Origin of the sequence: Lentzea sp. NPDC059081 (assembly GCF_042738015.1) — a bacterium.
In the GTDB taxonomy this organism is placed as follows: Bacteria; Actinomycetota; Actinomycetes; order Mycobacteriales; family Pseudonocardiaceae; genus Lentzea.
The window spans coordinates 1-41,254 of the sequence record NZ_JBHYGW010000046.1; the positions used below are offsets into that span (position 1 = coordinate 1).

49 protein-coding genes are annotated in these 41,254 nt (G+C 69.6%); 24 read left to right on the top strand and 25 right to left on the bottom strand.

Annotation, left to right across the window (positions count from 1 at the left end; translation table 11 throughout):
• Window positions 1–279: 279 nt before the first annotated feature.
• From ACFWV3_RS43495 to ACFWV3_RS43505, 3 genes are read left to right on the top strand one after another with little or no spacing between them, the layout of a single operon-like run.
• Window positions 280–1,911: a circularly permuted type 2 ATP-grasp protein gene (locus ACFWV3_RS43495; RefSeq protein ID WP_382419840.1), complete on the top strand. Its 1,632-nt coding sequence runs from the start codon at window positions 280–282 to the stop codon at window positions 1,909–1,911.
• Window positions 1,912–1,924: 13 nt separating this feature from the next.
• Window positions 1,925–2,872: an alpha-E domain-containing protein gene (locus tag ACFWV3_RS43500; protein ID WP_382419841.1), complete on the top strand. Its 948-nt coding sequence runs from the start codon at window positions 1,925–1,927 to the stop codon at window positions 2,870–2,872.
• 2 nt (window positions 2,873–2,874) lie between these two features.
• On the top strand, window positions 2,875–3,717 hold the full coding sequence (locus ACFWV3_RS43505; RefSeq protein WP_382419842.1) for a transglutaminase domain-containing protein: 843 nt from the start codon (window positions 2,875–2,877) through the stop codon (window positions 3,715–3,717).
• A gap of 17 nt (window positions 3,718–3,734) precedes the next feature.
• Here ACFWV3_RS43505 and ACFWV3_RS43510 read toward each other — a convergent pair whose 3' ends face one another.
• Window positions 3,735–4,442: an SDR family NAD(P)-dependent oxidoreductase gene (locus ACFWV3_RS43510; protein ID WP_382419843.1), complete on the bottom strand. Its 708-nt coding sequence runs from the start codon at window positions 4,440–4,442 to the stop codon at window positions 3,735–3,737.
• A gap of 71 nt (window positions 4,443–4,513) precedes the next feature.
• A complete protein-coding gene (locus ACFWV3_RS43515; RefSeq protein WP_382419900.1) occupies window positions 4,514–4,936 on the bottom strand; it encodes a type II toxin-antitoxin system PemK/MazF family toxin in 423 nt (140 codons plus the stop codon).
• Between the two features lie 89 nt (window positions 4,937–5,025).
• On the opposite strand from ACFWV3_RS43515, the gene lepA reads away from it, so the two are divergent.
• From lepA to ACFWV3_RS43530, 3 genes are all read left to right on the top strand, one after another.
• On the top strand, window positions 5,026–6,861 hold the full coding sequence (lepA, locus tag ACFWV3_RS43520) for a translation elongation factor 4 (protein WP_382419902.1): 1,836 nt from the start codon (window positions 5,026–5,028) through the stop codon (window positions 6,859–6,861).
• Between the two features lie 32 nt (window positions 6,862–6,893).
• Window positions 6,894–7,718 carry a DUF72 domain-containing protein gene (locus ACFWV3_RS43525; RefSeq protein WP_382419904.1) on the top strand — a complete coding sequence of 275 codons (825 nt, stop codon included), beginning with the start codon at window positions 6,894–6,896 and terminating at the stop codon, window positions 7,716–7,718.
• 69 nt (window positions 7,719–7,787) lie between these two features.
• On the top strand, window positions 7,788–8,324 hold the full coding sequence (locus ACFWV3_RS43530) for an EF-hand domain-containing protein (RefSeq protein WP_382419844.1): 537 nt from the start codon (window positions 7,788–7,790) through the stop codon (window positions 8,322–8,324).
• Window position 8,325: 1 nt separating this feature from the next.
• Here the strand turns inward: ACFWV3_RS43530 and ACFWV3_RS43535 are convergent, their stop codons facing one another.
• Entirely contained in the window at window positions 8,326–8,688 is a 363-nt protein-coding gene (locus tag ACFWV3_RS43535; protein WP_382419845.1) for a PPOX class F420-dependent oxidoreductase, read from the bottom strand.
• The gene (locus tag ACFWV3_RS43540; protein ID WP_382419846.1) at window positions 8,685–9,272 is read right to left on the bottom strand and encodes a dihydrofolate reductase family protein; all 588 of its coding nucleotides are present in this window, start codon (window positions 9,270–9,272) and stop codon (window positions 8,685–8,687) included. Before ACFWV3_RS43540 ends, ACFWV3_RS43535 begins: the two co-directional genes overlap by 4 nt.
• Window positions 9,273–9,362: 90 nt before the next feature.
• On the opposite strand from ACFWV3_RS43540, the gene ACFWV3_RS43545 reads away from it, so the two are divergent.
• Entirely contained in the window at window positions 9,363–9,824 is a 462-nt protein-coding gene (locus tag ACFWV3_RS43545) for a winged helix-turn-helix transcriptional regulator (protein ID WP_382419847.1), read from the top strand.
• 37 nt (window positions 9,825–9,861) lie between these two features.
• Window positions 9,862–10,473 (top strand): class I SAM-dependent methyltransferase, encoded by a 612-nt coding sequence (locus ACFWV3_RS43550; RefSeq protein ID WP_382419848.1) that lies wholly within the window; start codon window positions 9,862–9,864, stop codon window positions 10,471–10,473.
• On the opposite strand, the gene ACFWV3_RS43555 is transcribed toward ACFWV3_RS43550, so the two are convergent.
• Window positions 10,470–11,066 (bottom strand): TetR/AcrR family transcriptional regulator, encoded by a 597-nt coding sequence (locus tag ACFWV3_RS43555; RefSeq protein WP_382419849.1) that lies wholly within the window; start codon window positions 11,064–11,066, stop codon window positions 10,470–10,472. The genes ACFWV3_RS43550 and ACFWV3_RS43555 overlap by 4 nt on opposite strands.
• A gap of 120 nt (window positions 11,067–11,186) precedes the next feature.
• On the opposite strand from ACFWV3_RS43555, the gene ACFWV3_RS43560 reads away from it, so the two are divergent.
• Together ACFWV3_RS43560 and ACFWV3_RS43565 are read left to right on the top strand one after the other, a co-directional pair.
• Complete coding sequence (locus ACFWV3_RS43560) at window positions 11,187–11,903, top strand: SDR family oxidoreductase (protein WP_382419850.1); 717 nt, start codon at window positions 11,187–11,189, stop codon at window positions 11,901–11,903.
• Between the two features lie 31 nt (window positions 11,904–11,934).
• Window positions 11,935–12,378: an ester cyclase gene (locus ACFWV3_RS43565; protein WP_382419851.1), complete on the top strand. Its 444-nt coding sequence runs from the start codon at window positions 11,935–11,937 to the stop codon at window positions 12,376–12,378.
• A gap of 52 nt (window positions 12,379–12,430) precedes the next feature.
• Here the strand turns inward: ACFWV3_RS43565 and ACFWV3_RS43570 are convergent, their stop codons facing one another.
• On the bottom strand, window positions 12,431–12,658 hold the full coding sequence (locus ACFWV3_RS43570; protein WP_382419852.1) for a hypothetical protein: 228 nt from the start codon (window positions 12,656–12,658) through the stop codon (window positions 12,431–12,433).
• Window positions 12,659–12,732: 74 nt separating this feature from the next.
• Window positions 12,733–13,164, bottom strand: coding sequence for a phosphohydrolase (locus ACFWV3_RS43575; RefSeq protein WP_382419853.1), 432 nt, complete (start codon window positions 13,162–13,164; stop codon window positions 12,733–12,735).
• 99 nt (window positions 13,165–13,263) lie between these two features.
• Between ACFWV3_RS43575 and ACFWV3_RS43580 the strand changes: the two genes are divergently transcribed.
• The 4 genes from ACFWV3_RS43580 to ACFWV3_RS43595 all read left to right on the top strand — a co-directional run bounded on the left by ACFWV3_RS43580 (window position 13,264) and on the right by ACFWV3_RS43595 (window position 18,975).
• On the top strand, window positions 13,264–14,733 hold the full coding sequence (locus ACFWV3_RS43580; protein WP_382419854.1) for a chitinase: 1,470 nt from the start codon (window positions 13,264–13,266) through the stop codon (window positions 14,731–14,733).
• 131 nt (window positions 14,734–14,864) lie between these two features.
• Window positions 14,865–15,911, top strand: a complete 1,047-nt coding sequence (locus tag ACFWV3_RS43585; RefSeq protein ID WP_382419855.1) for an NAD(P)H-dependent flavin oxidoreductase — start codon at window positions 14,865–14,867, stop codon at window positions 15,909–15,911.
• 10 nt (window positions 15,912–15,921) lie between these two features.
• A complete protein-coding gene (locus ACFWV3_RS43590; protein ID WP_382419856.1) occupies window positions 15,922–17,445 on the top strand; it encodes a DUF885 domain-containing protein in 1,524 nt (507 codons plus the stop codon).
• A complete protein-coding gene (locus tag ACFWV3_RS43595; protein ID WP_382419857.1) occupies window positions 17,446–18,975 on the top strand; it encodes a DUF885 domain-containing protein in 1,530 nt (509 codons plus the stop codon).
• Here ACFWV3_RS43595 and ACFWV3_RS43600 read toward each other — a convergent pair.
• Both ACFWV3_RS43600 and ACFWV3_RS43605 read right to left on the bottom strand, forming a co-directional pair.
• On the bottom strand, window positions 18,950–20,368 hold the full coding sequence (locus ACFWV3_RS43600; RefSeq protein WP_382419858.1) for an amino acid permease: 1,419 nt from the start codon (window positions 20,366–20,368) through the stop codon (window positions 18,950–18,952). The genes ACFWV3_RS43595 and ACFWV3_RS43600 overlap by 26 nt on opposite strands.
• 58 nt (window positions 20,369–20,426) lie before the next feature.
• Window positions 20,427–21,395 carry a zinc-binding dehydrogenase gene (locus ACFWV3_RS43605; protein WP_382419859.1) on the bottom strand — a complete coding sequence of 323 codons (969 nt, stop codon included), beginning with the start codon at window positions 21,393–21,395 and terminating at the stop codon, window positions 20,427–20,429.
• 70 nt (window positions 21,396–21,465) lie between these two features.
• Between ACFWV3_RS43605 and ACFWV3_RS43610 the strand changes: the two genes are divergently transcribed.
• The 4 genes from ACFWV3_RS43610 to ACFWV3_RS43625 are packed head-to-tail and all read left to right on the top strand — an operon-like array spanning window position 21,466 to window position 22,856.
• Window positions 21,466–21,678 (top strand): hypothetical protein, encoded by a 213-nt coding sequence (locus ACFWV3_RS43610; RefSeq protein WP_382419860.1) that lies wholly within the window; start codon window positions 21,466–21,468, stop codon window positions 21,676–21,678.
• Window positions 21,675–22,136 (top strand): ribonuclease domain-containing protein, encoded by a 462-nt coding sequence (locus ACFWV3_RS43615; protein WP_382419861.1) that lies wholly within the window; start codon window positions 21,675–21,677, stop codon window positions 22,134–22,136. Before ACFWV3_RS43610 ends, ACFWV3_RS43615 begins: the two co-directional genes overlap by 4 nt.
• The gene (locus tag ACFWV3_RS43620; protein WP_382419862.1) at window positions 22,133–22,396 is read left to right on the top strand and encodes a barstar family protein; all 264 of its coding nucleotides are present in this window, start codon (window positions 22,133–22,135) and stop codon (window positions 22,394–22,396) included. The genes ACFWV3_RS43615 and ACFWV3_RS43620 overlap by 4 nt, the downstream gene beginning before the upstream one ends.
• Window positions 22,397–22,439: 43 nt before the next feature.
• The gene (locus tag ACFWV3_RS43625) at window positions 22,440–22,856 is read left to right on the top strand and encodes a hypothetical protein (protein ID WP_382419863.1); all 417 of its coding nucleotides are present in this window, start codon (window positions 22,440–22,442) and stop codon (window positions 22,854–22,856) included.
• 3 nt (window positions 22,857–22,859) lie between these two features.
• Here ACFWV3_RS43625 and ACFWV3_RS43630 read toward each other — a convergent pair whose 3' ends face one another.
• A complete protein-coding gene (locus ACFWV3_RS43630) occupies window positions 22,860–23,636 on the bottom strand; it encodes an enoyl-CoA hydratase-related protein (RefSeq protein ID WP_382419864.1) in 777 nt (258 codons plus the stop codon).
• Between the two features lie 16 nt (window positions 23,637–23,652).
• Between ACFWV3_RS43630 and ACFWV3_RS43635 the strand changes: the two genes are divergently transcribed.
• Complete coding sequence (locus ACFWV3_RS43635) at window positions 23,653–23,853, top strand: hypothetical protein (RefSeq protein ID WP_382419865.1); 201 nt, start codon at window positions 23,653–23,655, stop codon at window positions 23,851–23,853.
• Window positions 23,854–23,964: 111 nt separating this feature from the next.
• On the opposite strand, the gene ACFWV3_RS43640 is transcribed toward ACFWV3_RS43635, so the two are convergent.
• The 4 genes from ACFWV3_RS43640 to ACFWV3_RS43655 all read right to left on the bottom strand — a co-directional run bounded on the left by ACFWV3_RS43640 (window position 23,965) and on the right by ACFWV3_RS43655 (window position 26,845).
• Complete coding sequence (locus ACFWV3_RS43640) at window positions 23,965–24,579, bottom strand: cyclase (RefSeq protein ID WP_382419866.1); 615 nt, start codon at window positions 24,577–24,579, stop codon at window positions 23,965–23,967.
• A gap of 159 nt (window positions 24,580–24,738) precedes the next feature.
• The gene (locus ACFWV3_RS43645) at window positions 24,739–25,140 is read right to left on the bottom strand and encodes a hypothetical protein (protein WP_382419867.1); all 402 of its coding nucleotides are present in this window, start codon (window positions 25,138–25,140) and stop codon (window positions 24,739–24,741) included.
• Complete coding sequence (locus ACFWV3_RS43650; protein ID WP_382419868.1) at window positions 25,137–25,754, bottom strand: response regulator; 618 nt, start codon at window positions 25,752–25,754, stop codon at window positions 25,137–25,139. Before ACFWV3_RS43650 ends, ACFWV3_RS43645 begins: the two co-directional genes overlap by 4 nt.
• Complete coding sequence (locus ACFWV3_RS43655) at window positions 25,751–26,845, bottom strand: sensor histidine kinase (RefSeq protein WP_382419870.1); 1,095 nt, start codon at window positions 26,843–26,845, stop codon at window positions 25,751–25,753. The genes ACFWV3_RS43650 and ACFWV3_RS43655 overlap by 4 nt, the downstream gene beginning before the upstream one ends.
• Window positions 26,846–26,957: 112 nt before the next feature.
• Between ACFWV3_RS43655 and ACFWV3_RS43660 the strand changes: the two genes are divergently transcribed.
• Window positions 26,958–27,146 (top strand): hypothetical protein, encoded by a 189-nt coding sequence (locus ACFWV3_RS43660; protein ID WP_382419872.1) that lies wholly within the window; start codon window positions 26,958–26,960, stop codon window positions 27,144–27,146.
• A 121-nt stretch (window positions 27,147–27,267) separates the two neighbouring features.
• Here the strand turns inward: ACFWV3_RS43660 and ACFWV3_RS43665 are convergent, their stop codons facing one another.
• The 10 genes from ACFWV3_RS43665 to ACFWV3_RS43710 form a co-directional block, all read right to left on the bottom strand.
• Window positions 27,268–27,789: a hypothetical protein gene (locus ACFWV3_RS43665; RefSeq protein ID WP_382419874.1), complete on the bottom strand. Its 522-nt coding sequence runs from the start codon at window positions 27,787–27,789 to the stop codon at window positions 27,268–27,270.
• 95 nt (window positions 27,790–27,884) lie between these two features.
• A complete protein-coding gene (locus tag ACFWV3_RS43670; protein ID WP_382419876.1) occupies window positions 27,885–28,580 on the bottom strand; it encodes a sirohydrochlorin chelatase in 696 nt (231 codons plus the stop codon).
• Window positions 28,577–29,449, bottom strand: a complete 873-nt coding sequence (locus tag ACFWV3_RS43675) for an ABC transporter permease (RefSeq protein ID WP_382419878.1) — start codon at window positions 29,447–29,449, stop codon at window positions 28,577–28,579. Before ACFWV3_RS43675 ends, ACFWV3_RS43670 begins: the two co-directional genes overlap by 4 nt.
• On the bottom strand, window positions 29,433–30,209 hold the full coding sequence (locus ACFWV3_RS43680; RefSeq protein WP_382419880.1) for an ABC transporter ATP-binding protein: 777 nt from the start codon (window positions 30,207–30,209) through the stop codon (window positions 29,433–29,435). The genes ACFWV3_RS43675 and ACFWV3_RS43680 overlap by 17 nt, the downstream gene beginning before the upstream one ends.
• A 20-nt stretch (window positions 30,210–30,229) precedes the next feature.
• Window positions 30,230–31,282 (bottom strand): ABC transporter substrate-binding protein, encoded by a 1,053-nt coding sequence (locus tag ACFWV3_RS43685; RefSeq protein ID WP_382419882.1) that lies wholly within the window; start codon window positions 31,280–31,282, stop codon window positions 30,230–30,232.
• Between the two features lie 14 nt (window positions 31,283–31,296).
• Window positions 31,297–32,640, bottom strand: a complete 1,344-nt coding sequence (locus ACFWV3_RS43690) for a sulfate adenylyltransferase subunit 1 (RefSeq protein WP_382419884.1) — start codon at window positions 32,638–32,640, stop codon at window positions 31,297–31,299.
• Window positions 32,641–33,546 carry a sulfate adenylyltransferase subunit CysD gene (gene cysD / locus ACFWV3_RS43695; protein ID WP_382419886.1) on the bottom strand — a complete coding sequence of 302 codons (906 nt, stop codon included), beginning with the start codon at window positions 33,544–33,546 and terminating at the stop codon, window positions 32,641–32,643. It lies immediately after the preceding gene.
• Window positions 33,543–34,238, bottom strand: coding sequence for a phosphoadenylyl-sulfate reductase (locus ACFWV3_RS43700; protein WP_382419888.1), 696 nt, complete (start codon window positions 34,236–34,238; stop codon window positions 33,543–33,545). Before ACFWV3_RS43700 ends, cysD begins: the two co-directional genes overlap by 4 nt.
• Window positions 34,235–34,393, bottom strand: coding sequence for a hypothetical protein (locus ACFWV3_RS43705; RefSeq protein ID WP_030472080.1), 159 nt, complete (start codon window positions 34,391–34,393; stop codon window positions 34,235–34,237). Before ACFWV3_RS43705 ends, ACFWV3_RS43700 begins: the two co-directional genes overlap by 4 nt.
• On the bottom strand, window positions 34,390–36,069 hold the full coding sequence (locus ACFWV3_RS43710) for a nitrite/sulfite reductase (protein ID WP_382419890.1): 1,680 nt from the start codon (window positions 36,067–36,069) through the stop codon (window positions 34,390–34,392). The genes ACFWV3_RS43705 and ACFWV3_RS43710 overlap by 4 nt, the downstream gene beginning before the upstream one ends.
• Before the next feature lie 369 nt (window positions 36,070–36,438).
• On the opposite strand from ACFWV3_RS43710, the gene hemW reads away from it, so the two are divergent.
• Window positions 36,439–37,647, top strand: coding sequence for a radical SAM family heme chaperone HemW (gene hemW / locus ACFWV3_RS43715; protein ID WP_382419892.1), 1,209 nt, complete (start codon window positions 36,439–36,441; stop codon window positions 37,645–37,647).
• A gap of 14 nt (window positions 37,648–37,661) precedes the next feature.
• On the opposite strand, the gene ACFWV3_RS43720 is transcribed toward hemW, so the two are convergent.
• Window positions 37,662–37,889, bottom strand: a complete 228-nt coding sequence (locus ACFWV3_RS43720) for a hypothetical protein (RefSeq protein ID WP_382419894.1) — start codon at window positions 37,887–37,889, stop codon at window positions 37,662–37,664.
• Window positions 37,890–38,016: 127 nt separating this feature from the next.
• Between ACFWV3_RS43720 and hrcA the strand changes: the two genes are divergently transcribed.
• Genes hrcA through ACFWV3_RS43735 form a run of 3 tightly spaced genes read left to right on the top strand, consistent with a single transcriptional unit; the run spans window position 38,017 to window position 40,960 of the window.
• Complete coding sequence (gene hrcA, locus ACFWV3_RS43725) at window positions 38,017–39,039, top strand: heat-inducible transcriptional repressor HrcA (RefSeq protein WP_382419896.1); 1,023 nt, start codon at window positions 38,017–38,019, stop codon at window positions 39,037–39,039.
• Window positions 39,040–39,083: 44 nt separating this feature from the next.
• Window positions 39,084–40,232 (top strand): molecular chaperone DnaJ, encoded by a 1,149-nt coding sequence (gene dnaJ, locus ACFWV3_RS43730; RefSeq protein ID WP_382419906.1) that lies wholly within the window; start codon window positions 39,084–39,086, stop codon window positions 40,230–40,232.
• Window positions 40,229–40,960: a 16S rRNA (uracil(1498)-N(3))-methyltransferase gene (locus tag ACFWV3_RS43735; RefSeq protein WP_382419898.1), complete on the top strand. Its 732-nt coding sequence runs from the start codon at window positions 40,229–40,231 to the stop codon at window positions 40,958–40,960. The genes dnaJ and ACFWV3_RS43735 overlap by 4 nt, the downstream gene beginning before the upstream one ends.
• Window positions 40,961–41,254: the final 294 nt, after the last annotated feature.

Genomic DNA, 41,254 nt, shown 5'->3' on the forward strand with positions numbered 1-41,254 from the left:
CCGATGGTACTGCACTGGTTACGGTGTGGGAGAGTAGGTCGCCGCCGAACTTAATTTGCCCTGCGGGTTGAGCGCCACAAGCGCTCCCCGCAGGGCTTTTTTCGTGTTCGGACCCGTCTGGAGGTCGGCCCGACACCACGCGCGACGCGCGGGACGTGAGGTTTGGGGGCCAACGGTCCACCGAGCTCGCGGAGGGCGGGCGCACCGTTCGTTTCCAGGAAGTTTCTTGTCCGGTCGGACTAGTGCGCGATCGGCGTAACAAGGGTGAAGATGTGGACCATGGACCACCGAGCCCGCACCTCAGGACTGCGCCGCAGCCGCACGGTCACCGCGCCGAGGCTCGGTGAGCTGTTCAACGGCTATCTCAACCCCGCACGGCCGCACGCCGACGCCTACGACGAGATGTTCTCCACCGACGACGGGGTGCGCAGCGCGTACCGCGCGTTGTACGAGTCGGTGGCTCCGTCGCAGGTCAACGACCTGAACGCACGTAGCGAGGCACTGGGCAGGGCGTTCGTCGACCAGGGCATCACCTTCTCGCTGAGCGGCCAGGAGCGGCCGTTCCCGCTCGACCTCATCCCGCGGATCATCACCGCGAGCGAGTGGTCGAAGCTCGAGAAGGGCATCGTGCAGCGCGTGCGGGCGTTGGAGCTGTTCCTCGCGGACATCTACGGCGACGCGCAGATCGTGCGGGACGGGGTGCTGCCGCGGCGGCTCATCACGAGCTGCGAGCACTTCCACCGGGAGGCGGCCGGCATCAGCCCGCCCAACGGGGTGCGTCTCCACGTTTCCGGCGTCGACCTCGTGCGCGACGAGCAGGGGACGTTCCGGGTGCTCGAGGACAATCTGCGGTGCCCGTCCGGCGTGTCCTACGTCATGGAGAACCGCCGGACGATGGCGCGGGTGTTCCCCGACTTGTTCGCACGGCATCGCGTGCGCGCAGTGGGCGACTACGCGGTCCACCTGCTCAGGGCTCTGCGGAACGCGGCGGCGCCCAACGCGGCGGATCCGAACGTGGTGGTGCTCACCCCCGGGCTCGCGAACTCCGCCTACTTCGAGCACTCCCTGCTGGCGAGGCAGATGGGCGTGGAGCTGGTCGAGGGACGTGACCTGTTCTGCCGTGACAACTTCGTGTACCTCCGCACGACTGAGGGGGAGCGTCAGGTCGACGTCATCTATCGGCGCATCGACGACGACTTCCTGGATCCTGTGCACTTCCGGCCGGACTCGGTGCTCGGTATCGCGGGCCTGCTGAACGCCGCACGGGCCGGCAACGTCGTCGTCGCCAACGCGGTCGGCAACGGCGTGGCGGACGACAAGCTTGTCTACACCTACCTGCCGGAGATCGTGCAGTACTACCTCGGCGAGAAGATGTTGCTGCCCAACGTCGACACGTTCCGGTGCTGGCTGGACGACGAGCGCGCGCACGTGCTCGACCGGCTCGACGAGCTCGTGGTCAAGCCCGTCGAGGGGTCCGGCGGCTACGGCATCGTGTTCGGGCCCGACGCCACGGTCAAGCAGCTCAACTCGCTGCGGAAGCGGATCAGGAGCAACCCGCGCGGGTGGATCGCCCAGCCCGTGGTGCAGCTGAGCACGGTGCCGACCAAGGTGGGTGACAAGCTCGCGCCCCGGCACGTCGACCTGCGGCCGTTCGCGGTCAACGACGGCAACTTCATCTTCGTGCTGCCGGGCGGGCTCACCCGCGTCGCGCTGCCGGAGGGCAGCCTGGTGGTCAACTCGTCGCAGGGCGGCGGGTCGAAGGACACGTGGGTGCTCGCGGCCAAGTCGTCGACCCAGGAGCGGGAGCTCGCCGAGCCGGGGCTCGCCGGGCCGTCCGACATGGAGGCCGCGGCCGCCGAGCAGGGGCCGGAGCTGACGACTTCCCAGCAACAGCAACAACAGCAGCAGTAGGGAGGCGCGCGTAATGCTGGCACGCAACGCGGAGTCGCTGTACTGGATCGGCCGGTACGTCGAACGGGCGGACGACACGGCGCGCATCCTCGACGTCTCGGTCCACCAGCTGCTGGAGGACGCGACCGTCGACCCGGACGCCACGTCACGGCAGCTGCTCACCGTCCTGGGCATCAAACCGCCGGCGGGCGCGGACCAGTTCGACGTGTGGTCGCTGACGGAACTGGTGGCGTACAACAAGGACAACCCCAGCTCGATCGTCTCGTCGGTCAACAGCGCGCGAGAGAACACCCGTGGTGCGCGTGAGGTCGTGTCGACCGAGATGTGGGAGTGCCTCAACGCGATGTGGAATGCCGTTGCGGAACGGCAGACCTACGCGCGCACGATGGGACCGCACGCGTTCTTCAGCTTCGTCGAGGAACGTGCGGCGATGTTCGCGGGTCTGGCCGACTCCACCATGTCGCGCGACGACGGCTGGCGCTACCTCGTGCTGGGTCGGTCGGTCGAGCGCGTCGACATGATCGTGCGGCTGCTGCTCGCACGGGTGGGCGACAAGGCGTCTTCTCCTGGCTGGGTCACGGTTCTGCGGTCGGCCGGCGCGCACGACACGTACCTGCGGACCTATCGCGGGGCGCTGGACGCGTCGCGGGTGGTGCAGTTCCTGTTGCTGGACAGGCTGTTCCCGCGGTCGGTGTTCCACGCGCTGCGCCAGGCCGAGTCGTGCCTGGAACAGCTGGAGAACCAGCCGACGGTCCGGGTGGGGGCGCGGGCCGAGGCGTTGCGGCTGCTCGGCAAGGCGCGCAGCGAGCTCGAGTTCCTGCGGCCGCACGACCTGATCGACGACCTGCCGAAACGGCTCGCCGCACTGCAGAAGACGGTGCGGGACGTCGGCGAAGCCGTGTCGTTGCAGTACTTCCACGTGGCGCCGTGGGTCGCCTGGACGAACACCGAGGTGGGCTGACCATGAGCTGGCGTGTCCGTGTGGTGCACACGACCGGTTACGCGTACGAGGCGCCGGTCGTGCAGTCGTACAACGAAGCGCGGCTCACTCCGCGTGGTGACCGCCGTCAGAACGTGGTGGTCTCACGCGTCGAGACGAGCCCTGCGACTCGTGCGTTCCGCTACACCGATTACTGGGGCACCGAGGTCACGTCGTTCGATCTCCACGCGCCTCACACGGAACTGAAGGTCGTCGCGTCGTCCGTGGTGGAGACGAGCGCGGAGATCGAACCGGTCACCACGGGCACGTGGCAGGACATGCGCGAGGACAACCTCGTCGACCGCTACACGGAGTTCCTCGAACCGACCCGCTACACGACCGGCAACCGCGAGCTGTTGACGAAGGCCCGTGAGCTGAAGAAGGGCAAGTCGCCGTCGGACGCCGTGCTCGCCGCCTCGCACTGGGTGTACGAGCAGCTGACGTACCAACCGGGGTCGACGGGCGTGCACACGTCGGCCGTCGACGCGTGGGAGGAACGCAAGGGCGTCTGCCAGGACTTCGCGCACCTCAGCCTCGTGCTCCTGCGCGGCATGGGGATTCCGGCGCGCTACGTCTCCGGCTACCTGCACACGAAGGAGGACGGCTCGCTGCGGGAGACCGTCCGCGGTGAGTCGCACGCCTGGATCGAGGCCTGGACCGGGGGCTGGTGGGGGTACGACCCCACCAACGCGATCCCGGTCGGCCCCCGGCACGTGTGGGTGGCGCTGGGCCGCGACTACGCGGACGTGGCTCCCCTGAAGGGCATCTACTCCGGCGGCGGTGCGACGGCGCTGGAGGTCACCGTCGACATCACGCGGCTCGCCTGAGCGTCACCACGGCAGTATCACCAAGGCAGGGTGCCGTGAGCGGAGACGAACCCGCCGGTCGGGCCGTCGGGACCGATCCGCGCCATGCGGACGATGATCTCGGCGCCTTCCTCGACGGTCTGGGTGCCGGTGTTCGCGTTCAGGTCCGTCTTCGTGTAGCCGGGTTCGACGGCGTTGATCCGGATGTCCGGGAACGCCTTGGCGTACTGGACGGTCACCATGTTCACCGCCGCCTTCGACGCCGGGTAGGCCACGCCGGGGTAGAAGTGGGTCGGCGAGCCCGGCGTGCTGGCGGAGGTGACCGAGGCCAGCCCGCTGCTGACGTTCACGATGACGGGCGCGGCGGAGCGGGCCAGCAGCGGCAGGAACGCGTGGGTCACGCGCACCAGGCCGACCACGTTCGTCTCGAACGTCGTGCGCATGTGGTCGCCGGTGGTGTCCGCGGCGGTGACGACGCGGCCGTCCTCCGTGCGGCCTTCGACGCCGGCGTTGTTGACGAGCACGTCGAGACCGCCGTCGGCCTCGATCGTCTTCGCCGCGGCGGCCACCGACCCGTCGTCGGTGACGTCGAGCACGACCAGGCGCGCGCCCAGCTCCTCCGCGGCCAGGCGGCCGCGGCCGGCGTCCCTGCTGCCCAGGTAGACGGTGTGGCCGGCGGCGATGAGACGGCGGGCGGTCTCGTACCCGAGGCCCTTGTTGGCCCCGGTGATCAGTGTCGTGGTCATGGGTCCCAGGGTCGTCGCGACCCCCGGGACCGACCAGTCGACTGCTTGTCCCAGGACTGCCGGGACCAGGCTCAGCGCCAGCCGTGGCGTTCGCGCAGGGCGTCCACGACCTCGCCGAACGCGCCGGGAGCCAGCACGGCGCCCTCGCGGCGGATGTCGTCGTCCGAGTCGAGCGCGAACACCCGGTCGAGCCGCAGGTAGGAGTCCCTGCCCTCGCGGTCCCAGGCACCGGAGCCCAGCTCGATGTAGTCGTCGCGCGGTTCCTTCGACGACAGCATCAACGCGATCAGGTCGCCGTTCGCGTGGCCCACGACCAGCAGCGGGCGGTCCTTGCCTCGGCTCGGGTCCTCCTCGAAGGGAACCCAGGCCCAGACGACCTCGCCGGGGTCGGCATCGCCGTCCGCCGAGGGCTCGTACGCGAGCTTCGCGGCACCGGCGGCGTCGTAGATCTCACGGACCGCGCCCTTCTCGGGACGGGGGTCCTCACCGTTCATCTGCACGAACGCACCCTAGTGGTGCAGAGCACCACAGCCACTATGGGACCATAAGGGGACACCCGTCCGATTTCCTGTTGAGGACTGCCTTGACCACGTTCGCCGACACGACCTTCACGCCTCCGGAGCTCATCCGGAACTTCTGCATCATCGCGCACATCGACCACGGCAAGTCGACGCTGGCCGACCGCATGCTGCAGCTCACCGGCGTGGTCGAAGCGCGGGCGATGCGCGCTCAGTACCTCGACCGCATGGACATCGAGCGCGAGCGCGGCATCACCATCAAGGCGCAGAACGTGCGCCTGCCGTGGCAGGTCAACGGCCAGGACCACGTCCTGCACATGATCGACACGCCGGGCCACGTCGACTTCACCTACGAGGTGTCCCGCGCGCTGGAGGCCTGCGAGGGCGCCGTGCTGCTGGTCGACGCCGCGCAGGGCATCGAGGCGCAGACGCTCGCGAACCTGTACCTGGCGATGGAGAACGACCTCACCATCATCCCGGTGCTGAACAAGATCGACCTGCCAGCCGCGGACCCCGACAAGTACGCGAAGGAGATCGCGCACATCGTCGGCTGCGAACCCGACGACGTGCTGCGGGTCTCCGCGAAGACCGGTCTCGGCGTCGAGGCGCTGCTCGACGAGGTCGTGAAGCAGGTCCCGGCCCCGGTCGGCGAGGCGGACGCCCCGGCCCGCGCGATGATCTTCGACTCGGTCTACGACACCTACCGCGGCGTCGTCACCTACATCCGCGTCGTCGACGGCAAGATCACGCCGCGCGAGCGCATCAAGATGATGTCGACGGGCGCCACCCACGAGATCCTCGAGGTCGGCATCGTCTCGCCGGAGCCCAAGCCGTCCCGCGGCCTCGGCGTCGGCGAGGTGGGCTACCTGATCACCGGTGTGAAGGACGTCCGCCAGTCCAAGGTCGGCGACACCGTCACGTCCGAGCGCAAGGGCGCCACCGAGCCGCTCGCCGGCTACCGCGAGCCGCGCCCGATGGTCTACTCGGGCCTGTACCCGGTCGACGGCTCCGACTACCCCGAGCTCCGCGAGGCGCTGGAGAAGCTGCAGCTCAACGACGCCGCGCTGACGTTCGAGCCGGAGACCTCCGCGGCGCTCGGCTTCGGCTTCCGCTGCGGCTTCCTCGGCCTGCTGCACCTCGAGATCACCCGCGACCGCCTGGAGCGCGAGTACGGCCTCGACCTGATCTCCACGGCCCCGAACGTCGTCTACCGCGTGATCATGGAGGACGGCGCCGAGCACGTCGTGACGAACCCGTCCGACTGGCCGGAGGGCAAGCGCGCCGAGGTGTACGAGCCCGTCACCAAGTGCACGATCATCGCGCCGTCCGACTACATCGGCGCGATCATGGAGCTCTGCCAGGCCAAGCGCGGCCAGCTCGGCGGCATGGACTACCTGTCCGAGGACCGCGTCGAGCTGCGCTACACGATGCCGCTCGGCGAGATCATCTTCGACTTCTTCGACTCGCTGAAGTCCCGCACGCGGGGCTACGCGTCGCTCGACTACGAAGAGGCCGGCGAGGCGGAGGCGGACCTCGTGAAGGTCGACATCCTGCTGCAGGGCGAGGCCGTGGACGCGTTCTCGGCGATCGTGCACAAGGACCACGCGTACGGCTACGGCACGCGCATGGCCACGAAGCTGCGCGAGCTGATCCCGCGGCAGCAGTTCGAGGTGCCGATCCAGGCCGCGATCGGGTCACGGGTCATCGCCCGCGAGACGATCCGCGCGATCCGCAAGGACGTGCTGGCGAAGTGCTACGGCGGTGACATCACCCGCAAGCGCAAGCTGCTCGAGAAGCAGAAGGAAGGCAAGAAGCGCATGAAGATGGTGGGGCGCGTGGAGGTGCCGCAGGAGGCCTTCGTCGCCGCACTGTCCACTGAGGAGCCGAAGGGCAAGAAGTAGGCGCCGTGGCACGTCTTCATGTCGGCTGCGCGATGTGGAACCACAAGGCGTGGCTGGGGCGGTACCTGCCGCAGTCGCTTCCCGCCGGGGAGCGGCTGCGTGCCTACGCGGGCTGGTGCAACGCCGTCGAGGGCAACACCACGTTCTACGCGACGCCCGCCCGCAAGACCGTCACGACCTGGGCGGCGCAGACCGATCCCGGCTTCCGGTTCGTGGTGAAGCTGCCCAAGACCGTCACGCACGAGCGGCGCCTGGCCGGTGTCGAGGTCGAGATGCGGGCGTTCCTGGACGCGGTCGAACCTCTCGGCGACCGCGCGGTCCTGTGGGCGCAGCTGCCCGGCTCGTTCGGTCCGGCGGAGGTCGACGCGCTGAGCCGCTTCCTGCGCAGGCTGCCCGCGGGCCTGCGGCGGGCCGTGGAGGTGCGGCACCCGCAGTTCTTCACCGACGGCAGGGCGACGTCGCTGCTGGAGGGGGCGCTCGCCGGCGTGGACGCCGAGTGGGTGCCGTTCGACACCGAGGTCCTGTTCCAGAGCCCGCCGACCAGTGAGGCCGAGCAGGAGGCCTGGGGCAGGAAACCCCGGCTGCCGCGGCGCACGCGGGCGCTCACCGACCAGCCGGTCGTCCGCTACCTGGGCAGGGACTCGGTCGAGGAGACGGTCGAGGGGTGGCGGCCGTGGACCGGAGTGGTCGCCGAGTGGCTGCGGGAGGGCAGGTCGCCGACGGTGTTCCTGCATACCCCGGACAACCACGACGCGCCGGCGCTCGCCCGCCGGTTCCACGACGAGGTGCGCGCGCTGGTGCCCGGCCTCGACGCACTGCCCGAGCCCGACCCGGTCGAGCCCGCGACCCTGTTCTGAGCGGACGTCGCAGGTTCATCAGTTCGTGCGACTGTCGGCTTCCGGGGACGTTGCCTAGCGTCGAGGTTCATGACTTCCGTTATGAGCCACGAGAACGACGTCCAACGCTTCCGGAAGTGGGACACCAACGGCGACGGGGTCATCGACCGCGGTGACTACGAGGCCGAGGCCCGCAGGATCGTCGCCGCGTTCGGTGAGACCTTGAACAGCGGCCGCGGCCGTGCCGTCATGGAAGCGCTGGTGGAGCTGCACCGGCGGCAGGCGGAGGCGGCGGGCGTGGGGCCCGCCGGTGCGATGAACGAGCACCAGTACCTCGCGGCGAACCAGGAGCTGATGTTCGGCCGTGGCGACCAGGGCTTCGACGAGCTGCTGCGGCCCGCCATCGCCGCGATCGCGGACCTGTGCGACACCGACCGCGACGGCCTGGTGAGCCGGGTGGAGCTGCGCCGGTGGCTCGGGTCGGCGGTGGGGCTGAGCGACGCCGACTCCGACGCCGCGTTCGACCGCATCGACCTCGACGGTGACGGCGCGCTCACGGTGGACGAGCTCGTCGTCGCGGTGCGCGAGTTCCACTACGGGCGGCTGGACATCCCGCTGCTGGGCTGAGTCAGGCGGCGGGCTCGACGAGCGCGACGACCCGGTCGTTCTCGCGCGAGTAGGGCCCGCCGATGTACTTCTCCGCGACCCGGTCGACGATCTCCCACGCCTCGTCGCCCTCCAGCCACTCGACCACGCGGCCGCGGAAGGTGACCGACTTGAACGGGTTGTCGGGGTGCGTCAGCGAGATCGCCACGCGCGGGTCGCGGCGCAGGTTGCGGGCCTTCTGCGACGTCGGGCCGGTGATGACGACGACGTGGTCGCCGTGCGTGCCGATCCACACCGGCACCGAGTGCGGTGCGCCGTCGGGCAGGACGGTGGCGAGGTGGGCGATCGAGTTCCCGTCGAGCACCGCGCGGAGTTCGGGGTTCATCGCTCGACACCGTAACGGAGGTGCGTCACGCCGGGAGCGGGAACGGCGTCGATCAGCGTCAGGGTGATGTGCTCCGGCAGTTCCTGGAAGAACGGGCGCCCGTGGCCCAGCAGCACCGGGACCTGGTGCAGCACCAGCTCGTCGACCAGACCTGCGCGCAGCGCCGCGTTCACGACGCCACCGCCCATCAGGCCCACGTCCTTGCCGTCGGCCAGCTCGCGCGCCTTCGCGATGGCGTCCTCGATCGTGCCGGCGAGCGTCTGGCGTTCGGAGACCTCGGCCGGACGGTGGGTGAGCAGGACCAGCTTCGCGTTCGGGTGCGGGCTGCCGCCGCCGAAGCGTTCGGAGTCCTCGTAGGTGGTGCGGCCCGCGACGACGGCACCGACGCGTCCGGCGTGGAAGTCGAACACCTCCGCGCTGGCCTCGCTCAGCTTGAAGCCGTCGAACTGGCTGCTGGGCACGGTGCCGGTGAAGTACCAGTCGAACAGGACGCCGCCGTCACCGAGGCCGTGGCCGGGACGGGGGTCGCGGCCGGTGATGTAGCCGTCCACCGAGACCGAGAGAGCGCTGATGACCTTGCTCATGCCGTTCCTCCTGAGTTCCCTGAAGAGACGCTGGGAACCGTAGCAGGTTAGAGTTCCTTCAGGGAACCCCGAGTTGCTAGGATGGGGGGCATGCAGCGGACCAGCTTCAGCGGGATGGCGTGTTCGATCGCCCGCACGCTCGACGTGATCGGTGAGCCGTGGTCGCCGTTGGTCCTGCGGGACGTGTGGGCCGGGTTGAACCGGTTCGAGCAGCTGCAGGCCGACCTCGGGATCTCGCGCAAGGTGCTGACGGAGCGGCTCCACCACCTTGTGGCACAAGGGGTTCTGGAACGGCGGCCGTACGACCAGCGACCGCGCTACGAGTACGTGCTCACGCAGAAGGGCGCGGAGCTGGTCGACCTGCTCATGGTCATGAAGGGCTGGGGCGACCGGTGGCTCGCCGGGGAGGCGGGGCCGCCGGTGCTCTACCGGCACCACGCGTGCGGGGAGATCGCCGACGTCGACCTGCGGTGCGACCGGTGCGGCGAGCCGATGCACGCCGGGGACGTCGACCTGCTGCCCGGCCCTGGCGTTGCCAGTTCGGCAACGTAGTTTGCCGATCCGGCACGGCCGGGCGCATCTTGGGACCATGACGACCGCACAGGAGTTCTGGGAGACCTTCTACTCGGAGCGGGACCAGGTCTGGTCCGGCAAGCCGAACCCGTTGCTGGTGCGCGAGGCCGAACGGCTCACGCCCGGCAGCGCGCTCGACGTCGGGTGCGCCGAGGGCGGTGACGCCGTGTGGCTCGCGAAGCGGGGCTGGCGCGTGCTCGGCGTGGACGTGTCGCAGGTGGCGCTCGACCGGGCGCTCAAGCACGCCTACGACGCCGGCGTGGAGATCTCGGTGGAGCAGCACGACCTCAAGGCCACGTTCCCCGAGGGGTTGTACGACCTCGTCAGCGCGCAGTTCCTGCACTCGCCGGTCGAGGAGGACGGGGAGCGCAACAGCATCCTCAAGCGCGCGGCGGACGCGGTGGCGCCGGGCGGGTACCTGGTCATCGGTGGCCACGCCGGGGCGCCGTCGTGGTCGGAGCACCGGGACTACTACTTCCCGACGACCAAGGACGTCCTCGACCACCTGAAGCTCGCGGACAACTGGATCATCATCACGGACGAGGTGGTGGAACGGCCGCTCGTGGGGCCGGACGGGCAGGAAGAGGCGCGCAAGGACAACGTGCTGACGCTCAAGCGGTTGTTCTAGCCGGCGGCGTCCGCCGTCAGGAGGGTCACGAGCTGGGCGGCGAGGGCGTCGTCGAAGGGACCGGGGACCGCGAGGAGGCGATACCAGAGGACGCCGAAGACGACGTCGGCCGCGAGTTCTTCCGTGACGTGGGCCGGCAGGTCGCCGCGCAGGCCCGCCCGCTGGACCAGGGTGCCGAGCGCGGCGCGCCGTCGTTCGAGGAAGTCCGAGCGGAACCGCTCCCGGAAGGCCGGGTCGATCTGCGCCTCGATCATCAGCGCGCGGGTGAGCTCGGCGATCTGCGGGACCCTGGCCAGTGCGAAGCTGTCGTCGAGCATCCTGCGCAGATCCGCGGCCCAGCTCCCCTCGTCCGGCACCGGGATGTACAGGTCCGCCTTGCGCGCCAAGGCATCCATGAGCACGTCGCCCTTCGAGGGCCACCAGCGGTAGATCGTCCTCTTGCCCGCGTGCGCGCGTTGCGCGATCTTCTCGATCGAGACCGCCGCGTACCCCTCTTCGACGGCGAGCTCGGTCGCGGCCTGGAGGATGGCGTCTCGGCTCTCCTGGCTGCGTTGCCGGCCGGGCCGACGGGGTTCCGCGGGTGTCGGGTGCACCTCCCCATCGTAGGGACGGCACGCCGAGTTGTGAAACGGACCGTATCGATTTGCGTTCACGACCGCCGCGGTCGTAGCCTAAATCGAACCGAACCGGTTCGTTTCGATTGGAGACTCGTCATGGCTTCTCGCACCACGCTCGTTTTCGGGGGCACCTCGGGAATCGGTCTCGCGACCGCGCGTCAGCTCGCCGCCCGTGGGGAGACCGTGCACGTCGCCGGCCGCAGCGCCGAGAGGGTCGCCTCGGTTCGTGTCGAGGCGCCCGAGCTCTCCGCGCACGTCGCGGACGGCACCGACCACGCGGCCGTCGCCGCGCTGGCGGAGGGGGTCGCGCCCATCGACGCGCTCGTCATCACGATCTCCAGCTCGGCCGGCAACGGTCCGCTGGCCGAGCTCGACCTGGCCGAGCTCCGGAAGGGGTTCGACGAGAAGGTCCTCGGGATGCTGACCGTCATGCAGGCGGCGCTGCCGCACCTCTCCCCGGACGCCTCGATCACCCTGGTCGGTGCGATCAGCGCGCACACCGCGATGCCGGGCACGGCGGGCATCGGGGCGATCAACGCCGCCGTCGAGGCACTCGTGCGCCCGCTGTCGATCGAGCTGGCCCCGCGCCGGGTCAACGCCGTCTCGCCGGGTCTCGTCGACACCCCCTGGTGGAACGCGCTGCCCGCCGAGACCCGGGACGCCTACTTCTCCGCCGCGGAGGCGGCGCTGCCGGTGGGCCACGTCTCGACCGCGGACGAGGTCGGCGAGGCGGTCGTCCTGCTGGCGACCAACAGCTCGATGACCGGCACCGTCGTCCCGGTCGACGGCGGCGTCCGCTTCGTGCAGCTCTGACGGCCGCCTGCATCCGGGTGAGGACCAGAAGATGAGCACTCAGGAGAACATCGACGTCGTCCGCGGCTACATCGACGTCGTCTTCAACGGCGGTGACCTCGGCGCGATCGACCGGTACTGGGCCGAGGACATGATCTGGCGTGGCGGCACCCTCGGTGAGTACCAGGGGATCGACGCCTACCGCGCCTACCTGGAGGCCACCGCGGCCGCGGGCGCCTTCGCCGGGATGCGCCTGGACGTCCGGCAGGTCGTCGCCGTGGACGACGACGTCGTCATCAGCTTCACGTTGAACGCCACGCACACGGGGCCGTTCCTGGGCGCGCCCGCCACGGGCCGGCAGATCAGCGGCGTGCCGGGGATCGCGATCTTCCGGGTGGCGGACGGCAGGATCGCCGAGGCGACCTTCGTGGAGGACCTCCTCGGGCTCGCGTTCCAGCTCGGCGTCACCCGGCTGCCGTCACCACCTCGGGGCTGAAACGCGAAGGCCACCCTCGGCGGCGTTGCCGGGGTGGCCTGGATGGTGTTCGTCAGGCGGAACGCAGGAGGCGGTCCATCGCCTGGCGGTTGATGATCGAACGGAGCTCGCCGGTCTCCTCCGCCGAGTGGCGGGAGAGGATGGCGTCCAGCTCCAGACGGTCACTCTCGGTGGTGTAGCTGGCCAACTGCCGTTCCAGGCTCTGACGCTTGACGCGAGCCGCGCGGCGGGAGGCCAGGCTCGAGCGCAGGGACTTCACGGACAGGTCGTGGCGGGTCATCGTGTCCTTCCAATCTCGGTTACGTTTCGATAATACACCCTGCTCACGAAGTCTGTACCGATGAAGAAGGCGAGTTAGCTCACGTACTCGTCGAGCAACCTCAGGGCTCGCGCGTACTTGGCCTTGAGCCGCTCCTGCGTCGCCTCGTCGAGACGGGCGATGCGCGTGGGGGAGAGGTTGTCGGCGATGTCCGCGTGTTTCACGCTGAGTGCCAACGGGTTCGCCGCCACGCGACGCAGGTAGTCCTCCTGCGGCTCGCCCGGGAGGTGTGAGAGGGCTACGACCGCGTCCACCACGACGGCGGGGCAGCCGCGGGCCAGGAGGTCGTCGGCGGTCACCGGGGTGTCCTCGACGACGTCGTGCAGCACGGCGGCCATCTGTTCGTGCTCTCCGGAGACGGAGGCCATGACCCGCAACGGATGGCCGATGTAGGGCCGGCCGGACTTGTCCAGCTGGCCGTCGTGGGCGGCGGTGGCGATCGCGATGGCGTCTTCGAGGGTGAACACGGACATCAAGCTAATCCAGGACTTGACCCGGCGTAGTGGTCTAGTCCATTTTTAGTCCACTCACAACATGGTCGCCGCATGAGTGTGTGGAGGTGGACCATGTCCAAAACCAGACGTGCAGCGATAGCGCTGCTGTCCGCGCTGGTCGCCTGTGCCGGTCTGGTGCTGGTGATCAACGGCAGTGCCGCCGCCGCCAACCTCGCGGCCAACAGCGGCTTCGAGGCCGGCAACCTCAGCGGGTGGACCTGCACCGAGGGCACGAGCGTCACCAACGCCACCAAGCGCACCGGCTCGTACGCGTTGCAGGGTGCGCCGGTCGGGCAGAGCAACGCGCGCTGTCAGCAGACCGTGAGCGTGCAGCCGAACACCGCCTACAAGCTCAGCGCGTACGTGCAGGGCAGCTACGTCTACCTCGGCGTCACCGGCGGCGTGGAGAAGAACACCTGGACGCCCGGCACGAGCGGCTTCAGCCAGCTCGCCGTCGACTTCAACTCCGGCAGCGCCACCAGCGTCACGATCTACGTGCACGGCTGGTACGGCCAGCCCACCTACTTCGCCGACGACTTCAGCCTCGACGGCCCCGGCACCCCGCCGACCAGCACGACCACGACGACGTCGACCACCACCACTACTACGACCACGACGACCACCACCACGACCAGCAACCCGCCGAACACCGGTCTGCCCAAGCACGTTCTGACGGGCTACTGGCAGAACTTCTACAACGGTGCGCGCGCTCTGCGCCTGTCGGACGTCCCCACCACCTACGACATCATCGCGGTCTCGTTCGCCGACGCGACGGCCACGCAGGGTCAGGTGGCGTTCAACCTCGACCCCGGCCTGAGCAGCCAGCTCGGCGGCTACACCGACGCGCAGTTCCGGGCGGACGTCAAGACCGTGCAGAACCGCGGCCAGAAGGTGATCATCTCCGTCGGCGGTGAGAAGGGCACGATCAGCGTCTCCAACTCCACGGCGGCGACGAACTTCGCCAACAGCGTGAAGTCGCTGATCTCCACCTACGGCTTCAACGGCGTCGACATCGACCTGGAGAACGGCGTCAACGCCCAGTACATGGGTCAGGCCCTGCGCGACATCTACAACGGCGGCGGCAAGGTCATCACCATGGCGCCGCAGACGATCGACATGCAGAACGTCAACGCCGAGTACTTCAAGCTCGCGCTGGCCACCAAGGACATCCTGACGATCGTCAACATGCAGTACTACAACTCCGGTTCGATGCTCGGCTGCGACCAGCAGGTCTACAGCCAGGGCACGGTCAACTTCCTGACCGCGCTCGCGTGCATCCAGCTGCAGAGCGGCCTGCGCGCCGACCAGGTGGGGCTCGGCCTGCCCGCGTCGCCGTCCGGTGCCGGTGGCGGGTACCAGTCGCCGTCCAACGTCAACAACGCGCTCAGCTGTCTCGCCCGCGGCACCAACTGCGGGACGTTCAAGCCGAGCACGACCTGGCCGTCCATCCGCGGCGCCATGACGTGGTCGATCAACTGGGACGCCTCGAACAACTGGCAGTTCGCGAACACCGTTGCCCCTCATCTGGACTCCCTGCCCTAGATGATGGAAACCCGTCGGTGTCACGTCCACAATGGACGTGACACCGACGTCCGTTCGGAGTAGCCGTTGCGTCGTCAACGACACAACGGCTTCGCCGGGCATCCCTTGCCCTGTCCAACTAGGTTGTGCACATGTTCCCCACGCTGGCCGTGCCCGTGATCGCCGCGCCCATGGCAGGTGGCGCCTCCACCCCCGAGCTGGTCGCCGCGGTGAGCGAAGCCGGTGGGTTCGGGTTCCTCGCGGCCGGTTACCTCACCGTCGAGCAGCTCGCGGAGAAGATCACCCGCACCACCGAGCTCACGGACGCACCGTTCGGGGTCAACCTGTTCGTCCCCGGCACGCGGTCCACGGCGGACATCTCGTCCTACGTCCAGCGGGTCACGGCGTACGCGGACAAGGTCGGCGCCGTGCCGGGTGAGCCGCGCTGGGACGACGACAACTACGCCGCCAAGCTCGAACTGGTGCTGGCGCTGCGGGTCCCGGTGGTGTCGTTCACCTTCGGCCTGCCCGACCACGACGACGTGCGGCGGCTGCGCGCGGCGGGCTCCACGATCGTCGTGACGGTCACCACGCCGAGCGAGGCGCGGCAGGCCCAGCAGATCGGCGCGGACGTCCTGTGCGTGCAGGGCGCGGACGCCGGTGGCCACCGCGGCACGTTCACCGACGACGGCATCTCGCCCGGCGGTGGTGAGCTGTACGGGACCCTCGCGGCCATCCGGCTCGTGCAGGCCACCGTCGGCCTGCCGGTGATCGCGACCGGCGGTCTCGTCACCGGTGCCGACGTCGCCGCCGTCCTGGCCGCGGGTGCGAGCGCGGCGCAGCTCGGCACCGCATTCCTGAGCTGTCCGGAGGCCGGAACCGCTGCGGCGCAACGGGAGGCGCTCGCCGACGGTGGCCGGCGCACGGCCCTCACGCGGGCGTTCAGCGGCAGACCCGCCCGCGGGCTGGTGAACCGGTTCCTGATCGAGAACAGCGCGCACGCCCCCGCCGCGTACCCGAACGTGCACCACCTGACGCGGCCGGTGCGCGCGACCGGTGAGCTCGAGGTCATGTCGTTGTGGGCGGGCACCACGTACGCGCTCGCGACCGCCGAACCGGCGGGCGAGGTCGTGCGGCGGATCGGCGCTGAGCTCGGCGAGGTGGTCGAATCCCTGGCCGAGCGCTTCGGGCGCCGCTAAGAAGGAGAGCGTGACCTCGCTCTCGGATGAGATGTTCCAGGCGATGATGGACTGGAACCCGATGTTCGCCACGCTCGTCGGTGTTCCCGGCTGGGACGACCGGCTGCCCGACCTCAGCGCCGACGGCCGGCAGGAGATGCGGGCCAGACTCACCGGCATCCTCGACCGGGTCGGGGAGAGCGACGAGGACCAGGTCGCGCGGGACGTGATCCGGCACCAGGCCACCTCGATCATCACGGAGATCGACGCCAGGCTCGTCGAGCACACCGTCGCCACGGCGATGCGGGCGCCGGTCGCGAACCTGCTCTCGATGACCTCGCAGATCGACTTCTCGCAGCGGCGGCACCTGGTGCCGAGGCTGGTCAGGCAGGCGGGCAAGCGGTTGCGCGACACCGACCGCAGGCCGTTGCGCCGGCACGCGGAGAACGGCGCGGCGCACATCGCGCGGTTCCTCGACTCCCCGCGGCAGGAGTGGGAGGGAGAGCTCGACGTGCGCGGCGAGTTCGCCGAGTTCCGCGCTCTCCTGCTGTCGCTCGACGGGCGTGACGACGAGCACGCCGGGCTGTGCTGGCTGCCGGAGGGGGAGCGGAACTACGCGAACCTGGTCCGCGACTACACCACCACCTCCTACACCCCGGCCGAGCTGCACCAGCTGGGACTCGACCTGATCGCGTCGTTGCGCGAGGAGTACGCGGAGATCGGCTCGCGCGTCTGGGGCACCTCCGACGTCGCCGAGATCTTCCGGCGGCTGCGCACGGATCTGTTGTGGGCCACCGAGAACGACATGCTCACCAGCGCGGTCGAGGCGATGGCGCGGGCCGACGCGCAGGCGCCGAAGTGGTTCGGACGGCTGCCGCAGGCGCTGTGCGAGGTGCGGCTGGTGCCCGAGATCGACCGCGAGACCGCGCCGCTCGCCTACTACACCGACGCGGCGATGGACGGGTCGCGTCCCGGCATCTACTGGCTGAACCCGTTGGGCGCCACCGAACGCAGCCGCACGCTGTCCGAGGTGGTGGCGTTCCACGAGGCCGTGCCCGGCCACCACTTCCAGCTGTCGATCGCCGCCGAGACCGAGCTGTCGAACGTGCGGAAGTTCGCGTTCATCGACGCCTACCTCGAGGGCTGGGGCCTCTACACCGAACGCCTGGCCGACGAGATGGGCCTGTACTCCTCCGACGAGGCGCGGCTCGGCATGCTGGGCCTCGACGCGATGCGCGCGGGACGGCTCGTCGTCGACACCGGCCTGCACGCGTTCGGCTGGTCGCGCCGGCAGGCGGTCGACTACCTGCGCGAGAACACCGTCATGCCCGGTTCGGAGATCCACTCCGAGGTCGACCGGTACGTCGAGGCGCCGGGTCAGGCGCTCGCGTACATGGTGGGGCGCCTGGAGATCCTGCGGCTGCGCGCCGAGGCCAGGTCGGCGCTGGGCGAGCGGTTCGACATCAGGGAGTTCCACGACCTGGTGCTGGAGAACGGTGCCGTGCCGTTGTCCACGCTCGGGAATCTGGTCACGGCTTGGTCGGGAAGGATCTGAATGTCACTCGCTGACGACATGTTCCAGGCGCTGATGGACTCGTCGCCGCTGAACGCCGCGATGCTGGGCATCCCCGGCTGGGAGAACGAGCTCGGGGACCTCACCGTCGAGGGCCAGCGGACGGCCAGGGACCGCATCGCCGGCCTCCTGGACCGGGCGGAGACGGACGACTCCGAGGACCCGGTGACGCTCGCGGTGATCCGCCAGCAGGGCAGGGCGGTCGTCGACCGGATCGACGCGAAGCTGGTCGAGCACACCGTCGCGACCATGAGCGCGCCGGTGAACAGCCTGCTCCTGCTGTCGTCGAAGGTGGACGTGTCGCAGCGACTCGGCCAGTTCCCGCGCTACATCGCGCAGGCGGGCGAGCGGGTCCGCCAGTCCGACCGCAGGCCGCTGAGCCGCCACCTCGCGACCGGTGTGCAGCGCATGGACGGCTTCCTGGCCCAGCCGGAGCAGGAGTGGGAGGGCGGGCACTCGGCCGAGATCCGGGCCGCCGTCGCCGGGTTCCGCGACGTGCTGGCGTCGGTCGAGGACGGCCGCGGCGACGACCAGGCCGGTCTGTGCTGGCTGCCGGACGGGGAGCGGAACTACGCGAACCTGGTCCGCAACTACACCACGACCTCCCGCACGCCCGACGAGCTGCACCGCCTCGGGCTCGACATCATCGCGTCGCTGCGCGAGGAGTACGCCGGGATCGGCTCGCGGTTGTGGGGCACCTCCGACGTCGCGGAGATCTTCCACCGGCTGCGCACGGACCTGTTGTGGGACGACGAGGAGCAGATGATCGCCAGCGCCGTCGACGCGATCGCGCGGGCGGAGGCCGAGGCGCCGAAGTGGTTCGGGCGCATGCCGTCCGTCGCCTGCCAGGTGCTCGCCGTGCCGGAGGAGGAGCGGTCGACGTCGGCCATCGCGTTCTACCAGCCCGCGCCCGCCGACCGCAGCAGGCCGGGCACGTACTGGCTGAACCCGTTGGGCGCCACCGAACGCAGCCGCACGCTGTCCGAGGTGACGGCGTTCCACGAGGCGGTTCCCGGCCACCACTACCAGTTCTCGATCGCCGGCGAGACCGAGCTGCCCACCCTGCGCAAGTACGCGTTCATCGAGGCGTACCTGGAGGGCTGGGGCCTCTACACCGAGCGCCTCGCGGACGAGATGGGCCTGTACTCGTCGGACGAGCAACGCCTCGGCATGCTCGGTCTCGACGCGATGCGCGCCAGCAGGCTCGTCGTCGACACCGGCCTGCACGCGTTCGGCTGGTCGCGCCAGCAGGCCGTCGACTACCTGCGCGACAACACCGTCATGACCGAGCCCGAGATCCACTCCGAGATCGACCGGTACATCGAGACGCCGGGTCAGGCGCTCGCGTACATGGTGGGGCGCCTGGAGATCCAGCGCGTGCGGGCGGAGGCGCAGGAGCGGATGGGCGAGAGGTTCGACGTCCGCGCGTTCCACGACCTGGTGGTGGGGAGCGGCGCGGTGCCGCTCTCCACCCTCGACCAGATCGTCACGGCCTGGTCTGTCGCGCCATGACGGAGTGCTTGCGCGAGTAGGTGAAGTAGATGACGAGGCCGATCACGAACCAGACCGCGAACCGCAGCCAGGTCTCCGGGGTCAGGAACGTGATCAGCCAGACCGAGAAGATCACACCGAGCACCGGCACGACGGGCATGCCGGGCGTCCTGAACGTGCGCGGCAGGTCGGGCTGCTTGTAGCGCAACACGATCACGGCGACGCAGACGACGACGAACGCGAGCAGGATGCCGATGTTCGTCAGCTCGGCGGCCTCGGCGATCGGCAGGAACCCGGCGATGGCGGCGGAGGCGATGCCCAGCACCCAGGTGATGCGCGACGGGACGTGCTTCACCGGGTGCGTCTTCGCGAACCACGGCGGCAGCAGCCCGTCGCGGCTCATCGAGTAGCCGACGCGGGCCGCGCCCAGCAGGAACGTGAAGAGCACCGTCGTGATGCCGAGGATGGCGCCGACGCTGATGACGATGCCGAGCGCGGGCAGGCCGATGTCGGCGAACGCCGTGGCGAAGGCGGACTCCGCGTCGACGTCGGAGTAGTTCACCATTCCGGTGAGCACGAGACAGGCCAGCACGTACAGGACCATCGACACGGCGAGCGAGTAGATGATGGCCTTCGGCATGTGCTTCTGGGAGTCCTTCGACTCCTCGGCCGCCGTCGACATGGCGTCGTAGCCGAACACCGCGAAGAACACCGTCGCCGCACCCGTGAGGGCACCCGAGATGCCGAACGGGAAGAACGGGTTGTAGTTGTCGGTGTCGATGTGGAACGCGCCGACGATGATGACCAGCGCGACGACCGCGATCTTCAGGTACACCAGCGTGGTCTCGAACCGGGCCGCGTTCTTCATGCCCGTGTTCAGCACGTACGCGATCAGCAGGCACAGCAGCACGGCGAACAGGTTCACCTTGTACGAGCCCGCGGCGACGTCACCGGTTTCCGTGCCCGGTGCGCCCAGCATCCACTGCGGCAGATGGATGTCGAGCAGCGACAGGAGTTCCGTGAAGTAGCCGGAGATGCCGATCGCCACCACCGCCACGATCGCGGTGTACTCGAGCAGCAGGTCCCAGCCGATGAACCAGCCGACGATCTCGCCCAGCACCGCGTAGCCGTAGGTGTAGGCGCTGCCCGCCTTGGGGATCAGGCCCGCGAACTCGGCGTACGAGAACGCCGCCGCCGCGCTCGCGATGCCGGCCACCAGGAACGAGATGAGCACGGCCGGGCCCGCCGTCTTGTTCGCGACGGCGCCGGCGAGCGAGAAGATGCCGGCGCCGATGATGCCGCCGATGCCGATCGCGGTGAGCTGCCAGAGGCCCAGCGTTCTGGTGAGCCCGTCGCCGGTGTCCTCGGCGATCTGGTCGATGGGCTTGCGCCGGAAAACGCCCTGCGTAGTCATGGGATCACTGTCACGCGGTTCGACCGCGCCCGCTGACCGGCAGGGCGTTTCGTCCCGTTCAGGAGCGCGTGAAGACGATCTTGCCGGCGGTCTCGCCGTCGAGCATGGACTTCAGCCCCTGCTCGGCGTCCTCGAACTTCAGCTCCGCGCCGATCTGCGGCTTGAGCTCGTTGAGAGCGCAGAACCGCAGCAGGTCGCCCAGCTCCTCGCGCGTGCCCATGGTCGAGCCGACGACCCGCAGCTGCAGGAAGAAGAGCCGCTGCAGCTCGGCCGCGGACGCGTCACCGGACGTCGCGCCGGAGATCACGACGATGCCGCCCGGCTTCAGCGCCTTCATCGAGTGCGACCAGGTGGCCTTGCCGACGGTCTCGAACACCGCGTCGACCCGTTCCGGCAGCCGCGCGCCCGACTCGAAGGTCGCGTGCGCGCCCAGCGACTCGGCCAGCGCGCGCTTCTCCTCGCTGCGGCCCGTGACCCAGACGCGGAACCCGGCGGCGCGGCCCAGCTGTATCAACGCGGTCGACACACCGCCCGACGCGCCCTGCACGAGCATCGTCTGGCCGGGGCGCAGGCCCGACTTCACGAACAGCATCCGGTAGGCCGTCAGCCACGCCGTGCCCATGCACGCGGCCTCCGCGAACGACAGACCCTCCGGCTTCGGCAGCGCGTTGCGGGCGGGGACGACCACGTGGTCGGCGAACGTGCCCTGGTGCTTCTCGGTGAGCAGCGTGCGTTTGGGGTCGAGCGTCTCGTCGCCGTCCCAGCCGGGGTCGCCGATGACGGAGTGCAGCACCACCTCGGTGCCGTCGTCGAGGACACCCGCGCCGTCGCAGCCCAGGATCATCGGGAACTGCTCGGGCTTGATGCCGACGCCGCGCAACGTCCACAGGTCGTGCATGTTGAGGCTGGCCGCCCGCACCCCGACGCGCACCCACCCTGCGGGCACCTCTGGCTCGGGGCGCTCGCCGACGCGGAGCGAGGCCAGCGGGTTCTCGGGACTGGGTTCTGCTGCGTAAACGGCGAACATGCTGGGCAACATACCCATCTGGATCGTGGCCAAATGCCGTGACACGGGTCACGAGACTAGAGTCGGGCGGGTGGACTGGCTGGTGCAGTGGTGGGACGGCGTCGAGCTGTGGGTCGTGCAGCTGCCCGTCGCCGTGCAGTTCCCCGTCGTGATGATCGTGGTGTTGCCGCTCTGCCTGGGCGTGGCGCGGCTGATCGACCGCGTGGCCGACTGGGGTGCGAAGAACCCGGCCTCGGTGCCCGACGCCGAGCCAGAGCCCGAACCGGAGAAGGTCGCCGCGTGAGTCCTGGTCGTCGCCTGACCGTCGCACTGGTCGGGCTCGTAGCCCTTGTCGTCATCGGGTGGTTCGTCAAGGACAACACCTCGTCGGCACCGCCCTCACCCACCCCGTCGTCGTCCACCCGGCCGTCGGCCACCAGTGCCGCTGCCGGTGAGGTGCCCGGTGCGAAGTCGGGCCTGGACGTCCAAGCGCTGACGAAGCTGCCCGCCGAGGCCGCGAGGACGTGGAAGCTGGTCGAGGCGAACGGGCCGTTCCCGTACCCGCGCAACGACGGCGTGACGTTCGAGAACCGCGAGAAGCGGCTGCCGCAGCAGAAGTCCGGGTACTACAAGGAGTACACCGTGCCGACGCCCGGCAGCCCCGACCGCGGCGCGCGGCGGCTCGTCACCGGGTCGGAGAAGGAAGTCTTCTACACCGGCGACCACTATTCGTCGTTCGTCGTCGTGGACGTGAAGAAATGAAACGACACATTCTCGTTTCGGAGAAGAAGGCGGCGATCGCGGCCATCGCGAAAGCCCTCGACTTCCCCTCCTGGTTCGGGCAGAACCTCGACGCGCTGCACGACAGCCTGACCGACCTCTCGTGGCTGCCCGAGGGGGAGTACGTGCTGGTCGTGCCCGCGGACCTGGACCCGTCCGTCGCGGAGGTCCTGCGCGACGCCGTCCGGTCGACCGCCGGATCAGGTGAACGGACACTGCGCGTGGTTCGCACGGAAAGGTGACTCGGGCTGCGGAATCGCCGTCCGGAGTGGACAGTGCTGCCCCATGGGAACGCGATTCCGCCGGCTGGGCTACGCGCTCAGCGTCGTCGCCGCTGCGAGTGTCTTCTGCCCGGCCGTTTCCTTCGCCGGTGACCCGGACTGTTCGCGGGAACGCGCCTTCACGCCGTTCGACACCGCGGACGGCGACAACCCGGTGACGATGCAGAGCGGTCGTGTCGTCGAGCTGCGCGCGTCGAACGAGTCCAAGTGCGCGTGGGGCCGCATCTCGGCCGGCACGCCCGGCGAGGAGATCTGGACCGACCGCAAGGACCCCTCGGGCGACGGGCACGAGGGGTTCCTCGGGTACACCAGGATCGACTCCGGCTCCGCGAAGTTCACCGAGGCGTTCAAGAACGACGGCCGGATCATGCGCGCCTGCGGGTCGTCGCAGGGCGTGATCGAGTGCACGGGCTGGTTCTAGCTCTCAGTCCTCGGCGGGCACCCAGGACGGCTTGCGCTTCTCCCGGAACGCCGTGATGCCCTCCTGGCCCTCGGGGCCGCCGAAGTGCCGCGCCGACAGCTTGAGCATGTCCGCGAAGACCTCGCCGAGGTTCGTGGACCGTTCCTGCTGGAGCATCTCCTTGGTGGCCGCGAGGGCGTTCGGGGCACCCAGCGCGAGCATGTCCGTGTAGCGGCGCACCTCGGCGTCGACCCCGTCGACCGGCACGGCCGAGTTGAGCAGGCCGACCTGCACGGCGCGCGGCGCGTCGAACGCCTCGCCGGTGAGGAACAGCTCGTGCGCCTGGCGGGGAAGCAGCCGCGGCAGCACGGTCACCGAGATGACCGCCGGCACCACGCCGATCCTGACCTCGCTGAACGCGAACGTCGCCTCGTTGGCGGCCACGGCGATGTCGCAGGCCGCGACGATGCCGACGCCACCCGCGCGAGCCGGGCCCTTGAGCGCCGCGACGACCGGCTTCGGGCTGGTCCACAGCTGTTCGAGGATCGCGGGGAACTCGTTGACGCCCTGGTCTCCCGCGCTCGCGCCGGCGGCCTCCTTGAGGTCCATGCCGGAGCAGAACACGGTGCCCGTGTGGGTCAGCACGACCACGCGCACCTGGTCGTCCTTCGCGGCGTTCGTCAGGTGCTCGCGGAGCTCCCGGCGCAGCTGCGACGACAGCGCGTTGCGGTTGTGGGGGGAGTCCAGCGTGATCGTCGCGATGCCACGCTGCACCTCGTAGTGGACCAGCTCGTCTGCCATGTCGCTGACCTTAGCTGTGACAGCCTGCGACGACGCGGTGATGCTGGTGCTGCCGGGTGGCGACGGCTGGGCCGGCGGCTCGCTCGCGGCCTTCGGGGCGTTGGCACGCCGGTTCCGCGAAGCGTACTCGCCGCGGACCCTGCGGGCCTGGTACGAGTTCAACCGCGTGGACACGGCCAAGGCGTTCGGAGAGCTGGTGGCGAGAGTCCGGAACTGAGGCGGCCCCGTGCGAGTGGCAGTGCGCAGGTCTTGCTGGAAGACCTGCGCACGACGCTCGCCACGACGACCGCGGCTACCGACTGGTGCCCGGCAGGGGGTGGGGCAGCAGTCAGCCGATGGTCGTGGTCGTCAGGACGGGGTTCGGGTCCGGGTAGCCCTTCGCGGCGGCGTTGATCGGGATGCCGATGACGGTGACCACGGCGGTGAAGGTGAGGCCGGGCGCGTCGTAGCTCGTGCCGCCCAGCTTCGTGGTGATCGAGCCGCTGGCGCCCGCCGTGAGGTTGATCGTGACGGTCGGCAGCTCGAAGCTCGCGCCGCCCTTGATCGGACCGGGCACGCTCAGCACGACGTCGGTGCCGGACAGCGCGATCGTCGGCGTGCCACCGAGTCCGGCGCCACCGGCGAGGCTCGCGGACCTGAACGTCGAGTTCGCGGGCACCGGCAGCTTGAGCGCGAGGCCCTTGATCTCCCGGACCTGTCGGCCGCCCGCCTCGGACGGGATGGTGTTGGGCGCGGGGTCGATGGTGACCGCGACGGCGCCACCGGCCGCGACGCTCGCGGGTGCCGACGCGTCGACGCCCTGGTCGAGCGTGAAGTCCGTCGTCTGCCCGACGGCGCTCGCGCGGAGCTTGTAGGTGATGGTCTGCGGTGCGGCTGCTGACGCGTTGGAGGCGAACATCAGCATCGGTACCAGTAGCAGGGACCCGATTCCGGCTAGCTTCATGGCCTCTCCCCGTTGAGTGGACGAGGGACACTTCCAGCACGCGGCGTAGTCACCTGACTACTCATGAGTAGGTTTCACGTCAACGGTTCACAGTTCACATCGCCCGAACGGACGCGCGGACTCGATCTTGCGGCGGTGGTCGGAAGTGGCGCCCGCGGTTCAGCGCCGGGTGTTGTTGGCCAGCGTGCCGATCGCGGACAGCACGAAACCCGCGAAGAAGAGACCGAAGCCGAGCCCGAGGTGCGGACCTGCCGGGCTGGGCGGTGTGAACTGCCTGTCGGCGCCCGGGAAGGCGGGCATGGGCGGACTCGGCGTTTCCAGCGCCGTCAGGAAGTCGAACCCGAGCACTCCGAAACCCGCGATCGCGAGCAGGGTGCCCACCCACACCACGACCTTGATCCACAATGGCGCCCCGGTCAGGGGACGGCCGCCGTAACGGCGTCTGCGGCGCGAGAAGTGATCGTCGTGCACGTTGCCCCCGGTGTCGTCGTGCAGTTGGTACCACGCGTCGATCCCGTGCCGGGGCGGTTCGGTGAACCTCGCCGCCGAGTGGTGGGTCAAGGGAGCTGTGGCAACCAGCCGCGGCGCAGGGCCACGGTCACGGCGGCGGTCCGGTCGTTGACGTCGAGCTTGGCGAACACGTGCAGCAGGTGGCTCTTGACGGTCGCCTCGCTGACGTTGAGCTCGTGGCTGATCGCGATGTTGGACAGGCCGCGCGCCACGAACCCGAGCACCTCGGCCTCCCTGGCGCTCAGCCCTGGTCGTTGCACGGCGCTGACGAGCTTGGTCGCCACCGGGGAGGCCAGGACGGTCTCTCCGCGTGCGGCGGCGCGGACGGCCTCGACCAGCTCGTCGCTCGGCGCGTCCTTGAGCAGGTAGGCCGTGGCGCCGGCCTCGATCGCCCGGAGTATGTCGCCGTCGGTGTCGAAGGTGGTGAGCACGACGACACGGCTCGGGGTTCTTGTGATGATCTCGGCGGTCGCGGTGGCGCCGTCCATTCCGGGCATCTTGAGGTCCATCAGCACGACGTCGGGGGTGAGACTCGTGGCGAGCTCGATCGCCTCCTCGCCGCTGCCGCACTCGCCGACCACAGTCAGATCTTCTTGCGCCTCAAGGATCGTGCGCAGTCCGAACCGGACCACCGGGTGGTCGTCGGTCAGCAGCACGCGGATCACTGCGACAGCCTGACGTGCACGTGGACTCCTTCTCCTGGCGCAGAACGGATCTCGAACTCACCGCCGGCGTTGCGCACGCGGTCCTTCAGCCCGTCGAGGCCGTAGCCGCTCGGCGTATCGGGCCCGAAGCCCCGCCCGTCGTCGACGATCCTGAGTTCGACGGGGTTCGCGTAGTCGAGCGTGACGGTCACCGTTCTGGCGTTGGCGTGCTTGCGGACGTTCGCCAACGCTTCTTGGGTGACGCGCAACAACGTGACCTCGCTGTCAGGCGGCAATGGACGGTAGTCGCCTTCGATGGTCGTCGTGGCGCGGAGGTTCAGCTCGTGGCCGATGCGATCCGTCAGTCGTTCGAGCGCGGCAGGCAGGGAGGACCCGTTCAGCGCGACGGGCGTGAGGGCGGCGACGAGGGCGCGGATCTCGGCGAGGTTCTCGCTCGTGGTCTGCTCGGCGAGCGCCAGGTGCTGGTCGCGCTTCGCCGGATCGGTGGCCGTCCGCGCGGCTCTGATGAGGAGCAGGACCGACGTGGCGCCTTGGGCGAGCGTGTCGTGCAGGTCGCGCGCGAGCCGTTCGCGTTCGGTGAGCACACCCGCCTCGTGACTGACGTCGGCCAGCTCCGCGCGTTGCCGGCTCTGCTCGATGATCCGCGCGATCCACAGCCCCAGCATCACCGCGGGCAACACCCCGAGCACGATGATCCCGGCCATGTCGATCGCCGCCGTGCCGCCGGCGACGAGGACGACGCCTCCACTCGAGAGCGAGGTCAGCGCCGTCGCCCAGATCGCCTGCCGCGGCGGCAGCAACGACCAGATGTGCGGGTACAGCGCGAAGAACAGCACCGACAACGTCGGCACCAACGCGAACATCGAGACCACCAGCGGAATCGCGACGGCCAGGTACCTCACCCCGCGCTGATCTCGTTCGAGCGGCGCCCCGACACGCCAGTACCAGCCGCACAGAGCCGTCAGCAGGGCCAGCGCCGGTATCCGGTGCTCGTCCTGGGCGAGCACCAGCACCGCACCGACGAGCGCGAGCACGGCGAAGGCCACGTGCCAGGCGACCTTCGTGCGGTCCCAGGCGTCATCGGAGGACACGTCCGCCACTGTGGGGCTGCGGGCGCGAAAACACCAGTAGCCGGTCGGCTGAGCCGGGAACCCACCGGTCCGTCGATGCGTGCTCGTGCGTTGTCGCGCCAGGCTTTCGGTCATGACGAAGAGGAAGTCCAGCTTGGTGCTGCTGGTGCTGTCGATGGTCTACGGCGCGGTGATCGCCCTGCTCGCGATCACCGGGTCGGAGGCGCTGAGCGTGGTGGCGATCGCCGGGGGAGCGGTGCTGGGGATCGGGTGGGCGGTCGTCGGGTACCTGTCGTCGCAGAAGGGGCAGACGACGACCTGACGTGGCGGGGTGCAGCGGTTGGGATCAAATGTGCTAGGCTGTGCCCAGAGCCTCTGCCGCTAGGTGGAGGAAGTGAGCCCAGGTGCGCGTCCGGACGGTCGCTGCCTGGGCTTCGCGCTTCTCAGACCTGACCCAGGTCGATCACGCTGCCGACGACCGGGGCGATCCGCCTCTTCCAGTCACCGCCGGCGCCGTGGCACCAGGCGACCGCGTCGCTGATCCACAGGGCGGGCTCGGCCGAGGAGTGGATGTGCTCGTACACCAGCCCGGCGTCGTGTGCCTTGGTCCGGGTACCGATCAGGAGGCGGTCGCGGCCGTTCGCGACGGGATCGCGTGAGTCGAGCACGAGCCGGGAGACGCCGAGGCCGATGGCGTCCTCGACCAGCAACGGCAGGAGTTTCGAGCGGACCCGCTCGCTCTTCCCGCGACCGGTGTAGATGTGCGCCGCGAAGTCGCAACAAGCCAGCCTGTCGGCGACCAGCCTGCGCCGCGTGGGCTTCTCGGTCTTGAAGTGCACACGCCGGGAACCGGGGAGCAGCAGGCTTCGCATCAGCGCACGCGTGGAGTGCAGCGCGTTCGGGGTCACCAGGACGGCTGCCATGAGGTAGCCGCCCCGCTCCGACTCGTCGACGAACATGTGCATCCAAACAGGATCCCAGGCAGCCCCGACAATTCCTGTTCCGGTGACGATGAACGCGAACCCAGACCGATGAACGCGAAACCCGGCCGCTGAACGGCTCAGGCCGCCACCACCTGCCGGGCCACCGCTTCGTCGTACCGGTCCAGCACCAGCTGAGCGACCTCGACGTCGTCCCCCAACGGCTGAGCCACCAGCGCACCAGGAGCCAGCGAGGCGACCTTGTCCGGCAACAACCCCGGCGCCAAGAACCAAGAAGCGACAGCGATCCGCGAAGCCCCACGGGCACGCAACCGCTCGACAGCCTCCGGCACGGAAGGCGAAGCGATGGAAGCGAAAGCCGCCTCCACCCCGGCCCATCCGGACTCCGCGGCCCACCGCCGAGCCACCGCCGCCACCGCCTCGTTCGCCGGAGCGTGCGAGGACCCGGCCCCGGCGAGGACGACGCCCAACGAACGGTCGCCGAAATCCACCCCGGCCTCGGACAGCCGTCGCAGCGCAGCCGACTCCAGCCGCGAGTCCGGTCCGAGCACCGGAGTCACGACCGCCGGAACCCGCGACTCGGCCACCGCGGCCGGCACGTCGACACGGGCGTGATAAGCCTTGCCCAGCAACAAGGGCACTACCACCGAAGGGCCGCGCAGAACATCGCTCAACCGCGGCGCGCACAGGTCGAGGAAGCAGCCGCGCACGTCCAGCTCGGGCCGCAAAGACCGAACCACGGACAGCAAGGCGTGCACGGAAGCCGCCGACCGGGGGTCACGACTGCCGTGCGCGACGGCGATGAGCGGGATCACAGCGCCCCCGTCAGTCCACGGGCCCGGAGTACCGCGCGTTCCAGGGGACGGAACAGCAGCAGCTCGATGCCGATGCCCACCAGCAGGATCAGGAAGATCGCCGCGATCACCATGTTGATGTCGTTCAACGACGACCCGTTGTGCAGGTACTGCCCCAGACCGGTGCCGAGCTGGGGCGAGGTCGCGATGATCTCCGCGGCCATCAGCGACCGCCACGAGAACGCCCAGCCCTGCTTCAGCCCGGCCAGGTAACCGGGCAGCGCGGCGGGCAGCAGGATGTGCCGGGCCGAGGCCAGGCGACCGGCGCCCAGGGCCCGTCCGACTCGCGGCAGCAGCGGCGGGATCTGGTCGATGCCCGCCACCAGGCCGTTGGCGATCGACGGCACGGAACCCATCAGCACCACGAAGTAGATCGTCGACGGCGTCACGCCGAACCACAGGATCGCGGCAGGCACCCAGGCGACGGACGGCAGCGACTGCAGGCCCGTCAGCAACGAGCCGATGCCGGCGCGCACCACCCGCACCTTGGCGACCAGCAGGCCCAGCGGGGTGGCGATCAGCACCGCCGCGATGAACCCGAACACCGCGCGGTGCAACGAGGTCCACAGGATGCCGAACGCCTCGCCGGTGGAGATCGAGCGGACCAGCTCGTTCCACACGTTCACCGGCGCGGGCAGGCGGAACTCCGGCAGGATCGCCGAGGCCCAGATCGCCTGCCACAGGCCCAGCAGCAGGGCGAACGCGATGATCGGCGGCACGCCCGTCTTCAGGAAGCGGCGCCAGACCGGTGGTTTGTGCGCCTCCACCGGCACGTCGAGGGCGTCGAGGCCGGCGCCGACCTTGTCGAGCGTGTCAGGAGGCGTGGCCACTGATGACCTCTCGCAGATGTGTGTTGATCTCGTCGAGGACGGTGTCGGACGAGTCCGTCACGTCCCACTCGCGCACCACACGGCCGGGACGCGAGGACAGCAGCACGACGCGCTGGCCGAGGCGCACGGCCTCACGGACGTCGTGCGTCACGAAGAGGATCGCGGTGTTGGTGGTCTCCCACACGCGCAGCAGCTCGCTCTGCAGCACGTCCCGCGTGATGGCGTCCAGCGCGGCGAAGGGCTCGTCCATCAGCAGCAGCGCCGGGGCGCCGTCCGCGGAGACGGTGGTGGACGCCAGCGCGCGGGCCAGTGCCACGCGCTGGCGCATGCCACCGGACAGCTCGTGCGGACGCTTGTCCGCGACGTCGCCCAGCCGCACCAGCTCGAGCAGTTCCAATGCGCGGCGCTTGCGGGCCAGGCGGCCCACGCCGGCGAAGCGCAACGCCAGTTCGACGTTGCGCGCCGCCGTGAGCCACGGCATCAGGGCGGGCTCCTGGAACATCACGGCCGGGCGTGAGGTGTTGATCTGCAACGAGCCCGCTGTCGCGCCGTCCAGGCCCGCGACGATGTTGAGCAGCGTGCTCTTGCCGCAGCCGGAGGCACCGAGGAGACAGACGAACTCTCCCGGCTTGACCTTGAGGTCGACGCCGTCGAGCGCCACCACGGCCGAGCTGCCGTGGCCGAACACCTTGCGGACTCCGGCCAGTTCGACGGCAGTATCCACAGTGGACTGAAAAGTGGTCTCGAGCGTGGCGGTCATGTCCATGTCCCCTCGGCGAGTTACTTCTTGTCCAGTCCGGCTGCTTGCACCTGCGGCTTGCCCTGTGCCTGGAGAACCTTGTTCAGCAGCGTGAAGTCGGCGTACCCGGCGACGTTCGCCGCCTCCTTGGCCACGCCCGCCGTCACGGCGTCCTTCGCGAGCTGCGGGAAGTGCTTGGCCTGCGCGTCGGTGGTCAGCTCGATGTTGTCCCACGCGGCGTCGAGGATCTTGTCGCCGAGCTTCTTGGACGTGAGCTTCTCCAGGTGGGCGTTCGCCGCCTTCTTGGCCTCGTCCTTGTTCGACTTCGCCCAGTCGATCGCGGCGACGTGGCCCTTCAGCACGGCCTCGACGGTCTCGGGGTGCTCCTGCAGGAACTTCGTCCGCACGATGACGACGGTGGTCGGGAACGCCCCGCCCTCCCACAGCGTCTTCTCGTCGAGCAGCACCTTGCCGCCACCCTCGGCGACGATGCGCGCCGACCACGGCTGCGGCGCCCACGCTGCCTGGATGTCGCCCTTCTTGAACAGGTCGAGCGACTGCGCGTTCTCCACGTTCTGCACGGTGACCTGGCCGGTGAGGTTCTTCTCCGCCAGGTACTTCTTCAGCGACACGTCCTGCGTGTTCGCGAGCTGCGGCGTGGCGACGACCTTGCCCTTGAGGTCCTCGATCGAGTTGATCTCGGGCTTCACCACGAGCTGAGCGCCACCGGACGTCGCGCCGGAGATCAGGCGGACGGCCTCGCCCTTCGACTTCGAGTAGGCGTTGATCGCCGGGCCGGAACCGATGTAGGCGATGTCGAGGGACTCGCCCAGCAGGGCGTTGACCTCGTCGGGGCCGGCGTTGAAGGTCTGCGTCGTGAGCTTGGTGTTGCCGAGCTCCTTGGCGTACAGGCCCTTCTCGACACCGATCAGCGCGGCGGCGTGGGTGATGTTCGGGAAGTACCCGAGGCGGACCTCGGTGGCTGCGCCCTTGGACTCGGCGGCGGCGGGAGTCTCGGAGGTTCCGGCGCGGCTGCAACCGGAGATGGCTGTCAGTGCGATCAGAGCGACGGCAAGGGCGGGCTTGAGGTTCACGGCGAGAAAGCCTTTCAGGGACCGGGGGAGACGAGGGCGTGGTTGTCAGGGGCAGCCGCGCTGCCCCCGGTACAGCTCTCCACGCCGTTCTCGAGCAGCGGCAGCGGAGCCCCGACCAGACCGGCGGCGAGAGTGGAACCGTCACTCGCGTCGATCACCAGGAACGACCCGGTGCGCCGGCTGAAGCTGTAGTCGTCCAGCGGTACTTCCTCCGCGAGGCGCAGTGCCACGCGGCCGATCTCGTTGAGCTCCAACGACGCCGGGCTTTCCACACTGGACAGCGTCTGCTCGTCGAAGCGGTCGCGCAGGTCGGTGACCATCGCCTGCACGGTGCGCGTGCCGTGCTTGACGAGGACTCGGGCGCCGGGTCGCAGCGGCTTCTCCGCGAGCCAGCAGAGGGTGGCGTCCAGCTCGTCGGTGACCTTGGGCTCGTTGCCCGCCACCGAGATCAGGTCGCCGCGGGAGATGTCGATGTCGTCCGCCAGCAGCAGCGTCACGGACTGGCCGGCCGCCGCCTCCGCCAGTTCGCCGTCCGCCGTGTCGATCTTCGTGACCGTCGAGCGACGGCCCGACGGCAGCACGACGACCTCGTCGCCCGGCTTGACGGTGCCCGCCGCGACCAGTCCGGCGTAGCCCCGGTAGTCGAGGTGCTCCGCCGTGCGCGGGCGGATCACGTACTGCACGGGGAACCGGAACGGCGCGTCGTGGGGGTCGGGCTCGACCGGCACGGTCTCCAGGTGCTCCAGCAGGGTCGGGCCGGAGTACCAGGGCGTGTTCGCCGACTTGTCCACGACGTTGTCGCCCGCCAAAGCCGAAACGGGGATCTCCACGACCGAGTCCTCGGTGTAGCCCAGGGCCGTGGCGTGCGCAGTGAACTCCTTGGCGATGCGGGAGAACGTCACCTCGTCGTAGCCCACGAGGTCGATCTTGTTGACCGCGAGCACGAGCCGGGGCACGCCCAGCAGCGCGAGAACCGCCGCGTGGCGCCGGGTCTGCTCGATGACGCCCTTGCGCGCGTCGACCAGCAGCACCGCGAGCTGCGCGGTGGAGGCGCCGGTGACCGTGTTGCGGGTGTACTGCACGTGGCCGGGGGTGTCCGCGAGCACGAACGACCGGTTGGGCGTCGCGAAGTACCGGTACGCCACGTCGATCGTGATGCCCTGCTCGCGCTCCGAACGCAGGCCGTCGACCAGCAACGACAGGTCCGGCGTCGTGAGACCGCGGTCGGCGCTCGCCCGGTGCACGGCGTCGAGGGTGTCCGCGAGCACGGACTTGGTGTCGTAGAGCAGCCTGCCGACCAGCGTGGACTTGCCGTCGTCCACACTGCCCGCGGTGGCCAGCCTCAACAGGTCGCTCATCTAGAAGTACCCCTCCCGCTTGCGGTCTTCCATCGCGGCCTCGGACAACCGGTCGTCGGCCCGCGTGGCGCCGCGCTCGGTCAGCCGGGACGCGGCGACCTCGGCGATCACCGCGTGGATGTCGGCGGCGTCGGACTCGACGGCACCCGTGCAGGAGCCGTCGCCGACCGTGCGGTAGCGAACCGTCTTGCGCTGCAACGTCTCACCGTCGCGCGCCGTGCCCCACGGGCCCTCGGCGAGCCACATGCCGTCGCGCAGGAACACGTCGCGCTGGTGCGAGTAGTAGATGTCCGGCAGCTCGATGCCCTCGCGCTCGATGTAGTTCCACACGTCGAGCTCGGTCCAGTTGGACAGCGGGAACACGCGGACGTGCTCACCGGCGCGGTGCCGGCCGTTGTAGAGGTTCCACAGCTCCGGGCGCTGGCGCTTCGGGTCCCACTGGCCGAACGCCGTGCGCAGGCTGAAGATCCGCTCCTTGGCGCGGGCGCGTTCCTCGTCCCGGCGGCCGCCACCGAACACGGCGTCGAACTTGTGCTGCGTGATGGAGTCCAGCAGCGGCACCGTCTGCAACGGGTTGCGCGTGCCGTCCGGGCGTTCTTCGAGGCGGCCGTCGTCGATCCAGTCCTGGACCTTCGCGACCTCCAGGCGCAGCCCGTGCTGGGCGACGACGCGGTCGCGGAACTCGATGACCTCGTCGAAGTTGTGCCCGGTGTCGACGTGCAGCAGCGGGAACGGCACCGGCGCCGGGTAGAACGCCTTGATCGCGAGGTGCAGCAGCAGCGTCGAGTCCTTGCCGCCGGAGAAGAGGATCACCGGCCGGTCGAACTCGCCCGCGACCTCGCGGAAGATGTGGACGGCCTCGGACTCGAGGCGTCCCAGCGTGTCGAGAGGAGCAGCTGTGGTCATCCGTGCAACCCGCATTCCGTCTTGGACTGACCGGCCCACCGGCCGCTGCGGGCGTCCTGCCCCGGCAACGGTTTCGACGTGCACGGCAGGCAGCCGATCGAGGGATACCCCTCCTGCACCAACAGGTTCTCGAGGATGCCCTTCTCGTGGATGTAGGCGTTGAACTCGTCGTCGGACCACGGCGCGATCGGGTTGATCTTCACCAGGCCGTTGCGCTCGTCCCACTGCACGATCGGCGTGTTGGCCCTGGTCGGCGCGTCGACCCTGCGCACACCGGTGACCCACGCGTCGTACTTCGCGAGCTCCCGGCGCAGCGGCACGACCTTGCGCAGGTTGCAGCACGTGGCCGGATCCGACTGGTACAGCAGGCCGAACTCGCGCTCCTGGTCCTCGACCGACTGCTCGGCGGCTGCGTTGACGATTCGCACGTCCGGGTAGACGACTCCGACGGCGTCGCGCACGCCGATGGTCTCCGGGAAGTGGTAGCCCGTCTCCAGGAACAGCACGTCGAAGTCCGGCTTCACCTTCGCGGCGAGGTCGATCAGCACGGCGTCCTGCATGTTGGAGGCGACGATGTAGCTGTCGCCGAACGTCCGCGCGGTCCACTCCAGCGCCTCGGCGGCGGTGGCGTCCCTCAGCTCCAGCTCGGCCGCCTCGGCGACGATCTTGAGGTCTTCCTTCAGGTCGCTCACTTCTTCACCTCCTGCGGCAGGTTCAGACCGACGAACGAGACCTTGAAGACGCGACGGCACCCGGTGCACAGCCACGCGTAGCTCGGTTCCTCCTGCGGGCGGAGGTCCTCGTCACCGCAGTAGGGGCAGTAGAACGGCGTCGCGCGCTCACTCATCGCAGCGAGCCCTCCTCGGCGCGGCCGACCCACTGGGCGAACCGCTCGTCGGTCTCCCGCTGCGCCACGAAGTTCCGCACGACCCGCTCGACGTACTCGGGCAGCTCGGCCGCGGTCACCTTGTGGCCGCGCAGCTTGCGGCCGAACCCGGCGTCGAGGCCGAGCCCGCCGCCGAGGTGCACCTGGAAGCCCTCGACCTGGTTGCCCGCCTCGTCCGTGACGATCTGGCCCTTCAGCCCGATGTCCGCGGTCTGGATGCGGGCGCAGGAGTTGGGGCAGCCGTTGATGTGCACGGTGATCGGCGCCGTGACGCCGTCGACGATGTCCTTCAGGTTGGCTTCGAGCTGCGTGACGAGGTCCAGCGCACGTGCCTTGGTCTCGACGATCGCGAGCTTGCAGAACTCGATGCCGGTGCACGCCATGATCCCTCGCCGCCACGGCGACGGCTCGACCTGCAGGCCGAGCTTCGCGAGGTCGCTCTTGAGGGTCGGGACCTCGGACTCGGCGACGTCCAGCACGATGATCTTCTGCTGCGGAGTGAACCGGACGCGGTTCGACCCGGCCCGTTCGGCGACCTTCGCGACCTCGACCAGGATCGAGCCGGAGACGCGGCCGGCGACCGGCGCCGCGCCGACGTAGAACAGGCCGTCCTTCTGCTTGTTCACGCCGATGTGGTCGAGCTGCTGGTCCAGGACCTCCGGCGCGGGGCCGTCGATCATCTTGCGACCCAGGTACTCGTCCTCCACGACCTGGCGGAACTTCTCCGCACCCCAGTCGGCGACGAGGAACTTGATGCGCGCGCGGTGGCGCAGCCGGCGGTAGCCGTAGTCGCGGAAGACGGAGATGACCGCCTCCCACACGTCGGGCACCTCGTCGAGCGGCACCCAGGCGCCCAACCGCTTGCCCAGCATGGGGTTCGTGGACAGGCCGCCGCCGACCCAGAGGTCGAAGCCGGGCCCGTGCTCGGGGTGGACGACGCCGACGAACGCGATGTCGTGGATCTCGTGCGCGACGTCCTGCAGGCCGGAGATGGCGGTCTTGAACTTGCGCGGCAGGTTGGAGAAGCGCGGGTCGCCGATGTAGCGCTCGAGGATCGTGTCGATGGCCGGCTGGCCGTTGACGACCTCGTCCTGCGCGATGCCCGCGACCGGCGAGCCGAGGATGACGCGCGGGCTGTCGCCGCAGGCCTCCATCGTGGTGAGGCCGACGGCTTCGAGCTTCTCCCAGATCGTGGGGACGTCCTCGATCCGGATCCAGTGGTACTGGATGTTCTGCCGGTCGGTGATGTCCGCGGTGTCGCGCGCGTAGGTCTGCGAGATCTCGCCGAGCACCTTGAGCTGCTGCGTCGTCAGCGCACCACCGTCGCTGCGCACGCGCATCATGAAGTACTCGTCGTCGAGCTCCTCCGGCTCCAGCGTGGCCGTGCGGCCGCCGTCGATGCCGGGCTTGCGCTGCGTGTACAGGCCGTACCAGCGGAAGCGTCCGCGCAGGTCGGCCGGGTCGATGGAGTCGAAACCGCCGTGGGCGTAGATGTTCTCGATGCGGGTGCGGACGTTGAGCGGGTTGTCGTCCTTCTTGCTCCGCTCGTTGGGGTTCAGCGGCTCTCGGTACCCGAGCGCCCACTGCCCCTCGCCGCGACGCTGCTTGGCGCGCGGTGACGTCTGCGGCGGGACCATCGCCATCCTCCGGGGTTTCGAGGCGCTTCGTGCGCGTGCGAGCCCGGAGGTGCTTGTGGTGGGGGCGTCGTCAGCGCACCAAGCGCCGACGGGAACAAATCAGCGCGCGGTTATGCCGAACGACGGCACATCGCGCTGGAGACACGACGGAAGTCGACGTGGCGGCGGGCCACGAGGCGGACTCCAGTCGAATGCATGTCCTCAGTGTGCATGCCGTCCAGAGCGTGGTCCACCGCCAACCGAATGCTGAGATTGACGAGGAGAAGTTGACATCCTAGGCTGGTTTCACTCCGTGATATCTCTGTCACCGACAGATACAACCCCTGGCTGGACACCGCCGTTCGGGCTGTGTGGGGGACACTTGTGCCCATGCCCTCCGCTCTGCCCGAAGGCGAGCCCGCGCCCGCCGACGGTTCGCTGCCCGCGTCCGCTCTCGCCGGTGTCGGTGCCCGCCCGTTCGGCATCTACGTGCACGTGCCGTTCTGCGCGACCCGCTGCGGCTACTGCGACTTCAACACCTACACCCCCGGCGAGCTCGGATCGTCCGCGTCTCCTTCCTCGTGGCTGGAAGGGCTGCGCCGTGAGCTCGACCTGGCGGCGTCGGTGCTCGGCACTCCCGTGCAGGCCGAGACCGTGTTCGTGGGCGGCGGCACGCCATCGTTGCTGGGCGCTTCGGGACTGGGCGAGGTGCTGGACGCGGTGCGAGGCTCGTTCGGCCTGGCGCCCGGTGCCGAGGTGACGACGGAGTCGAACCCGGAGTCGACGTCCCCCGAGTTCTTCGAGGGCATCCTGAACGCCGGCTACACGCGCGTGTCGTTGGGAATGCAGTCCGCGGCACGACACGTCCTGGCCGTGCTGGACCGCAAACACACGCCCGGCCGTCCCGTCGACGCCGCCCGCGAGGCTCGTGCGGCCGGGTTCGCCCACGTGAACCTCGACCTGATCTACGGCACGCCGGGGGAGCAGCCCTCGGACCTGGCCGCGTCGCTGGACGCCGTGCTGGACGCGGGCGTCGACCACGTGTCGGCCTACGCGCTGATCGTCGAGGACGGCACCGGTCTCGCCCGGCGCATCCGGCGCGGGGACCTGCCGATGCCGGACGACGACGTGCTGGCTTCGTCGTACGAGATGGTCGACTCGGTGCTGTCGGGCGCCGGGTTCTCCTGGTACGAGGTGTCGAACTGGGCGACATCGGTGTCCGCGCAGTGCCGGCACAACGTCCTGTACTGGAAGGGCGCCGACTGGTGGGGCTTCGGGCCGGGCGCGCACAGCCACGTCGGCGGCGTGCGGTTCTGGAACGTGAAGCACCCGGCGCGCTACTCGTCGCTGCTTTCGGAAGGTAAGTCGCCTGCGGCCGGCCGCGAGGTGTTGTCCGCCGAAGACCAGCGGGTCGAACGCGTGCTGCTGGAACTCCGCCTCGCCGAGGGCCTGCCTCTCGACGTGCTGGACTCCGCCGGTCGTGAGGAAGCGAAGCAGGCCATCGCCGACGGGTTGCTGGAACCGTCGGACGACCGCTGTGTGCTCACCGACCGCGGCCGCCTGCTCGCCGACGCCGTCGTGCGGCGCCTGCTGGCCTGATCAACCGACCCTGATCAGCGGGCGCGCAGGTCGTGCTGGCTGTGCACCTCGGTCAGCACGTCGCCGCCCTTGCGGTACGTCACCTCGCCCCACCACAACCCGTCGTCCCGGCGGGAGTCCTCCCACGTCACGGTGCCCGGCCACCACTCGTCGTCGCTGAGCACCAGGCAGGCCCTGCCCGGTGTCGGCGGCGAGTCGCCGTCCCTCACCACCGACAGGTGCCTGCGCCTGTCCTGCGTCATGGTTTGGACCCTAGCGACCGGCACCGACAAAAACTCCGGCTTCGGTGGAGCCCGACCTCAGCGCGGGCACCGGGCCCGAAATCGCCTGGGTAAACTCGGGAGTACGGGACACGGAGGTGAAACCACGGTGAACGCCGATGAGCGTCGGTTCGAGGTGCTGCGCGCCATCGTCGCCGACTACGTGTCCAACCAGGAACCCGTCGGGTCCAAGGCGCTGGTCGAGCGGCACAACCTCGGTGTGTCCAGTGCGACCGTGCGCAACGACATGGCCGCGCTGGAGGACGAGGGCTACATCGCCCAGCCGCACACCAGCGCCGGTCGCGTGCCGACGGACAAGGGATATCGCCTCTTCGTCGACAAGCTGAGCGAGATCAAGCCCCTGTCGGTCGCGGAGAAGCGGGCCATCCGCAGCTTCCTCGACGGGGCGCTCGACCTCGACGACGTGATGCGCCGCAGCGTGAGACTGCTCGCCCAGCTCACGCGGCAGGTGGCGGTGATCCAGGTGCCGACGTTGTCGCGCGCGGCCGTGCGGCACCTCGAGGTGCTGCCGATCACGCCGTCGCGGCTGATGCTGGTGCTGATCACGGACACCGGGCGCGTCGACCAGCGGATCGTCGAGCTCGGCGACGTGATCAGCGAGGAGCACACGGCCCAGCTGCGCGGCGTGCTGAACCAGGCGATGGCGGGGCAGCGGCTCGCCGACGCGAGCGCCAAGGTCGCCGAGCTGCCGGACGAGGTTCCGTCGAACCTGCGCGAGCCGATGCTGCGGGTCGCTACAGTGCTGATCGAGACGTTGGTGGAGCACCCGGAGGAACGGCTGGTGCTCGGCGGCACGGCCAACCTCACCCGCAACATCACGGACTTCCCCGGGTCGCTGCGGCAGGTGCTCGAAGCGCTGGAGGAGCAGGTCGTCGTGCTCAAGCTGCTCGCCGCGTCCCGCGACCCCGGTCGCGTGCTGGTGCGCATCGGCGAGGAGAACGAGGCCGCTGAGATGCGCAGCACGTCCGTGGTGTCCATCGGCTACGGCAGCCGCGACAACCCGCTCGGGGGCCTCGGTGTCGTCGGACCGACGCGCATGGACTACCCCGGAACAATGGCGGCCGTCCGCGCGGTTGCCAACTACGTCGGTGAGATCCTGACCGGTCGTTGACCTGAACGTACTTGCAGTGGTTGATGAACATGAAAGCGAACAAGGTGGCCAGGGATTACTACGGCATCCTCGGTGTCTCGCAGAACGCGACACAGGATGAGATCAAGCGCGCCTATCGCAAGCTCGCCAGGCAGCTGCACCCGGACGTCAATCCCAACGAGGAGGCCCGCTTCAAGGAGGTGACGGCCGCCTACGAGGTGTTGTCGAACCCCGAGAAGCGCCGCGTCGTCGACCTGGGAGGCGACCCGCTCGACTCCGGTGGCGGTGGCCGCGGTGGCGGCGACCCGTTCGCCGGCTTCGGTCTCGGCGACATCATGGACGCGTTCTTCGGCGCCACGTCCGGTGGTGGCCGCGGGCCGCGCAGCCGCGTGCAGCCGGGCTCGGACGCGTTGATCCGGCTCGACATGACGCTGGAGGAGTGCGCGGCGGGCGCGTCGCGGGAGCTGACCGTCGACACCGCGATCCTCTGCGACCGCTGCCACGGCGCCGGCACCCAGAACAACTCCAAGCCCGTCCAGTGCGACACCTGCAACGGCCGCGGCGAGGTCCAGTCCGTGCAGCGCTCGTTCCTGGGCCAGGTCGTGACGTCGCGCCCGTGCCCGGTCTGCCGCGGCTACGGTGAGGTCATCCCCGACCCGTGCCAGCAGTGCGTGGGCGACGGCCGCACCCGGTCGCGCCGCACGATCTCCGTGAACATCCCCGCCGGTGTGGCCGAGGGCATGCGCGTGCGCCTCGCGGGCCAGGGCGAGGTCGGCCCCGGCGGCGGCCCGGCCGGCGACCTCTACGTCGAGGTCGAGGAGCACCCGCACGACATCTTCGAACGCGACGGCGCCGACCTTCACTGCGTGGTGCAGATCCCGATGACGACCGCCGCGCTGGGCGCCACGCTGCCGCTGAAGACGTTGGACGGCGAGGAAGAACTCCAGATCGACCCCGGCACGCAGCCCAACACGCAGCTGGTGCTGACGGGCCGCGGCATGCCGAAGCTGCGCTCGACCGGCCGCGTCGACGGTCGCGGCGACCTGCACGTGCACCTCGAGGTCGTCGTGCCGACGAAGCTCGACGCCGCGCAGTCCACGCTGCTGCGCGACCTCGCCGAGCTGCGCGGCGAGAGCGAACCCTCGTTGTCCCACAACGGCAAGGGCGGCGGCGGGCTGTTCTCCCGCCTGCGCGCCTCCCGCGGCAACCGGTGACCCTGCCCGTCTTCCTCGTCCCGGCGCTGCCGTCGGGCGAGGAGTTCGTGCTGGACGGCCCCGAAGGCCGCCACGCCGCCACGGTGCGACGGCTGCGCGCGGGTGAGGAACTCGTGCTGTCCGACGGATCCGGTGTGCTGGTGCGGTGTTCGGTGGCCGCCGTGGAGCGCGACGCGTTGTCGCTGCACGTGGTCGAACGCTGGGAAGAGCCGACGCCGACGCCACGAGTGGTGCTCGCGCAGGCGTTGGTGAAGGGCGACCGCGGCGAGCTCGCGGTCGAGCTCGCCACCGAAGCCGGCGTGGACGGCGTGGTCCCGTGGCGCGCCTCCCGCTGCGTGGCGAAGTGGGAAGACGGCCCGCGCGGCGCGAAAGCGTTGGGGCGCTGGCGATCCACGGTGCGCGAGGCGGCCAAGCAGGCCCGCCGCTCCCGCGTGCCGTTCGTCGACGAACCGGTCTCGACCACACAGCTCGCCCAGCGCGTGTCGTCGTCCGCGTTGACGCTCGTGTTGCACGAGAGCGCGGTCGACCGCCTCGCCGACATAGAGCTGCCGGCCGACGGAGACGTGCTGCTCGTGGTGGGTCCCGAAGGCGGGATCACGGCGGAGGAGCTCGACACCTTGCGATCTTCGGGTGCGCGAGTAGTCCGATTGGGCCCAACTGTTCTGCGTGCATCTACCGCCGCGGCGGTTGCTCTGGGTGCGATCGGGGTACTCACGCCCCGGTGGTGACCCTAGTCACTCCGAAGATGAACATCGGATGGATTGGCTTGACGCAAGTTGTAGCGAATCGCAGGCCGATGGGGTTACCCTAGTTGCAGAGGGGATCAATTGGTCTAGCCGTAAACGGACTAGACGATTAAGCCCTTCTGACCAAAGGACTCGCCGGACACCTCCCCCCTCGGTCCGGCGTCGGGGGGGGGGGGGGGGGGGGGGGAGAAAGGGGGGGGAGGAAGGGAGAGGACAACACCCCCCGCCCCTCCGGTTCGGTTGTGCCGGTACCTAGTTCCCCGAATGAGCAACACA

Coding starts and splice junctions, on each gene's coding strand:
- ACFWV3_RS43595 (WP_382419857.1), top strand. CDS start 17,446: ATGTCACTCGCTGACGACATGTTCCAGGCGCTGATGGACTCGTCGCCG.
- ACFWV3_RS43640 (WP_382419866.1), bottom strand. CDS start 24,579: ATGAAGCTAGCCGGAATCGGGTCCCTGCTACTGGTACCGATGCTGATG.
- ACFWV3_RS43630 (WP_382419864.1), bottom strand. CDS start 23,636: ATGGCAGACGAGCTGGTCCACTACGAGGTGCAGCGTGGCATCGCGACG.
- ACFWV3_RS43710 (WP_382419890.1), bottom strand. CDS start 36,069: ATGGTCCCGCCGCAGACGTCACCGCGCGCCAAGCAGCGTCGCGGCGAG.
- ACFWV3_RS43620 (WP_382419862.1), top strand. CDS start 22,133: ATGAAACGACACATTCTCGTTTCGGAGAAGAAGGCGGCGATCGCGGCC.
- ACFWV3_RS43500 (WP_382419841.1), top strand. CDS start 1,925: ATGCTGGCACGCAACGCGGAGTCGCTGTACTGGATCGGCCGGTACGTC.
- hemW (WP_382419892.1), top strand. CDS start 36,439: ATGCCCTCCGCTCTGCCCGAAGGCGAGCCCGCGCCCGCCGACGGTTCG.
- ACFWV3_RS43570 (WP_382419852.1), bottom strand. CDS start 12,658: ATGACCCGCCACGACCTGTCCGTGAAGTCCCTGCGCTCGAGCCTGGCC.
- ACFWV3_RS43540 (WP_382419846.1), bottom strand. CDS start 9,272: ATGAGCAAGGTCATCAGCGCTCTCTCGGTCTCGGTGGACGGCTACATC.
- ACFWV3_RS43625 (WP_382419863.1), top strand. CDS start 22,440: ATGGGAACGCGATTCCGCCGGCTGGGCTACGCGCTCAGCGTCGTCGCC.
- ACFWV3_RS43565 (WP_382419851.1), top strand. CDS start 11,935: ATGAGCACTCAGGAGAACATCGACGTCGTCCGCGGCTACATCGACGTC.
- ACFWV3_RS43515 (WP_382419900.1), bottom strand. CDS start 4,936: ATGAACGGTGAGGACCCCCGTCCCGAGAAGGGCGCGGTCCGTGAGATC.
- ACFWV3_RS43535 (WP_382419845.1), bottom strand. CDS start 8,688: ATGAACCCCGAACTCCGCGCGGTGCTCGACGGGAACTCGATCGCCCAC.
- ACFWV3_RS43720 (WP_382419894.1), bottom strand. CDS start 37,889: ATGACGCAGGACAGGCGCAGGCACCTGTCGGTGGTGAGGGACGGCGAC.
- ACFWV3_RS43690 (WP_382419884.1), bottom strand. CDS start 32,640: ATGAGCGACCTGTTGAGGCTGGCCACCGCGGGCAGTGTGGACGACGGC.
- ACFWV3_RS43585 (WP_382419855.1), top strand. CDS start 14,865: ATGTTCCCCACGCTGGCCGTGCCCGTGATCGCCGCGCCCATGGCAGGT.
- ACFWV3_RS43505 (WP_382419842.1), top strand. CDS start 2,875: ATGAGCTGGCGTGTCCGTGTGGTGCACACGACCGGTTACGCGTACGAG.
- ACFWV3_RS43560 (WP_382419850.1), top strand. CDS start 11,187: ATGGCTTCTCGCACCACGCTCGTTTTCGGGGGCACCTCGGGAATCGGT.
- ACFWV3_RS43665 (WP_382419874.1), bottom strand. CDS start 27,789: ATGCACATGTTCGTCGACGAGTCGGAGCGGGGCGGCTACCTCATGGCA.
- ACFWV3_RS43680 (WP_382419880.1), bottom strand. CDS start 30,209: ATGACCGCCACGCTCGAGACCACTTTTCAGTCCACTGTGGATACTGCC.
- ACFWV3_RS43545 (WP_382419847.1), top strand. CDS start 9,363: ATGCAGCGGACCAGCTTCAGCGGGATGGCGTGTTCGATCGCCCGCACG.
- ACFWV3_RS43705 (WP_030472080.1), bottom strand. CDS start 34,393: ATGAGTGAGCGCGCGACGCCGTTCTACTGCCCCTACTGCGGTGACGAG.
- ACFWV3_RS43580 (WP_382419854.1), top strand. CDS start 13,264: ATGTCCAAAACCAGACGTGCAGCGATAGCGCTGCTGTCCGCGCTGGTC.
- ACFWV3_RS43530 (WP_382419844.1), top strand. CDS start 7,788: ATGACTTCCGTTATGAGCCACGAGAACGACGTCCAACGCTTCCGGAAG.
- ACFWV3_RS43660 (WP_382419872.1), top strand. CDS start 26,958: ATGACGAAGAGGAAGTCCAGCTTGGTGCTGCTGGTGCTGTCGATGGTC.
- ACFWV3_RS43605 (WP_382419859.1), bottom strand. CDS start 21,395: ATGTTCGCCGTTTACGCAGCAGAACCCAGTCCCGAGAACCCGCTGGCC.
- ACFWV3_RS43525 (WP_382419904.1), top strand. CDS start 6,894: ATGTGGAACCACAAGGCGTGGCTGGGGCGGTACCTGCCGCAGTCGCTT.
- cysD (WP_382419886.1), bottom strand. CDS start 33,546: ATGACCACAGCTGCTCCTCTCGACACGCTGGGACGCCTCGAGTCCGAG.
- ACFWV3_RS43510 (WP_382419843.1), bottom strand. CDS start 4,442: ATGACCACGACACTGATCACCGGGGCCAACAAGGGCCTCGGGTACGAG.
- ACFWV3_RS43600 (WP_382419858.1), bottom strand. CDS start 20,368: ATGACTACGCAGGGCGTTTTCCGGCGCAAGCCCATCGACCAGATCGCC.
- ACFWV3_RS43550 (WP_382419848.1), top strand. CDS start 9,862: ATGACGACCGCACAGGAGTTCTGGGAGACCTTCTACTCGGAGCGGGAC.
- ACFWV3_RS43495 (WP_382419840.1), top strand. CDS start 280: ATGGACCACCGAGCCCGCACCTCAGGACTGCGCCGCAGCCGCACGGTC.